The sequence below is a fragment of the Rhizobacter sp. Root1221 genome (assembly GCF_001425785.1).
GTDB lineage: Bacteria > Pseudomonadota > Gammaproteobacteria > Burkholderiales > Burkholderiaceae_C > Rhizobacter.
In genome coordinates, this window is record NZ_LMDI01000010.1 from 1 (window position 1) to 56,758 (window position 56,758).

Below are 56,758 nucleotides of genomic sequence, written 5' to 3' on the forward strand. Positions count from 1 at the left end.
CAGTTGTATCGACGACGAAGGCAAGCCGCGCAAGCCTTCGCCGCCGCCCAACCGCCCCTGTTCAACTGAGGGGGAAATTATTCCGGACAGTAGTGGGCCTTCGCCGGGACGACAGGGTTGTGTAGAGAAACGCATTGGCGTTTGCGCAGAGTGGGTCTCTCAGGATCAGGCCCTCTGCCTGATTTGAGCGCCCGACCGCAGCGACCCAGCGATGCCCCAAGCCAGACAACCACCACCGAGCGGATGCTTGGCCCCGGTGGAGACCCCGGCCTGCACCGGGGCGACAGCCTGTTTTTAGCAGTGGGCCTTCGACGGGATGACGGCGTGGCGCCATATCCGCTCACCGCATGTCGTCGTGCCGGAAAGTCAGTTGGCCCCGGCGGCTTGCCGTCGTACCGTCACGCCACTCACAGCCTCGGGCCCTTTTCATGCGCAAACTGATTCCCACCCTCACCGTGTTCGCCGCCCTCGTGGCATCCTCCGTGGTGCACGCGCAGGAAACCCTGCGCGTTGCCGCGTCGCCGGTGCCCCATGCCGAGATCCTCGAGTTCATCAAACCGAAGCTCAAGGCCCAGGGCATCGACCTCGAGGTCAAGGTGTTCAGCGACTACGTTCAACCCAACCTCGCGGTGGCCGACAAGGTGGTGGACGCGAACTTCTTCCAGCACCAGCCCTACCTGGATGCGTTCAACCGCGACCGCAAGACCTCGATCGTCGCAGTGCCCAATGGCCTCGTGCACGTGGAGCCGTTCGGCGCCTACTCGCTGAAGATCAAGCGTGTCGCCGACCTCCCGGACGGCGCCACCATCGCCATTCCGACCGACCCGTCCAACACGGGCCGGGCGCTCGTGCTGCTGCAGAAGCAGGGGCTGATCAAGCTGAAGGACCCGACGCAGATTCTCGCCACCACGCGCGACATCGCCGAGAACCCGAAGCGCCTCGTGATCCGTGCGGTGGACCCGGCCTTGTTGCCGCGCGCGTTGCAAGACGTGGACCTCGCACTCATCAACACCAACTACGCCCTCGAGGCCAAGCTGGTGCCCACGCGCGATGCGCTGTTCATCGAGGGGGCCGATTCGCCGTACGCCAACCTCCTGGCCGCCCGCACCGACAACGCCGGCAGCGCCGCGCTGAAAAAGCTCACCGCTGCGCTTCACACGCCGGAGGTGAAGAAGTTCATCGAGGAGAAGTACAAGGGCGCCGTGGTGCCGGCGTTCTGAACTTGCGGGTGGCGGCGCCCACAGCCGCCAGGCCCGCGATCATCAACAGCGCCGTGCCGGGCTCGGGCACCGGTGCTGCCGCCACGGTGTTCCGCAGCCCCGACACCGTGTCGACGATGAACGAGGCCGTCCAGAACGGCTCGGTGGCGTTGATCACCCCGGTCAACACACCGCGGCGCTCGCGGCGGCCGTCGATGGCGGAGTCGAGCGTGACGCGCGGGTTGATGCCGCCGGTCCACAGGCCCACCTCAGCGAAGCTGCTGCCGCCGCCCCAATCGTCGACGTAGAGCGTGTAGGGCAGGCGGAACGTCAGCACTGCGGGGCCGGCCACGAAAAACGAGAACTCGAAGGTGGTCTGCACCGAGAGCGACCCGGTGTCGGGCAGCGTACCGGTCAACGCGGTATCGAGCCGGTCGTCGTCCGTGAACCGCGCGAACCCGTCGTGGCCATCGCCGGTTACGGCAGCGACCGGCGCAGGGTCCCCGTACGACGTGGGCAATTCGGCCGGCGGAGGGCACGACGACACGCCCTCCTGCGTGCAATGGGTCCACGACCGCAGCGGGATCGTGACCGACGACACGTCGGGGTAGTTGTCGTAGTCGGTGCCCACCAGGTCGATGGTCATGGCGCCCCAGTCAACGGTGGCCGTGGCCCCCGCGGCGTGGGCCGCTGACGGACTGAACATCACCACCGCACCCGACACCAGCGGTGCGGCGAGCGACAGGACGACACGATGGGCCAGAGATGACACGGACATGGTCGGCTCCCGGAGCGCTCGCCAAGGAGGCGGGCGGTCTGCGAGTCTGATCCGAATCCAGCGCGCGTCCAGTTCAAAACTAGGGGGTGCGCCACGGCGAGGCCGAAACCCGCCGCCTCCATCGAACAGTGGTTGACCGAACGCGCTGTGCTCTCCACAGTCGCGCCCAACCCCATGCGAAAGGCCTCGTCATGTCCCACCACTTCTGGCGCCTGGTGCTGTCCGTGTGCGTGTCGTTGTGCCTGGCGTTGCCGGCCGCCGCGCGCGACCAGCCGAACCGCCATCTGTATGCCGTGGGCGGGGGCTACGAAAAGGCCCTGGAAGGGTTTGCGGCCGAGGTGATCCGCCACGCCCGTGGCCCGAAGGTGCGGATGGTGATGGTGCCTGCCGCGTTTGCGGACGACCCGGTGCTGCCCGAGGACCCCATCATCCTGGCGGAAGACGTCAAGGCGCTGCAGCTGGCATGTGACGCCGTGTTGAACCGCATCACCTTTCCGGGCGGCTGCGACGTGGGCTCCGTCCCGCTGTATGTCGCCGCGGACGCCTACCAGCCGGCCATCCTGACGCGCCTGTCCGACCCCACCGTCGACGGCATCTTCTTCACCGGCGGCGACCAGGGTTACGCGATGCGCATCCTCGCCGGCACCCCGAGCGAAGCGGCGATGGACGTGGCGGCCGAGCGGGGCGTGGTGTTCGGCGGCACGAGTGCCGGCGCGGCGATCCAGTCGCTGGTCATGAACGCGGGCTACACCGATGCCGGTGACTCCACGAACGCGTTGCAGAAGGCCTCCATCGACCTGTGGCTCGGCCGCCCGTCTGATCATCGCGGCCTGCGCTTCGGATCGCGGCAGTCGGTCATCGACGAACACGTGCATTCGCGCGGCCGGCTCGGCCGCATGATCAACGCGTCCGCGCAGACCGCCGATGCCTTGGGCCAGGGCGGCCTGCTCGGGTTGGGGTTCGACTACGACACCGGTGCAGCCATCACGAACGACCGGTGGCTGACCGCCGTGTCCGGAGTGTCGTCCGCCATCGTCGTGGACTTCCGCAGCGCGCGGGCGCGGCACCGCTGGGTGGGGCCCAACGCAGCGCTGAGCGCGCGCCGCGTGCTGACTCACGTCCTGTCGCCGAACCGCCGCGTGGCCCTCGACCTGGCCACGCGCGAGCCGCACGTGGCCGGGCGGCCGCTGCCGTTCGACGACCGGGGCCGCGACGAACCCCGGTTGCGCACCGGTCCCGGCGCCGCGGTGATGCTGGGGGGTGATGTTTCCGAGGACCTGGGCGGCCCGGTCATCCGCGAGTTCGTGCGGCAGGCGTCCCGTCGCGACCGGCTGGGCAAGATGGTGGTGATCGCGGCGGGGTACCCGTCCGTGGCGGATGCCCAGGCCGCGGCCGACCTGTACGCCCAGGCGCTGGTCAAGGCGGGGTGGCGGGGGTCGACACGCATCCATCTGCAAGGCCAGGCCCGCCTCGATGTCGCGCGTGCGCGCGATGCGGACGGCGTGCTGCTGGTCGGGGGGGACCAGTCGCTGCTGGCGGGGGTGCTGGCCGACCGCGAGTTCGTCGACTGGGTGGCCACCGCGGCCCGGCACGCCGACGTGGTGATGCTGGAACGTGCGATGGCCGCGGCCGCCGGAGAGCACTTCGACGCCATTGCCGAAGGCGACACCGCGGATGACGCCATCAACGCGTTCCGCACCGACAACGCCGTGATCCGCCCCGGGCTCGGCCTCGTGGCCGGGGCGGCGTTCGAGCCGCGCCTGCAGATCGACAAGCGCTGGGGGCGGCTCTACGGCATCGGCAGGCAGCGCCGGCACCTGCCCGTCTATGGCATCAGCGAATCGTCGGCCATCGTCATCGACGGGCGGTGGGCCGGTGTCATCGGCCTGAACCCCGTGGTGGGTCTGGACCCGCGGGGGGCAACGTTCTACGACGGTGACAACGGCGCGTTCGGCGCCCTGAACGTGCTGCTTGACGTCTACCAGCCGGGCGAGGTTCTGCGGGACCGGTGACGCGCCGGCCGTCAGTCGTCCGGGTGGCCGAAGGCCTTCAGGAAATCGGCGGCGAACCGCGGTGACGCCGACAACGTGAGCGTGACGGTGTGCCAGTCGCCGGCTTCCACGGTGACCTGCAGGTCATGGTCCCAGTCCATGCCGTCGTCGATGGGGCCGTGGCCGTGCGGGAACCGGCGCCGGGCCCAGTCGAGCACCTGCTGCACCTCGGCCAGGACGGCCGGGTGCTGTGCGGCGGGCGTGGACGCCATCGCGTCGAGCGTGGTGACCCCTTCGGTGTTGTCGCTGACGTCGAACGTGAGGTACTGCATCGGGCAGGAGATGGGAGCTGTCGGGATGTGCCATTGTGCGATGCGAAGGTCACCGAGGTGACCCGCACCGGGTGCGGGCTCGCATACGATGGTTGCTCTGCCCCGCCCGACCCGGAGTATCCCCATGAGCGCCTTCGACGACGCCATTGCCCTCGAACCCCAGCCCGATGGCACGTGGCTCGGCCACACGAGCCCTGCCTACGGCAACATGGTGGGCCCGTTCGGTGGCATCACCGCGGCGCAGGCGCTCAACGCGGTGCTGCAGCACCCGCAGCGCCTGGGCGAGCCCATCTCGCTGACCATCAACTTCTGCAGCGCGCTGGCCGATGGCCCGTTCACGGTGGTCACGCGTGCCGTGCGCACCAACCGGTCCACGCAACACTGGTTCGTGGAACTGCAGCAGCAGGGTGAAACGAACACCACGGCCACCGTGGTGACGGCCCTGCGCCGTGACGTGTGGGCGAACGACGAACACGCGATGCCCGGCGTGCCCGCGCCGGACACCATCGAGCCGCTGGGCCCGCAGGGCCGCGTGGCCTGGCTCGACCGCTACGAGATGCGCGTCATCGACGGCCACCTGCCGCAACCGTGGGATGGCCGCGAGCACCCTGACAGCGTCACGCGCCTGTGGGTGCGCGATACCCCGCCGCGCCCGCTCGACCATGCGTCCCTCACTGCGCTGTCCGACGTGTTTTTCCCGCGCCGCTGGCGCCGGCACGCCACGCCCACGCCCGCGGGAACGGTGTCGATGACCGTGTACTACCACGCCGACAGCGTGCGGCTCGCCGCCACGGCGGACGGCCTGCTGCTGGGCCAGGCCCAGGCGCAGGCGTTTCGCGGCGGCTTCTTCGACCAGACGGCGCAGCTGTGGAACCGGCACGGGGACCTGCTGGCCACCACCCACCAGGTGGTGTACTACAAGGCGTGACGCCGACCGCCAGGGGCGCCGCCACGGTCTCGCGGAATTGCCCCGCGCTTATTCCAGCGGCACCGCCTCGAATGCCTCACTCGCATCGGCGCGCTCGAAGGCCGAGCCGGCCGGGTGGTCCAGCAGGGGCACCACGTCGGGATGCTCGAGTGCGAAGTCCGCCAACACGCAGGTGATGTAGTGCGTGGGCTGGTTCATGTACTTCTCGCTTTCGCTGCCGCTGAGGAAACGCCAGCCGCTGTCGGTGGGCGTGGCCGGGGCGGTGCGGTAGGCATAGCCGACAGGCTTCTGGCGGGTGGTGATCACCTCGGTGGCCACGCAGGTGAGAGAGGTCATGGCAGAAGGCGTTGGAAAGGGCGGGTGAGCCCGGAAGGGGAGAGCGTACCCGAGCGCCGCGCACGCGGGCACGCCCTGGCCGTCACACCTGGTGCGGCGCGACGATGCGCCGCTCGCCGATCAGGAAGGCGTCGGCCACCAGTTGGAACGGGCGCCAATCCACCTCGGAGCGTTTCGCAACGCACAGCGACGCAAAGCGGGAATACAAGCGCGGATACTCGCCGGCCAGGCCTTGGTCGGCCGCCACCACCTGGCCATCGACCGTGAGCGTGGCGCCTCCTTGCGAGAGTTTCAGGCTGCCGGTGGTGCTGTGCAATTCGATGTCCCAACTCTGGTCGCCCTTTTGCCGGAAGTCGAACTCGGCGTCCACGGCGACGCCCGCTTCGGTGCGCAGGCGCAACTCGGCGGCGATCGGGGCCTGCTGGTTTTCGGGGAACGACAGCGTGGCGGTCTCGACGCACACCTCATGCGCAAGCACCTCGGTCAGGATCGACAGCGCATTGATGCCCGGGTCGAAAACGCCAAAGCCACCCGGCTCCCAGATCCACTGCTGCCCGGGGTGCCAGTGGTGCACGTCTTCCTTCCACACGATGCGCGCGCCGGTGAGCGTGCGCGTGCGGGCCCATTCGCGTGCCGCATCCACGCTGGCGGCAAAGCGGGAGTGCCACGACTGGAACAGCGTGCACCCCCGTTGCGCGGCCTGGTCGGCGAGCAGGGCGATCTGTCGCGTCGTTGCCGCGGGGGGCTTTTCGAGCATCACGTGCTTGCCCGCACGCAGCGCCACCAGCGCGGCCGCGAAGTGCGTTTGCGGTGGTGTGCAGATCGACACGCAATCGAGCTGCGGCACCTGGGCCAGCATGCTCTCGAGGTCGGTGAAGTTCGCCACGCCGTCGACGCGCGCGTTGCGGCTCGCGCAGGCCACGAGTTCGAAATCGGGGCTCTTCTCGAGCGCCGGAATGTGTTGATCGCGGGCAATCTTGCCGATGCCCACCAGGCCCAGTTTCAGTTTCATGGATGTGGCTCAAGTGAAGCGGCGATGTTACCGAACACCCTTGCCTTGCGGGTAGGTGGTCTTCCCGTGCTTGTGCATGGCGGCGAAGGTCGTGATCTTTCTCTTCCGATCGGTATGGGGTCTTGTCGGTTGCCTCTTGCGATGGACGGCGGAAGGACCGCCAACGGAAGCGGGCTTTTAGGTAGGTTAGGCTCCCACCAGTTCACCTCTGCGAAGCCTCAGCGATGTCCACAGCCCGCGAACCTTGCATCAAGTGCGGCACATCCATTCTTGTAGACCACGGCGTATCGCTCAGGACGGTCGCGAAGCTATCTAAGCTGCCTCCGGCGAGTCTCGTCGAAGAGATCTCAAGGTTGGAGGGCGTTCCGTTGAACGTCGCACAAGAGTTCGTCGATCACAGAATGGGGCAGCACTGCGATCGCACCGAGCCTCCATGTCCTGTTTGCTCGTCACCACTCAAGACATGGCACGCCACCGGGTGCTGGCGCTGTGGTTGGCGGACAAACCCAGGTCGCGAAGGACCACTTCCGGCCTGAAGCTGTCGGGCGCCTCGCAGCGCCGGCCGACGGGCGTCTGAGCCGCCATGGGATCGGCGAGCGCTTTCTCCGTCGCCCGCAGTGAATCGCCAGCCGGCGCGCTTGACGTACTTGGCGGTGATGTCGTGTGGGTCGCGGTGCTCGGTGCAGATGACGTTGTCGAAGGCGCGGAGCTATGGCGATTCGACGGGGCGGCCTTGCTGGTGCTGCGCGTTTGCCCGCCTGCCGACAAGCTCGAATGGGAAGAGTTGGATGTCCTCTCGCTCACCGGCGCAAGGCTCTTGGCAACACCGCATGAAACCCAGTGCCTGGTCCTGGCTTCAAAGTTTCTGGATGGATTGAGTTGATGCTCCAGCAGCCCGCGATCGCCATCGTGTTGGTTTCGCGGAGCAATGCACCGCTGGTGCAGTGCACGTGAAGTTACAAGCCTGACGCGGCAAGCTCCAACGCCCAGGAGGCTGGAGCGATACAGGTTGCAACAACGATTGAGCTGGACGAGCACACCGAGCGGAAGCTTCGTGTGCTGGCCAAGCGCAGGCGAGTAGAGGTTCGGCTTCAGCAGTGGGCGCCGGTGGTCTTGCTGGGTTGCCCAGGGCCCGGAATGTCGCCCCCCTTGAAACGGCCCGGAAACGGCCGGTTGGCAAAGTGTCTGCGTGTCCAACTGTCCGCGCCAACCGTCATGACCTCCAGCACACGCGCGGCGTCGGCGATTCCTTTCCTGGTCGCGAGCCCTTCATCGCGTTGACATGGCGCCACGCCAGATGCCAATGACCATCATGAACAAGTGCAGTCAACGATTCATCGTCCTTTCCATCGTCGCCGCGAGCCTCGTGATGGGTTGCGGCGGAGGAGGGGAGGGCGGTAGCGCAGGCGGCGACACGACCATCGTCTACCACGGCAACCGATACCATGTCTTCCCTGTTCATGCTCGGCCAGTCCCCCATTGGGCCGGGTTACCGCGCAGCGCCGCAGGTTTACTATTTCGCGCCGCAAAAACTCTGGTAGTTGATCTACCAAGGCGGTGACCCGTGTATTCCACGACCAAGAACCTGGCCGATCCCCGGTCATGGACGCCGCAGCAGCCCTTCTACCCGACCATCCCGGCAAGCGTCAAAGACACCAAGGGCAATGCGGCCTGGCTGGACTTCTGGAATATCTGCGACGACAAGAAGTGCCATCTTGCGGTAGCCGTGCGCGTCTCGCCGGTGCAGCCCCTGGAGACATCGCAACGCAAGGTGACCCGCAAGGACGCGCCGAGCCTGCCGCTGGCCGCGGCTGGCGGCGCCGCCGTGGTGCTGGCGCCATTGCCTGCCCCGTGATCAGCGCCACCGCGCCATGCCATCAACAAACCAGACCCGGGTTTCCCTCATGAACAAGTGCAGTAGACAACTCATCCTCCTTTCGATCTTCTCCGCGAGCCTCGTGGCAGGTTGCGGCGGTGGAGGAGGTGGCAGCAGCGCAGGCGGTGGCACGACGCCCCCTCCCGCCGGAGGCAGTTCCGCCCCGGGGGGCGGTCCCGTGGACGGGGGAAATCCCGGCGGCGGCGGGACACCGGCCCAGGCCACCACCTGGAAGAGCGTGAAGTTCGGCGGTGGCGGCTACGTCAGCGGCCTCATCTTCCATCCGACGTCCGCGAACCTGCTGTACGCGCGCACCGACATCGGTGGCGCCTACCGCTGGAACCAGGCCACGATGTCCTGGGTGCCCATCACCGATGGCCTGGGCTTCGGTGGAAGCGAGAGCCGCTACCACGGCATCGAAAGCATCGCCGTGGATTCGAACAACGACCAGCTCGTCTACATGGCCGCCGGCATGTACACGTCCGAGGGCAACGGCCGCCTGTACATCTCCAGCAACCGCGGTGACCAGTGGACCTACGTCGCCCTGCCCTTCCCCCTGGGCGGCAACAACCCCGGCCGGGCCATCGGCGAACGCCTGATGGTCGACCCCAACAAGCCTTCGACGCTGTTCTACGCCACGCGCACGGCCGGCCTGTGGAAGAGCACCGACTCGGGCCTCACCTGGGCGCAGGTCACGTCGCTGTCGAGCGCGAAGTTGACCCAGGACCAGGTCAATGCCTTGGGCATGAACAGCGCGATGGGCGTCGAGACGGTCGTCTACGACACCGGCACCAAGGGCAGCGGGTCAGCCACGCAGACGATCTACGCGCCCATCGCCCCGGACTACGTCCAGACAGCAGGCCTGGCCTCGAACCTGTACAAGTCCAGCAACGGCGGGGCCTCATGGACCCCGGTCTCGGTCCCGATCTCCGGCTATCACATCCCGCACATGGTGCGCGCCGCAGACGGCATGTTCTACGTGGCCTTCACCAAGGAGACCGGCCCGGGCGCCGGTGGTCCCGCCCGTCTCTACAAGTTCGACGGCAGCAACTGGACCTTGCTCGACAGCAACGACTCCGCCGGCTACGGCGGCGTGTCCGTCTCCGGCACCGGCTCGACCACGCGCATTGCGCTGGGTGTGACCAACACCTGGGGCAGCTTCAGCGGCCAGCAAATCATCCGGCTGTCCGACGATGCCGGCCGCAACTGGCGCGAGATCGCGGCCACCATGCCGCATACGCCGGCCGACGCGGCCTTCTGGGGCTGGCCCGACGACGTCGAGATCGATCCTGCCAACCGGGATCACATCCTGTACGGCCATGGCGGCGGCGTCTGGGAAACCCGCAACGCGTCCTCGGCCACGCCGAGCTGGAACGAGCTGAACGACGGCATCGAGGAGACTGCCGTCCTGGGCCTGGCCACGCCGCCGGCCGGCGCCACGTACACCGTGATCAACAGTAAGGGCGACGTTGGCACCTGGTTGCACACCAACCTCGCCACCAAGCCGACGCTGACGCCGGCCACCAGCTGGAGCAACGGCTTCGCCGCCGACATGGCGTGGTCAGATCCGCAGTACATGGCCACGATCGGCGTCGTCCTGGGCAACAGCACCGGCTACGGCGTGTGGTCCGGCGACGGCGGCAAGACCTGGGCGAAGTTCGCCACCTACCCGCCGGGCGTCGCGGACAACAAGGGTGGGGAAGCGAGCATCGCGGTCACGGCGCGCAACAGGGCGGTCTGGGCGCCCGGCTACTCGGTGCCGTCCTACACCACGGACAACGGCGCCACCTGGGTGTCGACCAATCTGCCGGCGATCAACAGCATCTTCCCCCGCGCCTACCACCTGGTCGCAGATCGCAAGAACCCGAACAAGGTCTATGCCTACGATTCCGGTGGCCAGTGGTGGGGCACGCCGGGCAAGGTCTACGTCTCGACGGATGGCGGCCACACGTTCACGCTGAGCCAGGGTTCGGTGACCGCGGGGCTGGCCCCCCACTACTTCTCGAACACCTCGCTGGCGGTCAACCCCAATGCCGAAGGCGACCTCTGGCTGGCCGACGGCAACGCCGTGTACCGCTCGGTGGATTCAGGAGCGACCTGGACGAAGCTGAGCCAGTTTGCCTCGATCACGGGCAGCAACCCGTGGCCCGACGTGCAGGGCGCCACGGCGGTGGCGCTGGGCAAGGCCAAGCCCGGCGCCGCGTACTCGGCTGCGGTCTATGTGGTGGGCGTGGTGAACGGCGTGTGGGGCGTCTACCGCTCCGACGACGCCGGCGCCACCTGGACTCGCTTCAACGACGACGCGCACCAGTTCGGCGGCATCGGCGTCATGGCGGCCGACCAGAACGTCTATGGCCGGATTTACGTCAGCGGCACCGGTCGGGGCCTGCTGTACAGCAACTGAATCCCGTCCACTTCATCCCTGCATCGCTCATGAACAAGACAACCGTGTTGGGCACCTTGCCCGATGAGCCGGCACGCGGCTTGGTGTGCACCGTGGCAGGTGCCGGACTGGCTGCCGTAGCCGGCGGTTCGGCGGCCGCTGCCGCCGAACCCTCCGCCAAGGTCTCCGCTGCCGAGTGGGCGCCGGGACCGGCCGGGCAGCGCTACGGGGCGCTGAGTTCGGTAACGATGTGTCGAAAGGCGGCATTCCGTCACGTCACGAATCCGCAGTCATGTCTTCATCATGATTACGCAGGGTCGCCCACCTTCGATGTCGCCGAAGCGGTGGATCGATACGATCCGCCACCGTTGGTAACGAAATCAAAGGGACCCGATTGCGGAAGGCCGCAATCCCGTCGCCATGATGTCGGAGCGAGGAAACGTCCTGCGTCAAGCTGAGCTGGCCGCCGCAACTGATCTGCCCTTACGAAAGACCACTCACGTGTTCAACACCACCAACTTCACCCGCGCGTTGCTCCTGTTGACCTCCGCCGTACTCATCGCTTGCAATAACGAGGAGGTCGGAAACGAAGGGTCGGCGTCAAGCGAAGGGGCGGCGAGAAGCGGCGACTCACCGCAGGTCCGCGTTATCAAACATCCAGGCGCGGGACTCACCCTCTCGGATCTCCAGACGCTCAAGGCGAACGTCGATCAGGGCAAGGAGCCGTGGAAGTCCGCCTTCAATCAACTGGCGAACAGTCCCACGTCCAGGCTCAGCTACGCAGGGCGTGGTGGCCCGTTCGCGAAAGTGAGCCGCGCCCCCGACGAGAATCTCAATGCTTGGCGCAGCGACATGGTCGCGATCTCGGACCTCTCGCGGATGTGGTATTTCACCCAGAACGAGCAATACGCGGTGAATGCGCGCAAGTTGCTGCTTGGGTGGGCCACCACCCACGTTGAGTTCTCAGGTCGCGAGTCCATGCTTGATCTGGGCGACTACGCTTTCGCGTTCGTGGGCGGTGCGGAAATCCTGCGCAGCACCTACCCGGGCTGGACGGAGGCCGACACGGCGACGGTCAAGAAGTACTTCAAGAACGTCCTGATGCCGGCAGCGAATCCCTATGGCGAAAGCTCGTTCGGCGCCGCCAACAAGGGCGCACTGTCCCTCCTCGCTCTTGGACTGATGGCGATCTACAACGACGACATCGAGACATTGGACAAGGTCGTCTACCAGACCCGCACGCTGGCTCATATCGGGTTGCGAAATTCCAATGACATCGGCATGCTCGGCGACTACCTCCGCGACCAGGGGCACGCCTATGGGCAGCTCGCGTCACTGACCATGCTGGCAGAGGCGCTCTGGACCCAAGGCATCGATATCTATTCCGACTTTGACAACCGCCTGCTGGCGGCGGGTGAGTATTTCGCGCGGGTGAACGAGCTCGTTCCCACGACAGCCCTTCCTTTCGGCACCACCGATCGCTATTACACCTCCGACGTCACCAATCGCGGCTGGGACGGCGCCAATGGCGGGAGCGGGGCGCTCACTCAGCTTTATAACGCCTACGTCCTGCGCAAGGGTCTCCAGGCGCCCTTCATCGCTCAAAGACGCCTCTGGACGCCCGTGGGCGGCTCCAGCTTCATGTTCCTCAAGGAGTCCGACACCTCGAAGGCGACGCCGCCGCCGCCGCTGCCCATTCCTTCGGCCACCTCGATCACCTCGGGGTTCAGCGGTGCTGACATCGGGGGTGCCAGCCCAGCCGGCGCGGCCACATACGCCAACGGCATATGGAACGTGGCTGGGGCAGGCTACGATATCTGGGGCGAACGCGACAGTTGCCACTTCGCCTACAAGGCCATCACCGGCAACAGCGCCATCATCGCGAAAGTCGAGTCGCTCCAGAACACCCACCCGTCCGCAGTGGCGGGCGTGATGATGCGCACAAGCCTGGATCAAGGCGCTCCGCGCGCCTGGATGGCGATAAACAACAAAGGTGAAGCCTTACAGAACATGACGAAACTGGCGGTGTATGGCGGCTCGAACTACGCGAACAAGGTTGCGAGCTCCGGGCCCACTTACTGGGTGAAGCTCGAGCGCATCGGGAACATCATCACCGGCTACGTTTCTCCCGATGGCACCAATTGGGCTGCCACCAATGTCGGCCGCATCGACGCGCCCGTTCCCGACACGATCTATGTCGGATTGGTGGTCTCGTCGGTCACAAGCAAGCTCAACAACAGCGTCTTCAGCAATGTCCAGATCACCGGCGGCGGCGGTGGTGCGCCGAGCGTCATCCCTGCGGCGCCCGCCATGCTGCTGGCCTCGCCGGGCGATGGCGCCGTGCCGCTGCGCTGGCAGGCGTCCTTCGGAGCCGCCAGCTACACGGTCAATCGCTCCACCTCCAGCGACGGCAGATACTCAACCATCGCGTCGGGCGTCACAGGCAGCAGCTACACGGACAAGTCGGTGACCAATGGCACCACCTACTACTACACCGTCACGGCGACCAACTCCGCTGGAACGAGCGGTAGTTCTCCGGCGGACAGCGCCACACCGTTTCATCCGATGGTGAACGTCGCCACCAGTGGCGAAGCAACCGACAGCGGGAGCACGAGCGGCGCCATGAGGGCCTTCGACCAGAACACGGGGTCGGGATGGTTCTATAGGGGCACGACCGGCTGGCTGCGGTATGACCTCGGCTACACGGAGCGCCTCCAGCGCTATGCCATCCGCAGCGCCAACGGCCTGGTCCCCCGCGATCCGAAGGACTGGCAATTCCAGGGCTCCAACGACGGCGCCACCTGGACCACGCTCGACACGCAAAGCAACCAGGCCTTTGCCCAACGCTTCGAGCTGAAGACTTACGCGATCGCGAATCCCAGCTTCTATCGTTACTACCGACTCAACGTCACGGCCAACAACGGCGACGTCGTCTTCACGGATCTTGGCGAATTCGAGCTGCTCGTTTCCAAGCCGCAGTGAACTGCTTGGCATGGCCGATGGCTGCCTGAACGTTGGCGGCGATCGATCTGATCAGCCCGTTTCGGCGTGCATCGGCGTGAGGTACCGCATCGCCTGTCCGCCGTGGTTGACCGCCCGGCCGACAGCCGCCGGCAGCAGCGGCACGCTTGCCAACATGCCAGTGCGGAGGGCCAGAGCCTAGAACCGGGCCAACCCGGCACGATTCCACATCCCACCCGGCAGATGGGCCCGCCGACCGCGAAAAACTTGAGAAACTCCCGCCCGAGGCGCGATGCTGCACCGCACGCGAAGAAGAGCAAGAGCGGACCACGATCCGCATGCCGCGCCACCGTTCAACGAGGGAGCAATTCACCATGGCATCCACGCCTGTCGCGCCGCCGAGCGCACTTGTGGCCAAGCTGGCCAAACCCACGTCCGCCTACAAACGCCGCGCCTGGCTTGCGATGGCCGGGCTCGTCACCTTCGTGCTGCTGTACTTCGCCCTCGCAGGCTGGTTCGGCTTCACGGCGTGGCGCATGACACTGGGGGCCGATCCCGGTGCGAAGCATGCCGTCTGGGGCTGGGCCATCGGCGCGTGCGCGGCGTTCCTGGCGGTCTTCATGGTCAAGGCCGTGTTTTTCGTGAAGCACGGCGGCACCGATGACAGCATCGAGATCACCTCCGGCCAGCAACCTGAACTGTTCCGCTTCCTGCATTCGCTGGCCGACAAGGCCGGCGCACCCCGTCCGCACAAGGTGTTCATTTCGGCACGGGTGAATGCCGCGGTGTTCTACGACCTGTCGGTGCTGAACCTGTTCTTTCCGTCGAAGAAGAACCTCGAGATCGGCCTCGGCCTGGTCAATGCGTTGACGCTGGGTGAGTTCCGCGCCGTGCTGGCCCACGAGTTCGGGCACTTCGCACAACGGGCCATGGCGGTGGGACGTTGGGTGTACGTGGCGCAGCAGATCGCCGCCCAACTGGTGGCTCGGCGTGACAAGCTGGACGACTTCCTGCGTGCCCTGTCACGCTTCGACGTGCGCGTGGCCTGGGTGGGCTGGCTGCTGAGCCTGGTGGTGTGGTCCATCCGGTCGCTCGTGGAATCGGCGTTCCAGGTGGTGGTGCTGATGCAACGCGCGCTGTCGCGCGAGATGGAGATGAACGCCGACCTCGTTGCCGTGTCGCTCACCGGCAGCGATGCGCTCATCCATGCCCTGCACCGCCTGCAGGCGGCAGACGATGCGTGGGGACGGGCGATGCATTTCGTGATGTCCGAGAAAGCCAATGGCCGGACCCCACGCGACCTGTTCGAGATCCAGACCCGGGTGGTGGGACACATGGGCCAACTGCTCAACGACCGGCACTATGGCCGGGTGCCCGCCGCCACGGGATCGACGCCGCAGGCGCACCGGGTGTTCAAGGCGGAACTGGCACAGCCACCCCAGATGTGGCTCACCCACCCGTTGAACCACGAGCGGGAGGCGAATGCGAAGCGCCATTTCGTGCACGCGCCGGTCGACGCGAGGGACGCCTGGGTGCTATTCGCCGATGTGAAGGCGCTGCGCGAGCAGGTCACCGCGAAGCTGCTCGGCCCGGACGAAGCGGCGGCCCCCGGGGTGGCGGTGGAGGCCACCACCGACGGTTCGGTGCAGACGCTGAACAAACAATTCGAACGCGAGTACTTCGGCAGCCGCTACCGGGGCATCTACTTCGGCCGCCCCCTGGCTGCGCATTCGGCCAACCCGCAGGCGCTGACCGAGGCCGTGTCGACGCCCATGCTGGCCGACCTCGACCGGCTGTACCCGCAGGGCCTCGTGTCCGACATGGAGCGGTTGCGAACCCTCGAGAAGGAAGTGGCCCAGCTGCGTGCCTTGCACAGCGGCGCGCTGCGGCCCTCGGGCAATGTCATCCGCCATCGCGGGGCCACCGTGAAACGATCGCAGCTGGGCAAGGTGCTCTCCGCCGCGGAGGCTGACCTGGCCGCCCTCGAAGCGAGCCTGCAGGCTCACGACCGCCGCTGCCGGGGCGTGCATCGCGCCGTGGCACACCAACTGGGCCAGGGCTGGCCGGCCTACCTCGATGGCCTGGTGGCCGCGCTGCACTACGCCGAGCACACCGAACGCAACCTGCGGGATCTGCAAGGTGTGCTCGGCAATACCGTAGCGGTGGTCACCGCGACGCGCCGCGTCAGCACGGCGGGCCGCACCCGCCTGGTGAATGATGCGAATGCGCTGCAAGAGGCCCTCCAGCGCGCTTTCGTGCACGCCGGCAAGGTCACGCTGGACGAACCTCTGCTCGCACGTCTCGGCGTGCCCAGCTGGGCTGGTGCCATCGGCGAACTGGGCCTGTCGGGGGCCACCAAGGAGAACATTGGCGAGTGGTTGAAGGCTGTCGACAGCTGGGTGGACCACGTGGCGCACCTGGCCTCGGCGCTTCGCAACCATGCACTGGAGCAGCTGCTGCTGACCGAAAGCGCGCTGGCCGGACACCTGCGGCAAGGCTCGTCTGTGGAAGCCGCGCCTGCTGAGTCACGCGTGCCCACGGGATACGACATGCTGGTGGCTGGCAACGAGCGCAAGCGGCAGACCCGCCTGGACTGGTGGGGCCGCTTCCAGACCGCCGACGGGCTGGTGCCCGCAGGTGCACGGCTGATCGTGGCGGGCGGCATCGTGGCCGGTGTGCTGGGTTTCGGCGCGATGGTCGGGCACGCCTCGGTGACCATCTACAACGGGCTGTCCCGGCCGGTGATGGTCACGATGGGTGACGCACCGGCCGTGCGCGTGGAGGCCCATGGCACGCGGGAGCAGGCGCTTGCCGGAAACGATGCGGTGAAGATCGTGACGCGCACGCTCACGGGCCAGCTGATCGAGCAGTTCGACAGCGAAGCGCACGGCAGCTTCGGCGAGTTCGTCTACAACGTGGCCGGCGCCTCGCCCATGGTGGAGTGGACAGCCACCTATGGCAACGGTGCACAGCGCCCGGAACGCCTGCTGGGCACGGCCCGCTTCTTCGCCAACGCCGCCGACGTGCGCTTCGAGCAGCCCCCGAAGAGCGTCAGCACCAAGGGGGGTGGCGCCACGCGCGACGTGTTGTCCGGGATGGGCAACGAAGGGCCACTGCAGCAACTCGGTGCGCTGAACACGGATGCCGAACGCACCCGGCTGATCGCCACCCACGCCCGTTGGGACGACTTGGACACCCCCTACACCGGCCAATGGCTGATGATGGCGCAGACCGGGCCGGACGCGAAAACCGTGCTCTCCCAGCGGTTGGTGGACTCACCCGACCACGTGCTGCTGCTGCGCCTGGAGCAGGACGCCGCCGACGAGGCGGGCCGTGCCGCCGTGTGCGAGCGCCATCGCCAGCGGGCAGCGGCCGCTCCTGCCAACGAAGGCCTGGCCTACGTGGCCACCCGATGCCTGCCCGACGGCGCGGCGAAGGACGAAGCATTCCTCGCCGGCCACGCCAGCCGCCCCCAGCACGGCTGGTTCGCCTACGCCGCCGGCTATGTGGAAGCCGAGCGCTCGCACTGGCCACAGGCGCTGGCGGCCTTCGACATCGCCCGCCGCAGGGTGCCGGCCCTGGCCGACACCACCGCCATCGACAGCGCGCGCATCCGCCGCCTGATAGGCGAGGCCGATGGGCCCGCGATGGCTGAACTGAGCCAGCGCTCCGAAGGCTTGCGCCAGCTCATCGCGCTCGAAACCGGCAACGGCGTGGAGGCTCCCGGCTACAAGGCCTACGCCGAACTGGCGCGAGGCAGGCTCGAACAGGCGCTGTCCCTGGCCAGCACCGCACCTCCCGCCCAGCGCGACCGGCTGATACGGCTGGCCGCCGCATCCGACGGCGCCACGCCCGAGCTGGTCGCCAAAGCGCTGGCCCTCCCCGCGGACAGCGGGCTCGACATGGGCACCGTCTGGACCAGCATCGCCCTCGCGGCCCGCGCCGGACAGGACACCCGCCCAGCCGAATCGACGGCCCATCGTGCGGCCCCGCAGCACGCTGCCGTGGTGCTCGCCTTCGTCGAAGAACTGCGGCGCGGTCGCGCGCCGCTCGAGGCGGCGGCCGCCGTGGATCGCCTTCCACCCGAGCTGCGCGCCCAGGCCTACGGCGCAGGCATCGTGATGCTGGGGGCCAAGGCACCTGCAGCGTGGCGGCACGCGGCGAAGCGGGTGCTGTTTGCGTCGGAGAGGCCCTATTTCAGTTGAGGGGAGGCCTGACGGGACCTCGCCAGCGAACCGAGCGGACCACCGTTCGCGGGAGAGCACGCAATGGCCTTGCCGAGGCGCAGACCCCTTCTTGAGCACGCGAAGCGCTGGATCGAAGCCTCCTGGAGAGAGGTCGGCTCGGGACTTCGTTGGCGAGCGACAGCGCAGAGGTGCGGCGCTGGAGTCTCGCGACCCTGCGACGCAGCTGGAAGGTCGGCTTGACCGGGCTATCGCACGGTTAAATAATTTCAGCCCCCTTGGAGCGATCTGAGCGGTCAGCGAGGTGTAATGCGAACTCAAAATCGGCTGGGAGGCCAACATGACAATTTCCAAGGTGCTGCGTGGCGTGTTTTCCGCAACGATTGTTGCGTCGGTTGCCATAAGCACGGCCGCTCTCGCAGTGACAAGCTTTACCTTGACAAGTTCGCCGACTAGTTACGCCGGCGCAGGTCAACAATTTTCGTTCGTCGAATCCGCAAGCAACGCCTTCTACGTGCGCAACTTTGGTGTCGCGGACTATGTGAATGCCGATCTCTGGCTTGGCGGCGGGCACAACGTCTGGGGTATGAACTTCGCACCGGCCCTTGGGCAGCCTCTGGCGCTCGGCCGGTATGAAGGCGCAAGTTGGTCGCGGACTGAAACTTCGCCTTACCTCACGTTCGGCGGACAAGGCCGCGCCACGTCAGGCGACGGATGGTTTGAGGTCGTCGACCTTGGCTTCAACCCCGATGGCAGCATCTTGCGCTTTGGAGTGAATTTCGAGACCCACGATAACTTTGCGGCCGACAGCTGGAACTACGGTCAGTTGCGATTCAACTCTGACGTTCCGCTGTCGGATCGTCCCGTTCCGCCGGTCCCCGAACCTGCCACCTACGCGCTCATGGCTATCGGTCTCGTTTTCGTAGCAGTCTCGATGCGCCGCAAGCAGCGGCACGAACTCGACCGCCATGCTGCTGAAATGTCCTGAGCTCTAAGCAGCAGCTGTTCAGCGGCAATAGAGTCTGCGACAGCGCAATGAAGTGTGCGACTGAGGAATGAAGTCTGCGACAGCACGCATGGGCCGGAACTGGCGGTGCGATCCGTGGGCGGGCCGGGAAGGCTCCTCTGCGACGTCTGCCATGCACAGCGGAAGCGGACCCTGCAAGAGGGCAAAATCGAGATCATCTCATCGGGCCGATTGCGCATCGAAGCCGTTGCTGCTGAATGTGATCAAGAGCAATCGCGCGAAGGCCCTCTATGAACGCCTCGGGTTGTTGGTCGACGGCGAGGATCCACGGACCTTCAGCATGAGCACCCAACGCCCGCTTTCAGCCTGAGGACAAACCTAAACTGAAGCGGCCGCCCGCTATGCAAACAAGGCACTCTATGGTCGGGCGTCGCGAACCGTCAGTCTGGTTTCGTCGCGGCGGTAAGCTGCTGACACATCAGGAGATTCCGTGATCAATTTCGATTCTGTCGCCCGCGCCTCCGACGACTTCTGGTACGACCATGAATTCGAGGTGATCCAGGCTCAGGTGGAGCGCCTGTCCCCGAGTGACTGGGACGAGTTCGAACGTCGGTGCCTGCTGCTTCCATGCCAATCGCAGGAACGCGTGGCGTATGTCCTAGGCGGTATAGACACGGTTGCGAGTGCTCGACTGCTGCTTCAGCTTTGCAAACGCTCGGAGCGCGACACTGTGTTGACAGCACGCGAAGCCGTGCGGTCCATGACGCTCGAGTCGGTCACGCGGGCGGCCTCCGACCTGTGGCCCTCCGCCGGTGGCCGCACCATCAATGAAGTCCTGGACTGGGTCGAGGGGGCGGCGAGCGTGCCACGCGACCGCTGATTCTTGGGAACGAAGACCGCTTCCAGCCTTGAATCCACCGTCCGGCCCGCTCACGCACTGTCCCAGCGCACCACCAGTTGCGCCCGGTGCCGGGTGGCCGCGATCCGCTGCGCGTTCGGCTCGTCGGTGTTCGCCACCCAGTCGATGGCCTCCTGCCGGCTGCGGCCGAACTGCTCGTGCCGGCGGGTCAACCGTTCCTGGCGCAGCGCATCGTCCACGTCGACGTACCAGACCTCGTCCAGCAGCGGGGCCACGGCGGGCCAGTGGCCGTGGTCCAGCAGCAGGTAGTTGCCTTCGGTGATCACGAGCTGCGTCCGCGGAAAGACCGGGATGGCCCCCGCGATGGGCTCCTCGATCTCGCGCCGGAACTCGGGGGCGTAGACGATCTCGTCCGGACGCTGCGAGCGCAGCCGCTGCAGCAAGGCCGCATAGCCCGCGCTGTCGAACGTGTCCGGCGCCCCCTTGCGGTGGGACCGGCCGAGGCGCTGCAGCTCGACGTTGGCCAGGTGGAAGCCGTCCATCGGCACCACCTGCGCCACGCCATCGAACGCGGCGCGGAGGGCCTCCGCGAAGGTGGACTTGCCCGCACCCGGCGGCCCCACGAGGCCGAGCAGCTTGCGTTGGCCGTCGTGGAGCAGGGCGCGCACACGCGCGAGGCAGGCATCGGGAACGTTGGGTGTCGAAACGGGTGGCATGCGCCGATCGTAAGCGCTGGCGCCTCAGTGGCCGCCCGGCACGGGCTCGAAGTCCCGCGACGCCACCCCGCGCGGCAGGCGGGGCCGCTCCCGGTGCAGCGTGCTCTTGCCGAAGAGGGACTGCACCAGGTCCACGGCCACCACGGCGGTGCCGTTGCGCACGTCGAGGGCCGGGTTGAGTTCCACGATGTCGAGCGATGCGAGCAGGCCGGTGTCGGCGATCATCTCCATGCACAACTGCGCCTCGCGGAACGTGGGCCCGCCGAGGATCGTGGTGGCCACGCCGGGCGCGATGGACGGGTCGAGGAAGTCGACGTCGAAGCTGACGTGCAGGTGGGTGTCCGCGTCCATCTTCGACAGGGCCAGGGCCATCGTGTTGCGCATGCCCACCTCGTCGATGAACCGCATGTCGTAGACCTCGAGCCCGACGTCGTGCACCAGGCGCTTTTCGCCGTCGTCCACGCTGCGGATGCCGATCTGCCGGATGTCCCGCACGTCCACCGCGGGCACCACCCCGCCGATGGCCGTCAGCTCGGCCGGGCCGTAGCCGCACAGGCACGCGACGGGCATGCCGTGGACGTTGCCGCTCGGCGAGAGGTCGTGGGTGTTGAAGTCGGCGTGGGCGTCCAGCCACAGCACCCGCAGCTTCTTGCCACGTTCGCGGCAGTGGCGCGCCACCGCGCTCACCGAGCCGATGCCGAGGCAATGGTCGCCCCCGAGCACCACGGGCACACGCCCGCCCTGCAGCTCGGCGTAGACGGCGTCGTGGAGCCGCTGGTTCCAGGCCACGGCCTGCGGAAGGTGGCGGTACCCGTCGCGCGGGGCATCGCACGGGTTGGGCGGCCCCTGCACGTCGCCGCGGTCGGCCACGTCCAGGCCCAGGTGGGCCAGGGCGCCTTGCAGACCGGCCACGCGCAGGGCCTCCGGCCCCATGCTCGCGCCGCGCACGCTGGCGCCGATGTCGGTGGGCACCCCGATCAGGCTCAGGCGTGCGGTCATTGAACGGCACCGCCCGCAGTGCGTGCCACCGCGAACGGGGTGTCATGGCGGATCGACAGGCCCGGGACGTCGACGGCCGCGCCGTACAGGTCCTTCGGGTCGTCCAGGTCGGGGACGAGGTCGATCTGGCGCGCGCGGCGGGGGTCTTCCTGCACCAGTTGGTGCAGCACCCGCAGCGCCGAATAGTCCTCCAGCGCGAACCCCACCGAATCGAAGATGCTCACCTCGCCGGCATGGTGGCGGCCGGGCGCCGCGCCACGGACGATCTGCTCGAACTCCGTGACCGGGAAGTCGGGCGCCATCTGCTGCACCTCGCCTTCGACGCGCGACTGCGCCTCCAACTCCACCACCACGCGGGCATCGGGGCGCAGCAGGATGTCCGCATGCAACTCGGTCTTGCCGGGGCAGTCGCCACCGACGGCGTTGAGGTGCATGCCGGGCTCGATCATCTCCGGCGACAGGATCACGGCGTTGCGCTTGTCGGCGGTGATGGTGGTGACGATGTCGGCGCCGCGCACCGCATCAGCCACGCTGGTGGCACGCACGATCTTCAGGTGCTGCGTGGCCCGGCTGCGCAGCAGGTTGCGCTCGAGCTTGTGGGATGCGGCCGGGTCCACGTCGTAGAGCCGTACTTCGCGAAGCCCCAATTGATGGGCGAAGGCGATGGCCTGGAACTCGCTCTGTGCGCCGTTGCCGATGAGGGCGAGCACACGGGCATCGGGCCGCGCCATCCAGCGTGCGGCCAGCACCGACATCGCCGCCGTGCGCAGGGCCGTGACGATGGTGAGCTCGGACAGCAGCAGCGGGTAGCCTGTTTCAACGTCGGCGAGCACACCGAACGCGGTGACGGTGAGCAGGCCCGCGGCGGTGTTGCCGGGGTGGCCGTTGACGTACTTGAACGTGTAGTGCCGGCCGTCCGAGATGGGCATCAGTTCGATCACGCCCACGGGCGAGTGGCTCGCGATGCGGGCGTCCTTCTCGAAGGCGCCCCAGCGCCGGTAGTCCGCCTCGATCTGCGTGGCGATCTGCGCGATCAGGGATTCGATCCCTTGTTCCCGGACGATGCGCCGGATGTCGGAAATGCCGATGTAGTCGACCACGTGGACCTCGCTGTGTGGGTTTGCCGTGGCAGCGGGTCCCGCAGGGCCGCTGCCGATGCATCGATTTTCTGCGGGGCGGCAGTCAGTTTCCAGCAGGCAAGCTGCACACATTGCTAGACTTGCTGAGCAAAAGCGCAAGAGGTCTTGGGCAATTTGCTCGATGGAGGCTCCCGCATGGACGACACCGACCGCGAACTCATCGCCCTGCTGCGGGCCAACGCCCGCATGTCGCTGGTGGAGATCGCCCGGCAGCTGAAGGTGGCGCGGGGCACGGCGCAGAACCGCATCACGAAGCTCGAACAGAACGGCACCATCGTGGGCTACACCGTGCGATTGAAACCGCAGTCCGAGGCCCACCGCATCCGCGCCCTCACCACCATCGCGGTGGAAGGCAATGCCGCCGACGACGTCATCCGCACGTTGCGGGGCGACCCTGCGGTCCAGACCCTGCATACCACCAACGGGCGCTGGGACATCATCGCGGAGCTGCGCGCCGACTCGCTGGAGGAGTTCGACCGCATCCTCAGCCGGCTGCGGCATGTGGAGGGCATCTCCAGCACGGAGACGAGCCTGCTGTTGTCGACCCACAAGCTGTGAGGCGTCAGGAACGGATGTTGCGGAGATGGGGTAGAGCTGCCCCGGGGCCCACGAACCCGGCGGCGATGTGCCCATTTTTCGAACCTCTCAACGGATCCCGCCCGAAATGACTTCTCCCGACCGACACAACGCGCGCAGCGTTTCAAAAGCGTTTCACTGCGTTGCCCCCATCCTTCTCGCCACGCTCGTGGGGTGTGGAGGGGACGGTGACACGGCCACCACCACGTCGGACGGCGGAAACACCGCGGCTGCGCCAGCACCGGCACCGGCACCGGCACCGGCACCGGCACCGGCACCGGCACCGGCACCGGCACCGGCCCCAGCCCCTGCACCTGCACCTGCACCTGCACCTGCACCTGCACCTGCACCTGCACCTGCTCCTGCTCCTGCTCCCGCTCCCGCTCCCGCTCCCGCTCCCGCTCCTGCTCCCGCTCCCGCTCCCGCTCCGGGCGCCGTGTCGGACGGGGAGTCCGGTGGTTATGCCGGCAAGGTGACCGGCGGCGGCAGTGTCACGGCCGTGACGGCCGCCACCGCGGCGCAGATGCAAGCCGCGATCGATGCCTACACCGGCACGGGCGGCCTCGTGGTCCGCTACACGGGCAAGTTCGACTACAGCACCATCACCGACACGTGCGCGCAGTGGCAGAAGGACGCGGGCGACATCGTCGAGATCAAGAACAAGGGCAACGTCACCATCGAAGGCGCCGCCGGCTCGGCCGCGAACTTCGGGCTGGCGATCAAGGGTGCCGCCACGAACGTCATCATCCGCAACATGACGATCGGCCTGCTGCCCGGTTCCATCGATGCCATCGGCATCGAAGGGCAGGGCGGGCAGTTCCCCGGCTACATCTGGGTGGACCACAACACGCTGTTCAGCAGCACCAAGGACTGCGCCGGCGCGGGTGACCTGGAGTTCGACGGCCTGATCGACAGCAAGGCCGGCGCGCACCACATCACCTACTCGTACAACCACATCCACGACCACCAGAAGGTGGGCCTGATCGGTTCGAGCGACAGCGATTCCAGCGACCGCTTCATCACGTTCCACCACAACGTGTACCAGAACGTGAAGGCGCGCCTGCCGCTGCAACGCGGCGGCTACACCCACCTGTACAACAACCTGTACACCGGCGTGCTGACGTCGGGCATCAACGTGCGCATGGGCGGCTACTCGCTGATCGAAGGCAACTACTTCGAGAACGCGCAGAACCCCATCACCTCGCGGGACAGCACCGCGATCGGCTTCTGGCAACTGCGCAACAACAACGTGAAGTCGCCGGCCGACTTCGCCCAGTACGGCATCACCTGGGTGGCGAGCGAGTCGTCGCCCACGCGTGACGCGAACGACTGGGTCAGCACCGCCACGTTCCCGGTGAGCATCACCTACACCCACACGGTGCAGGATGCCGCGTGCGTGAAGCAGAAGCTGGCCGCCGTGGCGGGCGCCGGCAAGGCCCTGGCCACGATGAGCTGCAGCTGACGGCTGGCGTCTTGCCGCCCGGGGCTCAGGTGGGGGCCGTCCCGGGCGGCGGGTTGACCACGAGGTGCGCGCGCACCTCGCGGATGCGCTCGTCCGTGTAGTAGCCGCCGTACTCGGTGTAGCGCAGGAACGGCCGGGCGCAGCCTTCACATTGCCACACGTCGCAACGGTTGTACGGGAACCAGCCCGGCGCGATGGGGGCGCTGTCGGACCAGCCGTGGGTGCCGGCCGGGTGGAACTCCGCCAGCGTGGGGTCGTCATCGCCGGGGGCACGCAAGGTGCCCACGCACCGCAGGTTCGACCGGTCGAACCCGCCTGGCATCGACTCCCAGCCGCGGCACACCAGCGCCGAACACCGGGGGCATCCGGCGCCCGCGCCGGATGCGTTTGCCAGCGCAATGAGTTCGCCGGCCGTCATGGCGGCGGCCTGCGTCACGTGAGGTGGGTCTTGAAGAACGCGATGGTGCGCGTCCATGCCAGTTTCGCCGCGTCGGCGTCGTAGCGCGGCGTGGTGTCGTTGTTGAACCCGTGTTGTGTGCCCGGGTACTGATGGACCTCGTACCGCACGCTCGCCGCCTTCAGTGCGGCCTCGTACGCGGGCCATGCGGTGTTGATGCGCTCGTCCACCGCGGCCAGCTGCACCAGCAGCGGCGCCTTCACGCGCGAGGCGTGGTCTGGCGCCGGGCTGTTGCCGTAGAAGGGCACGGCGGCATTCAGGTCAGGCCGCTGCGTGGCGAGCCAGTGCACGATGCCGCCGCCATAACAGAAGCCCACCGCACCGAGCCGGCCGTTGCCGTCGGGCCGGCCGCGCAACCAGTCGGCGGCCGCCACGAAGTCCTCGCGCGTCTTCTCCTGGTCCAGCGTGGCGAATGCGGCGCGGGCCTTGTCTTCGTCGCCCGGGTAGCCGCCCAGCGGGGTCAGCGCATCCGGTGCAAATGCCATGAACCCGTCGAGAGCCAACCGGCGGGCGATGTCTTCGATGTGGGGATTGAGCCCACGGTTCTCGTGGATCACGAGCACCATCGGCAGGCGTTTCGTGCCCGCCGACGCGGGCCGCACCAGGTAGCCGCGGATGCCTCCGGCGCCCGAGCCCGTCGGCACGGTGACCCATTCCGCCTTCACGCGGGTGTCGTCGGGGCGGATCTGTTGGCCGACGGCAAAGTCGGGGCTCAGCGCTGCCAGCAACCCGGCAGCTGTCACGCCCGCCTTGGCGAACCGCCGCGCCTTTTCCAGGAAACCGCGCCGGTCCAGGTCGCCGTGCACGTAGGCGTCGAACAGGATGAGCAGTTCCTGGTCGAAATCTTGAGAGGTCAGGCGTGAAGACATGGGCGCTCCCGTGGATGAAAGGCGCCCAGATTACTCCACCCGGAGGCGTCAGCGCACGGCGGCTGCGTCACGGAACCGGGCGATGCGCTCCTCGTCCGGCGGGTGGCTGCCGAGCGCGATGGGCAGGTCGGGCATGCCCTCCTTGCGCTGGTGGGCTCGCAGGCGCTCGAACATCGTCGCCATCACCGCGGGCGGGATGCCGTTGGCCTGCAGCAGCGCGATGGCGTCACCGTCGGCCTCGCGTTCGAAGTCGCGGGAATAGGCGAGGTGCCCCAGCAGGGCGGGCGCTGCCGCCAGCAAGCCACTGAAGTCGCCGAACGCGATGCTGGTGATGCCACCCAGCAAGGTGGTCTGGGCGAGCATGCGCATGCCGTGGCGGTGCCGCACGTGCCCCGCCTCGTGGGCCAGCACCCCGATGAGCACGTCCTCGCGGCCTTCGACCAGTGCCACCATCTCGTCGGTCAGCACCACGTGCCCGCCCGGCAGCGCGAACGCGTTGGGGCCGAGCTTGCTCTTGTGGAAGTGGAGGTCGATGGTGACACCGGCGGGGCCCGCGTTGGCGACCGCCCGCGACCAGGCGGCACGGAGGCGTTGCTGCTGCCCGGGCGGCAGCGCGGTGGGCGACACCAGGCCTTCGTCCCGGATCGACCGCATCGCGATGTCACCGAGTTCGCGGTCGACCCGCGCAGGCACGAATGCCAGCGCGGCGCGGGCGCCCCACGGCAGCCCCCATTGGTACAGCACGCCACACAGCACGAGCAGCATCGCCACACCCGCGGCGGTCCAGCGCCAGCTTTGCTGCGCCTTCACCACCCACGATTCACCCAGGCCGGCGTGCCGTGCCCAGGTGTCGAAGGCCATGGCGTCAGCACAGTGCAACGAGGTGCCGTCCGGGAGGTGCGCCACACGTGCGCCATGCCGCTGCCGTTCCGGCCACCGCACCCGCCGCAGCGGCACCCGCTTCGGGTCACCCTCGGGCGGCTGGATGCACAGCGTGTCGCCGTCGATCCGGGCCTCGACGTGCAACGGGCGCGCCGACACACCGTCGAAGTACTCGGCTGCCAGCCGTTCGGGTTGGGTCATGGGCGGCGCCCTCTCAGAGGCCGAAATCCAGCCCGAACAGGTCGCCGGCGGCATCCCCGGTGGCATCGTTGTCCCCGGCCAACCCGGCTTGTGCCGCGAGGTCGTCCACGGGGCGGCGGGTGTGGACGGTGACGGCCTGCAACCGCAGCCGTGCCGAGGCCACTGCCGCGAACGGCCAGTACAGGCCCAGCGTGAGCAGCACCAGCAGGCCGTTCTGGAGCGCCAGCCTCACCAGCGGCCCGAGCAGCAGGCGGCTTTCGAAACGGACCTCGGTGCTCGTGGTGCGGTTCCACACCAGGTTCTGGAGGCGGGACGTGAGGAAGGTGTTGTTCACGATGAGCAGCACGACGTAGGCGAGGGCGAAGACCCCCATCCCGATCACCATGGCGGCGTGCATTCCCGGGTTCTTCCCGCCCTCGCCCGAAAAGTAGCCCCCGAGCCCCAGAAGCATCGCCGCGACGAACCCCGCGGCGCAGAAGCCGAGGACGGACAGGAGCGACACCCCCGCCGCCTTGGCGAACACGACGTAGAACGGGCCGGGTCCGGCGGCCAGGCGGGTCTGGACCTGCCCGAGTGCACAGTGGCCGTGCTGGTAGCGCTTGACACCCCAGACCAGCAGCGGCACCAGCGCCAAGGTGGCGAGCATCGCCACGCCCAACAGCGCCTCCAGCCACGAGGCGGGTGAAGCCGCCGGCGCGGCGTCTTCTGCGGGTGCGCCGGGCATGAACAGCGTGAGCCCGATGAAGAGCGCTGCCGGCACCATGGTGGGCAGCAAGGCCTTGTAGGCGCCGGCCATGTCGCCGTTGAAATGGAACCGCATCCCCCGCCAACTGGTGTTGGCCAGCCGGAACCGCATCGACGCGCGGAACAGTGCGGGCCACACCCCGGCAATGATCAGGATGGCGACCAGGCCAGCCGTGGGTGAGAACTGGCCGGCGGCCGAGTACGCGATGAACAGCACGCCCACCAGCAGCGTGCCGCGCAACATGCGGCGCGGGTTGCCATGGAAGTCGAACGCATGGTGGCCGACCCAGGTGTTCCCGTAGAAGTAGCGCAGCTTGCGCACCTTCGCCCACGGGTAGTAGAGGCCCACCGTCACCAGTGTCAGCAGCAGGTTGACGATCCAGATGCGGAAGTACTCGCTGCCGGACGCGGTGAATCGGATGGGCAGGGTGCTGCCCGATGGTGCCGCATCGTCGGGGCGGGCGTTGCTGCCGATGGTGTTGTTCATGGTTCTCTCCCTCGAATCCCGGGGCAATTTATCACCGAGCCCCGAGACACCCGCCGGAGGGCCAGAATGGCGCCTTCATCCGCAACGCATTCCGCCATGACACTGAAGATCGTCGTCTACTCGAAATCAGCCTGCCCCCAGTGCGACCAGGCCAAGATGCTGCTCAAGTCGCGCGCGCTCGACTTCGAGGAGATCCGCATCGACGACGAGGCCGCGCGGCTCGCGTTCTACGAGAAGTGCGGCCCGTCCGTTCGCCAGATGCCGCAGGTCTTCATCAACGAGCAGCGTGTGGGCGGTGTCTCGGGCCTGCAGGCGGCACTGGTGCAGCTGGGGCGGTAGGGCCGCGCCTGGCCGATCGACCAGCGGGTCCCGGCCGCGCCGGCGCTCGTGGGACCGGATGATGTCCGGCCCCACGAGGTTTCCGCGGCAAGCCTCAGGCGAGGTCGAATCGGTCCAGGTTCATCACCTTGACCCACGCCGCCACGAAGTCGTCGGCGAACTTCTGCTTCGCATCGGCGCTGCCGTACACCTCGGCGATGGCACGGAGTTGCGCGTTGGAACCGAACACCAGGTCCACGCGCGTGGCCGTCCACTTCGATTGCCCCGTCTTGCGGTCGCGCCCTTCGTACACGCCGTCGGCACCCGGTGTCCACACCGTGCCCATGTCGAGCAGCGCGACGAAGTAGTCGTTGCTCAAGGTGCCCGGCTTGCGCGTGAACACCCCGTGCGGGGTCTGCCCGGCGTTGGCACCCAGCACCCGCAGGCCACCGACCAGCACGGTCATCTCCGGCGCCGTCAGCGTCAGCAGCTGTGCCTTGTCGATCAGCAGCGCCTCGGCCGGCACGGCGTAGCGCGCCTTCTGGAAGTTGCGGAAGCCGTCGGCGACGGGTTCGAGGGGCGTGAACGACGGCACGTCGGTCTGGGCCTGCGAGGCGTCCATGCGCCCCGGCGAGAACGGCACCGTGACGGCGAGGCCGACTTCGCGGGCCGCCTGCTCCACGGCGGCGCCCCCTGCCAGCACGATCAGGTCGGCGAGCGAGATCTTCTTGCCGGCGGAGGCCGCGGCGTTGAAGTCGCCGCGGATGCCTTCCAGCACCTGGAGCACCGCCGCCAGTTGGGCCGGTTCGTTGGCGGCCCAGTCCTTCTGCGGCGCGAGGCGGATGCGCGCACCGTTGGCGCCACCACGCTTGTCCGAGCCCCGGAACGTGGATGCCGACGCCCAGGCGGTCGACACCAGCTGCGGCACGGTCAGGCCCGACGCGAGCACCTTTTTCTGGAGGGCCGCAACGTCCTTCGCGTCGACCAGCTTGTGGTCCACCGCGGGAATGGGGTCCTGCCAGATGAGTTCTTCCTTCGGCACCTCCGGCCCCAGGTAGCGGGCACGCGGACCCATGTCACGGTGGGTCAGCTTGAACCAGGCCCGTGCGAACGCGTCGGCGAACTGGTCGGGGTTCTGCAGGAAGCGGCGGGAGATCTTCTCGTAGGCGGGGTCGATCCGCAGCGAGAGGTCGGTGGTCAGCATCGTGGGCGCATGGCGCTTCGCCGGGTCATGTGCGTCCGGGATGGTGCCGGCGCCGCTGCCGTTCTTTGCCACCCACTGGTGCGCGCCAGCCGGGCTCTTGGTCAGTTCCCATTCGAAGCCGAACAGGTTCTCGAAGAAGTTGTTGCTCCACCGCGTGGGCGTGGTGGTCCACGTGACTTCCAGGCCGCTGGTGATGGTGTCGCCGCCCTTGCCGGTGCCGAAGCTGTTCTTCCAGCCGAAGCCCTGGTGTTCGATGCCGGACCCCTCGGGCTCCTCGGCCACGTGCGATGCCGGCCCTGCGCCGTGGGTCTTGCCGAAGCTGTGGCCCCCGGCGATCAGTGCGACGGTCTCTTCGTCGTCCATGGCCATGCGGCCGAAGGTGTCGCGGATGTCTCGTGCCGCGGCGAGCGGGTCGGGGTTGCCGTCCGGGCCTTCGGGGTTCACGTAGATCAGGCCCATCTGCACGGCCGCGAGCGGGTTCTCGAGGTTGCGCGAGTGCTGGTCGCCGTCCGGGTTGTCCTCGGACACCAGCACGCCGCCATCCTTGGCCACCCCTTCGGAGCCATGGGCGTAACGCAGGTCACCGCCCAGCCATTTCGTCTCGCGGCCCCAGTACACGTCCTGGTCGGGTTCCCACACGTCTGGGCGACCACCGGCGAAGCCGAAGGTCTTGAAGCCCATGGTCTCGAGGGCGACGTTGCCGGTGAGGATCATCAGGTCGGCCCAGGAGATGCTGCGGCCGTACTTCTGCTTGATGGGCCACAGCAGGCGGCGGGCCTTGTCGAGGCTCACGTTGTCGGGCCAGCTGTTCAGCGGCGCGAAGCGCTGCTGCCCGCGGCCCGCACCCCCGCGGCCGTCGCCGATGCGGTAGGTGCCGGCGCTGTGCCAGGCCATGCGGATGAACAGCGGGCCGTAGTGCCCGAAGTCGGCCGGCCACCAGTCCTGGGAGTCGGTCATCAGGGCGGCGAGGTCCTTCTTGACGGACGCCAGGTCGAGGCGCTTGAACGCCTCGGCGTAGTCGAAGTCCGGGTCCATGGGGTCCGACTTCGCGGAGTGCTGATGCAGCAGGTCGACGCGCAGTTGCTGGGGCCACCAGGCCTGGTTGGTCGTGCCGGCGCTGGTGGACTGACTGAAGGGACACTTGCCCTCTGGCTTGTTGCTGCTCATGTGACGACTCCTGAATCTGGAAGAGAGAAGGGGTACACGGATTCTCTGGCGAAATCAGCGCCAGCGTGACCGGAAACGCTGATCTCCGCGATAGCCTGCGCCGCTTGACGCACGCGCAGACGCGTCACCCCGACCCGGTCCGCGTCCCCGCCAGGTGCCGGTAGACGGTGCTCCGGTGCACCCCCAGCCGCCGCGCGGTCTCGGCGACGCGTCCGCCGCAGGCGGCCAACGTGCGGGCGATGGCCTGTTCCATCAGGTCGCCGAGGGGCACGGGCATCACGTCGGCCACGGACGGCGCCACGCGGTCCCGGTGCGCCAGTGGCACGTGGTTGATGCACTCGCCATCGGTGGCCAGTGCCACCACGGTCTTCAACACGTTCAGCAGCTCCCTCACGTTCCCCGGCCACGGGTGCCGATCGAGCGCGTCGAGCGCATGGCAGGACAAGCGCAACCGCCGCGCCTGCGCCAGCCCGTCGAACAGCTGCTGGATCAGTGCACGCCGGTCGGGCCGTTCGCGCAGCGGCGGCAATGCCACGCCGTACCCGGCGATGCGGTACAGCAGGTCGCTGCGAAAGCCTCCCTCGGCGGCGAGGCGCGGCAGGTCGCAGTGGCTGGCACACACCAGGTCGAAGTCGACGGCCACCGGCTTGCCGCCGCCGAGCGGCAGCACCTCGCGGGTCTCGAGCACACGCAACAAGCGGGTCTGCATGGCGAGAGGCATGTCGCCGATCTCGTCGAGGAACAGCACACCGCCATGGGCCTCGCGCAGGCGGCCCGGGGCACCGCGCCGGCGGGCGCCGGTGAACGCGCCATCGTCGTAGCCGAAGAGTTCGGACTCGATCAGCGTCTCGGGCAACGCCGCGCAGTTGACGGCCACGAAGGGGCCTGCCTGGCGCCGGCCTTCCCGCTGCAGCCGCTGCGCGAACACCTCCTTGCCCACACCGGTCTCGCCGCTGATGAGCACCGGCACACCGGCGTCGAGCACGCGGATGGCCTGGGCCAGCAGCGCATCGAACGGGTCGGCCGCGATGGCACGCGGGGCCAGGTGCGCCAGTTCGCCCACGGGCACGCTGACACGGGTGGACGCGGGGATGATGGTGGCCACCAGCGACGTGCCCCCCGGCAACGTGATGAGCGCGCCATGCGGGTCCACGCGCGACCACGGCCGCCCGATCAGGCGCTCCACGGGCTGCCCCAGCAGCGTCTCCCACGTTTCGCCGAGCAGTGCGAGGCCGATGCCGTTGGCGGCGATGACCTGGCCGTCCTCGACGGCGATCAGGCCCTCGCGCGGTGTGCCCAGCATCGTGGGCTTGATGTGGAAACGCAGCAACTGGCCGCGGGCGGTGGCCAGCAGCAGGCGGTGTTCGATCTGCCGGGCGGCCAACCGCACGATGCCGAGGGCGTGGTTGTCGAGCCGGGCGGGTTCGCCCGACATGTCCAGCACCCCGGCGATGGCCCCCTGGCCGTCGAAGATGGGCGCGGCGGCGCAGGCGAGGATGGCGTTGTCGTTCAGGAAGTGTTCACCCCCCAGCACCGCCAGCGGCTCGCGCTCGATGAGCACGGTGCCGATGGCATTGGTGCCGCGGGCGGATTCAGACCAGTCGGCGCCGAGGCGCAGCGCCACGCGGTCGGCCTTGGGCACGAAGTCAGGGCAGCCCACTTCGTCGAGGATCATGCCGTCGGCGTCGCAGATGACCGCGATGCAGCCGGTGCCGGCCACGTGGTCGGCCAGGCCGTCCAGTTCGGGCTGGGCGCACGCCAGCAGGCCGCGGGTGTCGTGCCGGCGGGCCTGCACGAGCGCGGTGGCCATGGGTGCCCACAGGTCGGGGCGGTGGCCGTTCGAGCGGCAGCGCATCCACGAGCGCGTGATGTGCGGCGGCACCCAGCCGTCGGGTGAGCGGCCTTCCGCAAAAAACAGCTCGCGGGCCTGCTGGACCCGCGACACCATCACCGGCATGTCGGACATGGCACCTCCTGTTGTCGCACGGCATTCGCACGCAGCGACGTGTCGCGCCGGCGGATGTCGCAAGTTGCGACAGCACCGGCGCGCCGTAAACGCATCCGCGAGTGTGCGCCGGGGCAGGCGCGGCGGCACCGCACCTGGGGAAACTCCCAAGGCCTCCGGGTACGGGCCTTGCGCCTAGGGGCCTGCGCGGCAGAGGGCGCGGGCCCTTCCCTCTGCCGCGCAGGCCCCTAGGAGGGCCGCGTGTGCGGCCTTCTCACGCAAACCCTGGAGAGACACATGGACATGTTGGAACCCGGAAAGTTCGGCCTCGCCGTGCCCTTCAAGAAGCGTTACGCCAACTACATCGGCGGGCAGTGGGTGGCCCCGTCGGGCGGACAGTACTTCGAGAACGTCACGCCCATCACCGGCAAGGTGTTCTGCGAGATCCCGCGGTCCACCGCGGAAGACATCGAACGCGCGCTCGATGCGGCGCACGCCGCGAAGGTGGCCTGGGGCAAGACCTCGCCGGCCGAGCGCGCCCAGGTGCTGATGCGCATCGCCGACCGCATGGAACAGAACCTCGCGATGCTGGCCACCGCCGAGACGTGGGACAACGGCAAACCCATCCGCGAGACGATGGCCGCCGACCTCCCGCTGGCCATCGACCACTTCCGCTACTTCGCGTCGTGCGTGCGGTCGCAGGAAGGGGGCATCAGCGAGATCGACAGCACCACGTTCGCGTACCACTTCCACGAACCGCTCGGGGTGGTGGGGCAGATCATCCCGTGGAACTTCCCGATCCTGATGGCGGTGTGGAAACTCGCGCCCGCGCTGGCCGCGGGCAACTGCGTGGTGCTCAAGCCGGCGGAGCAGACACCGGCCTCGATCCTCGTGCTGCTGGAACTGGTGGGTGACCTGTTGCCACCCGGCGTGCTGAACGTGGTGAACGGGTTCGGCGTGGAAGCGGGCAAGCCGCTGGCGTCGAGCAACCGCATCGCGAAGATCGCGTTCACCGGCGAGACCACCACCGGCCGGCTGATCATGCAGTACGCGAGCCAGAACATCATCCCCGTGACGCTGGAACTTGGCGGCAAGTCGCCGAACGTGTTCTTCGAGGACGTGATGGCGAAGGACGACGCGTTCCTCGACAAGGCGCTCGAGGGGTTCACGATGTTCGCGCTGAACCAGGGCGAGGTGTGCACGTGCCCGTCGCGCGCGCTGGTGCAGGAGTCGATCTACGAGCGGTTCATGGAAAAGGCGCTCAAGCGCGTGGCCGCGGTGAAGCAGGGCAACCCGCTGGAGTCCGACACGATGATCGGCGCGCAGGCGTCCACCGAACAGCTCGAGAAGATCCTGTCGTACCTGGACATCGGCAGGCAAGAAGGTGCGAAGTGCCTCATCGGCGGCGCACAGCAGCGGCACCCGGGGGAACTGGAAGGCGGCTACTACGTGCAGCCCACGGTGTTCGAGGGCCACAACAAGATGCGCATCTTCCAGGAAGAGATCTTCGGTCCGGTGCTGTCGGTGACCACGTTCAAGAACGAGGAGGAAGCCCTCGCGATCGCCAACGACACGCTGTACGGCCTGGGCGCCGGGGTGTGGAGCCGCGACATGAACACCGCGTTCCGCATGGGCCGCAACATCCAGGCGGGGCGGGTGTGGACCAACTGCTACCACCTGTACCCGGCCCACGCGGCGTTCGGCGGGTACAAGAACTCGGGCATCGGGCGTGAGAACCACAAGATGATGCTCGACCACTACCAGCAGACGAAAAACCTGCTCGTGAGCTACAGCGACAGCCCGCTCGGGTTCTTCTGAGCATGGCCGCCGGCACCGTCGACGACAACACCGTGCTGCAGGTCACGGCCACGCCCGCGGCGCTGGCCCTGATCGAACGCATGGCCGTCAAGCACGGGCCGGTCATGTTCCACCAGTCCGGGGGCTGCTGCGATGGCAGCGCGCCCATGTGCTACCCCGCGGGCGACTTCATCGTGGGCGACCGCGATCGCCTGCTGGGGCACATCGGCGGGGCGCCGTTCTACATCAGCGGCCCGCAGTTCGAGTACTGGCAGCACACGCAGCTGATCATCGACGTGGTGCCTGGCCGGGGGGGCATGTTCTCGCTGGAAGGCCCGGAAGGCCTGCGGTTCCTGACACGGTCGCGCCTGTTCACCGACACCGAGTGGGCGTGGCTGGAACAGGCCGGGCGGGTGGCGCCGGGCAACTCGGCCCGCGGCAGTTCCTAGGGCGCCTGCTGATCGATCACGTCGCACTCCGGCATGGCCGGGGTGCGGCGTGATTCGCATTGCATCAGCGCACGAACGACGGCCTGCTCCATCGACGGGGCGCCGTAGGCCCATCCCCAGGCGCCGGTGGACACCGCGAAGGCCTTGAATCCGGGCTGGCTGGCGTAGGCCCCATGGAGGTCGGCCTGGGCGCCGGCGGGGAGGGTGCGCACGACGGCGGTGACCTGCCCGCCGCCACCCGCCTCGACCTGCCCGGACGTGTTGCCCCGGGCCTGCGCCAGGTCGGTCATCATGCCGGGAAGGGTGTGGTACATCGCCAGGGCCAGCGCACCGATGGCGCCGAGCAGCAGGTACCAGTCGCCCTCGCGGGGACGTTCACCGTGGTGGTTGTCGCCGTTGGTGCCGGGCATCAGCAGCAGCACGAGGCCCGCGACCGCGTTGAGCACCGGCACGACGAGCACCACGGTGGCCCAGCCGGTGATGTTCAGGTCGTGGAAACGCAGCACGCTGTGGCGGATGGACAGCACCATCAGCACGAGCATGCCCACGGCGCCGGCGATCCAGCGGCTGTCCGGCCGGTGGGCCACGTAGACGGCCAGCAGGTACATCGCCAGCAGGATCAACACGCCGGCGGACGCGCCCACCAGGCGGCCCATACGGCCCGAGAAACCGAAGCCCCACATGGGCGGTGCATCGGCCATCGCGCCTTGCGACCGGCCATCGGGCGCGAGGCCGCGGGCCGCACGGCTGGCCGCGAGCCGCGCTGCGCGGGCTTGCGCCTCGGCTTCGAGCTTCGCGGCGATGCCCATCGGCATGTCGGTGCTGCAGCTGCGGCACAGGATGCGTTTCGACTGGCGCTCGCCGCAGTTGGGGCAGACGATTTCCTCCGCTGGCGGCACGAGGGGCGCTGCGATGGGTGCGGACACGGGTGCGGGCGCGAGGGCCTCGACGTGCAGGCGGGCCCCGAGCGAGGCGAACGTGGCCACGTAGCGCTGGGCCTCCGCGCTGTCGATGCCCCGCTTGATCACGGTGCGGGCGGCAGCGAACAGCCGCGCCACCGCCGCGTCATCGAGCTTGAGCGGCGGGCCCAGGGCGCGCTTCACGTCGTCCACGCGGAACCCGTCGAGCACCTCGCCGCGAAACACGAGCTGCACCTGCCCCGCTTTCTCCATCACCTGCTTCCTTCCCGTCCGTTGTGCGCCGTTGCGCGCCTGCCGGGCGGAATGTTAGCGCGGCCGTTGATAATGCCCCGATGACTTGGGGCGTCTTGTGCGGCGTGCTGGCCGGTGCATTCTGGGGAACGGTGTTCATCGCACCGAAATACCTGTCGGCGTTTTCGCCGTGGGAACTCACGTTCGGGCGCTACCTCGCGTACGCCCTGGTGGCGTTCGTGGCGCTGGTGCCCACGTTGCGCAGCACCTGGCGCAAGGTCGACCGCGCCGACCTCGCCGCGATGTTCCGCCACGGCGTGGCCGGCAACGCGCTGTACTACGTGATGCTGGGATACGGCGTGCAATTGGCGGGGGTCACGCTCACGTCCCTCATCATCGGTGTGCTGCCGCTCAGCGTGACACTGGCGGGCCGGCGTGACCAGGGGGCCGTGCCGCTGCGTGTCCTCGTGTGGCCGCTGCTCGTGGTGGCTGCCGGCATCGCCTGCATCAACGCCGACCTCTTCCTGCACGCGGCCGAGGCCACCGGCTCGGTCCTGGACAAGGCCATCGGCCTGGCCTGTGCGGTGGGCGGCCTCGTCTGCTGGACCTGGTACGCGCTCGACAACACGCGTTACCTGAAGCGGGTGCACAAGTTCTCGAGCCGCGAGTGGTCGGGCCTCTACGGCCTTGCCAGCGGCGTGATCGTGTCGGTGTGTGCCGCCGTGTGGTGGGCCTTCGGCGGCAGCCTGCCGGCCGCCTCGCCCGACCGCGACTGGGGTATGTTCTGGGCGGTGTGCCTGTTCCTCGCGGTGGGGGCGTCACTCGTGGGCAACCACCTGTGGAACATCGCGTGCCGGCTCGTGCCGGTCACCTTGTCGGGTCAGCTGATCGTGTTCGAGACGCTGTTTGCGCTCGGGTACGGGTTCGTCCAGGCGAAGGCCGCGCCGCGGCCGCTCGAATGGGCGGCCATGGTGCTGCTGTCGGTGGGGGTGGCGTGGACGGTGCGGCTGCATGCCGTGGACGAGCCCGCACACTGACCGTCAGGCTTCTGCGGCGCGTTCCCGCAACACCTGGTACAGCAGGATGGCGCCAAACGTGGCGGTGCCGATGCCCCCGAGCGTGAAGCTGCCCAGGCGCAGGGTCAGGTCGCCGGCCCCGGCAGTGAGGGCCACGCCGGCCACGATCAGGTTGCGCGGGCGCGAGAAGTCCACGCGGTTGAGCACCCAGATGCGCCCGCCGGTGGCCGCGATGAGTCCGAACACCACGAGCGCGAGGCCGCCGATCACCGGCACCGGCAGCGTGAGGATCAACGCGCCGAACTTGGGCGAGAAGCCGAGCAGCAAGGCCACGCCCGCGGCCACCACGAACACCAGCGTCGAGTAGATGCGCGTCACGGCCATCACGCCCATGTTCTCGGCATACGTGGTGACCCCCGTGCCACCGCCCAGGCCCGACACGATGGTGGCCACCCCGTCGGCCATGAACGCGCGGCCCATCAACGGGTCGAAATCCCGGCCGGTCATCGCGGCGAGGGCCTTCACGTGGCCCAGGTTCTCGGCCACGAGGATCACCGCGATGGGCGCGATCAGCGCCATCGCGGACGCCGAGAACACCGGCGCCGTGAAGTGCGGCCAGCCGAACCACGCGGCCTGGCCGATGCCGGTGAAGTCGATGGGTTTGCCCCAGCCGAACACGTTGGCACCGAGGAAGTACACGACGTAGCCGGTGAGTGCGCCGATCAGGATGGGCAGGCGCCCGATCGCGCCGCGCCCGTTGACGGCCACGAGGCCCACGGCCAGCGCGGTGGCGAGGCCGGTGACGGCGTCGAACGACGACGCCGACAGGTTCTTCACGGCCACGGGCGCGAGGTTGAGGCCGATGGCCGCGACGATCGCGCCGGTCACCACCGGCGGCATCAGGCGTTCGATCCACGCGGTGCCGAACCCCTGCACCAACGCACCGATGAGCACGTAGGCCACGCCCGCCGCGATGATGCCGCCGAGCGCGATGCCGATGTTCGGGTTGGGCCCGCTGCCGGCATAGCCGGTGGCCGCGATCACCACCGCGATGAACGCGAAGCTCGACCCGAGGTAGCTGGGCAGGCGCCCCGCGGTGAGCACGAAAAAGATCAGCGTGCCGATGCCCGAGAAGAACACCGACGTGTTCGGGTCGAAGCCCATCAGGATGGGCGCGAGCGCCGTGGAGCCGAACATGGCCACCACGTGCTGGATGCCCATCACGGTGGTCTGGGGCCAGGGCAGGCGTTCGTCGGGGGCGACGTCGCCCGTGGTCTTCAACGTCCAGCGGGGAAAGAAGTTGCGCATGGCAAAGGGGCTCATGTGGCGGGCGGTGCCGGATTGTGCGATGACTCGGGCTTCGGGAAAACCCACATGTGGACACCGTCCAAATCCTCTGCTATGGTTTGTGGACGTTGTACACAATTCCTTCCTCAACCCTCAGGAGCTCACATGGCCACCAAGCTGTTCGTCAACCTGCCCGTCAAGGACTTGAAGCGTTCGGTCGCGTTTTTCACCCGGCTCGGCTACACCTTCAACCCCCAGTTCACCGACGAAAACGCCACCTGCATGGTGCTGGGCGAAGACAACTTCGTGATGCTGCTCGTGGAGAAGTTCTTCCAGACCTTCACCCCGAAGGCCATTGCCGATGCCACGAAGACCACCGAGGTGCTGATCTGCGTGTCGGCTGAAAGCCGCGAGAAGGTGGACGAGATGATCGCCAACGCCGTGGCGGGCGGCGCCACGTTGCCCAACCCGGCGAAGGACCACGGGTTCATGTACCAGCATGGGTACCAGGACCTCGATGGCCACCTCTGGGAAGTCATGTGGATGGACCCCAAGGCGATCGCGCCGCAGGCTTGAGTTCTTCATCCAGGCGAGAGGGGCGAGCAACAGGAGAGCCCGCTTCGCTCGCTCGCCTGTTGACCCGGGTGATGTCAGGCCAGCAGGCGCAACTGCCCGTCGACGGGAATCTTCTGGTGAGCGACGTTGCAGACGATGCGCAAGTCGTACCGATTCCGCTTGCCTTTGACCCATTGACCCAGCACCAGCGGCGTGCGGCTGATGTTGCGCGAACGTCCCGTGCCGTTCCACTGCACCGGCCCCACGATGCTGTCCATCCGCGTGGCGGCCACCGCGTCCCGCACATGGGCGGGCGCCGTGCTGCGCGTGCGTTTGAGCGCATCCACGGCGACCTCGAACAGGGCATGGGCGAAGCCGATCGGCTGCGTCCATTGGCGTTGCGTGTCGGCTTCGTAGGCACTCGTCAAGTCGCGTGCAGTCTGGCCTGTCAAACTGGACGCGAAGGGATGCGATGGGCTCCACCACACCTCGGTGCTCAGGCCGTCTCCCAGGTCACCCAGCTCTTCGAGCGTGGCCGGGAGCAGCAGGGCTTTGCCCAGCGAGACGATCTTGGGCTTGAAACGCTGTTGGCGTGCCTGCGTCAGGAACGTGTGCGCGTCGGATGGGAGCATCACGCCGGTGACGATGTCGCACGCATCGCGCTTCATGGCGGCAATCTGTGCGTTGAACTCCAGGGTGCCGTTGGCATAGGGGCCGGGGTTGGTGAGCGTGAACCCGACACCGGCCAGGGGCTGGGGAAAGCCGTTCCGCTTGTCACTCCAGGCGCGGCCGACACCGTCATCCGGGAACAGTCCGCCGACGCGTCGGTTGGTGGGGGCGTTGAGCCAGCCAAAGATGAAACTGGCAAACAGGTCTTCCATGCCCCAGAACATGTGATAGGTCCAGTCGAAGCCCTTTGCAGGGTCGCCCTTGCGGCTGGACAACAGGGCCTGCCATGGCGCGATGCTCGATATGCACGGTACGCCTGCGGCCTCGCAAGCCTGGCTCACCGGGCCTGCGGTCTCCGTGGTACCGGCCGTCAACACCAGGGTGACGCGATCGCGGGCGATCAACTCAAGTGCCACTTCGCTGGCGCGCGCGGGCTTGGACTCGCTGTCCTTCAGCACGATCTCGACGGCGTGGCGCTGGCCGCCGACCATCAGGCCGCCGGCCAGCGCCTTGCGCATCTGCACGATCACCCACTTGTCGGCCTCGCCGAAGGACGCGAGTGGGCCGCTCTGCGGCGACACGTACCCGATCTTCAGCGGGTTCGCCGCCCACAACAGCGGCGTGGCGGCGCCAGCAACGAACGCAGCCGCTCCCTGGAGCAGTTGACGCCGAGGCACACCGGTGTGCGTCTTGACGTGGGTGGACGGTTCATCGATCAGGGTGCTTTGGCACCGAAGGGGAGTGTTCACGCGCATGGCCAGGTGGGGTCTCGTCAATCGACACAAGTGGCGTCGGCCCGATGCGCCGAGAGCGCGACGCGCACTGCTTGTGGATGAGCAGAATGCTGCTCGCCGCGAATTCTGCGAGGAATGACCCGACGCCGCGTTGCGATGTCTCTATGGGCGTGTTTGTGAATCTTGATCGCCATCCGGCAGATCGGTGTGATTCAGTTCCTGCGCACCGGCGAGCGCGGGCCGACCGCCGTTGTCTGCGGTCTGGCGTGTGGCCTCGCGTGTGGCTGGACCTGCGGGCGGCTCAGTGCGGAAACGCCAGCCGCTTCTCCATCCACCGCTGTACTTGCTCGAACGACAGGCTGAGCACCCAGTAGATGCCGGCGGCCGCGAGGTACAGCGGGAACGGCTGGAAGGTGGTGGAGATCAGTTCCTTCGTCGCGAGCATCAGCTCCGTCACGGCGATCACGGAGATCAGCGACGTGTCCTTGATGAGGCCGATCAGGCTGTTGGACAGGCTGGGCACGGCCATGCGCAGGGCCTGCGGCGCCACCACGTGCCTCAGTGTCTGCACGCGGGTGAGGCCCAGGCTCGCGCCGGCCATCCACTGGCCCTGCCCGATGCCCACCATCGCCCCGCGCAGGCTCTCGGACAGGTACGCACCCACGTTGAGCGTGAGCGCGAGCACGCCCGCCACGAGGGGCGAGAACTCGATGCCCACGCTCGGCAGCCCGTAGTAGATGACAAACACCTGCACGAGCAGCGGCGTGCCGCGGAAGAGGCTCACGTAACCTCGCATGAGCCACTGCAGCCCGGGCACCTCGAGCACGCGCACCAGGGCGATCAGCGCGCCAAGCGCGAGGCCCAGCACCATGGCCGCCACCGCAAAGCCGAGGGTCAGCAGCGTGGCACGCAGCAGCACCGGCGCTGCGAGCTGCAGGAGCGCGGCGAGGTCCATCAGGGGGCAACCGGCGGCTTGCTCACGTCACGGCCGAACCACTTGGTGGAAATCTTCTGGAAGCTGCCGTCGGCCTTCAGGTCGGCCAGCGCCTTGTCGATCGCGGCCTTGAACTTCGGGTTGCCCTTGCGGAACGGGATGGCGTTGCTTTCGGTGGGACCGATGGGCGCGCCAGCCTTCACGGGCAGCTTCGTCTTCTGCGCGAGGTACGGGATCAGCAGGCTGTCGTTGAGGGCCACGTCGAGGCGGCCGGAGGCCAGGTCCTGCAGGTACTCGGGGGCACCCGGATACACCTTGACCTCGGCACCGGCGATGCCCTTGGCAAGTTCCGCATAGTTGCTGCCCTGGCCCACGCCGATCTTCTTGCCCTTCAGGTCGGCCGGTGTGGCCAGCGGGCGGGTCTCGTTCGCCCGCACGATCAGCTGGGCGCTCGACACCACGTACGGGTCGCTGAAGTCGAAGGCCTCGCGGCGCTTGTCGGTGGCGGCCACCTGGTTGACGATCACGTCGTACTTGCCCGCCTGCAGTCCGGCCAGGATGGCGCTCCACTCGGTCGTGGAAAACGTGGCCTTCACGCCCAGCTTGCCGGCCAGCGCCTCGGCGATCTCCACGTCGAAGCCGGTGAGTTTGCCGGCGTCGTCCTTGTAGTTGAAGGGGGGGTAGGTCCCTTCGACCGCGACGCGCAGCGTGCCGCGCTGGCGCACCTCGTCGAGCAGGTCGGCCGCGTGGACGGCGCCGGCCGCCAGCGCGAGGGTCAGGGTGGCGGACACCCGCCGGGCCATCGAAACGCATGAGCGCATTGCATCTCCTCCAGATGTCGTCAAACGGGAATGGTGCCACTGTCCGCCACCCGTGCGGGCGAGGATGGTTATGCGGTGGGCGAGGATCGCGTGGTGATCAATCTTCCGAGCGCGCCTCCGCCGTGGCCGGCTCCAGGTCCGGGCGTGGTGCGGGCGCCTGGGGCAGTTCCGCGCGCAGCACCGTGCCGCGGCCCGGCGCCGTGTCCACCGTCACGCGCCCGCCGAGCGACTCGGCGCGAAAGCGCATGCCCGCCAGGCCGTGGTGGCCCGGCCGCGCCACGGCGGCGTCGAACCCCTTGCCGTCGTCGCGCACCTCGACGATGGCGCGCTCACCCGAGGGTTGCAGCGTCACCGTCACGCGGCTGGCGCCCGCGTACTTGCCGATGTTGGTCAACGCCTCCTGCACGAACCGGTACACGGCGAGGTCAGCCTTCGGGCTCAGCCGCACCTCGGCCAGCCGCGCCTCCACCGGCACCTCGAGCCGCACGCTCATGTCGTTGCACAGCGCCTGCAGCGACACGGTCAGCCCGAGGTTGGCCAGCGCGGACGGACGCAGGTCCTCGATGATCCGCCGCTTGAACGCGATGCCTTCGTTCAGGTTGCGGTTCAGGTGCTCCAGGCGGGCGATCAGGTCGGGCTGGTCGGCGAGCTTGTTGCGCATGCGCGCCACGTCGAGCTTGATCGCGGTGAGCAGGCCGCCCAGTTCATCGTGCAGTTCGCGGGCGAGGTGGGCGCGTTCGTCCTCGCGGGCCGTCTGCAGGTGGGTGGCGAGCTCGCGCAAGTCAGCGGTTCGGTGGCGCACCTCGTCCTCGAGCCGCACCCGCTCACGGGCCAGGTCGGCCTGCTGCTGGTTGCGTTCCCGGTCCTGCTGGAACAGCTGGCGCATGAACACGAACAGGCCGAGCACGCTCAGCACCGCCAGGGCCCCCACGCCCAGCCGGTTGACCAGCAGCGCGTCGAACAGGGTCACGCGGGACGTGGCCTGCGAACGCGCCGTGCGCTGCAGTTCCTGGTTCAGCTCGTTGCGCAACGCGGCCATCTTCCGGCGGGTGTCGCCAGTGCGCATCAGCGCCACGGCCGCCTCGTGCTGGCCGGCCTGGGCCAGCGCCAACGCCTGCTCGGTCTCGGCCAGGGCCTCTGCGGTCGCGGCGGCCAGCCGGCGGGCGGTGTCGCGGCCTTCTGCGCCCGCCTGTTCGAGCACCTCGTCGACGGCGTGGCGCGCGCCGGGCAGTTCGGCGAGGGCCGTGTCGTACGGCGCGAGGTCGTCGGGGTTGCCGGTGAGCAGGTAGCCGCGCGACGCGGACTCGACGTCGGTCATCAGCTGCATCAGGCGCGCGGTGGCCATGCGGGCCTCCGTCCACGCAATGCCACCGCGCAACGTGGCGCTGGTCTGCACGTACGTGAGTTCACTCAGCACGAGCAGGCCGGCGGCCGCCAGCACAAGCGCCGGGAACGTGAACCGCTTTCGCAACCACCGCTCTGCGGTTGTCCTGAACATCGTTTTCCCCCCTGTGATGCCATCGAGTCTATTCGCGTCAGTGCGCGTCGCACCGAGCGGGCGCGATGCGGGGCATCCATCACACTTGCCGCGGTCCTGCCATCTTCACCCGGCCCGCGCTGCCCGACAATGGGGACGGGAGCCGGGCGGCCGGCGCAATGCAACGGGCGTGCCCGGAAAGTGTAGATGGAAGCGGTTTCACCGGGATTCAGCATCCTTGTCGCCGACGACAGCGAAGACGCGGCCGAGAGCCTGGCCATGCTGCTCGAATTCGAGGGGCACCAGGTCGTGATCGCGCTCGACGGCGACGCTGCGCTGGCGTCGGCCGAACGGGTGCGCCCGCAGATCGCCATCCTCGACATCGGCATGCCCGGCGCCACCGGGTACGAGGTGGCGCGCCGCATCCGCGAAGCCCCGTGGGGCCGAGGCATGCTGCTGATCGCCGCCACCGGCTGGGGCCAGGACGAAGACCGCCGGCGCGCGCTTGCGGCCGGCTTCGACCGCCACCTGACCAAACCGATGGACGCCACCGCGCTGGCGGCGTCGCTCGGCACCTGGCTCGCCGAGGCCCGGGCCCGGGGCGCCAGCTGAGCGGCACGCTGTCACCGGCGTGGGGGCGGACTCGGTTACCCTCACGCCCGTTCCCTGTTGACGAGGATTTTCCATGGACGTTGGCGCGCCGGCCTACGGGGCCGATGACACCGGCCTGATCTGCGGCTACCTGTTCCGCGAGGGTGAAGCCGCGTCACCCATCGATGCCGAACGTGGGGCCGGGTGGGCCCGGGCCGGTGCCGACGGCCCGGACGGCGCCGCCTTCGTGTGGCTGCATTTCAACCTGTCCCACAACGCGGCGGAGCGGTGGCTGGTCGAACGCGGTGGCCTGCCCGACGCGTTTTTCGAGACGCTGAAGGACGACACCCGGTCCACCCGCATCGAACGGGCCGACGATGCGCTGATCGCCGTCATCAACGACGTGCACTTCGACTTCTCGTTCGAGCCGTCCGACCTGTCCACGCTGTGGGTCAGCGTGGACCACCGCCTGATGGTGACCGCCCGCCGCCAGCCGCTGCGGTCGGTGGACAAGCTGCGGGAGGCCGTGCGCGGCGGGGCGGCCTTCCGGTCCACCGTCGAACTGCTCGAACACCTGATGCGCGACCAGGCGGACGTGCTCGTCGAGATCGTGCGCAACGTCACCGCCCGCATCGACCGCATCGAGGACCAACTGCTCGCCGGCACGCTCGACACCAAGCGTGCCAAGCTCGGTGCGTTGCGCCGGCTGCTCGTGCGCTTGCAGCGGCTGCTGGCGCCCGAACCCGCATCGCTGTTCCGCCTGTTGCAGCACCCGCCGGCGTGGATGGCCGAGCGCGATGCCCAGGAACTGCGCCAGGCCACCGAGGAGTTTTCGGTGGTGCTGCGCGACATGTCGGCGCTGCAGGAGCGCATCAAGCTGCTCCAGGAAGAGGTGGCGGGGCAGGTCAACGAGCAGAACAACCGCAGCCTCTTCGTGCTGACGATCGTGACCGTGCTGGCGCTGCCCATCAACATGGTGGCGGGCCTGTTGGGCATGAACGTGGGCGGCATCCCGCTGGCCGACCACGCCCACGGGTTCTGGGTCATCGTGGGGCTGGTGGCCGCGCTGACCGGCGTGTTGGGGTGGTTTGCCTTCCGGAAGAGCCGGGACGACTGAAGGGCTGAGCCGCGTTTCATCACGCTGACACACCTTGCTTCCACCATCGCCGCACGCTCGTTTCCAGGAGAGTGCGATGCACCCCGTTTCCCTCACGCTGACCACCCCGGCCCGGCGCCCGCTGCGCAGCGCCACGTACCACCGCCTCGCCGCGGCCTCGAAGCAGATGGGGCGTTTCGGCGCCGGCCAGCCCACCGTGCTGCCCACCCGCTCGTCGCTGCTGCGCCGTGCGTTGCGTTCGGTGGGTTGCGCGATCTGAACGACATTCACAGCCGCGTCACGCGGCGTGACGAGAGTCACGGGATTGTTCCTCCTGGGAGATCACCGTGAAAAGAAGTGCCTGGATCCTGTGGGCCGTGCTGGCCGCCACCGTGGCCCCCGCGGGGGCCACCACCGTTTCGCTCGCCGCCGATGGGCAGTGGGTGGGTTTCAATGTCAACGACCTCGATGCGGTGTCGCAGGGGGTCGAGTGGGTCGACAACGCGAATTCGCTTTCGCCCGGCTTCGGATCCCCGCTGTCGTTCGCGTTCACCGTGGCCGCCGGTTTCACGGGGTACCTGAGCGTGGTCGACGCCGGCTTCTCGGGCGACACGTTTTCCATCCGCAACCAGGGCTCGCTGCTGGGCCTCACGTCCACCGTGCCGGTCACCCGCTTCGACACCGCGGTGGACCGCGGCCTCGACTACGCCGCCGCGTTCGCCGACCGCGCGAACTTCAGCAGCAGCACGTTCGCGCTCGGTGCCGGTTCCTACCTGATCACCGGGTCGCTGGCGCAATCGCTGCTGTTCGACGGCCTGCCGCTGAACGCCACGGCCGGTGCGCTGAACCTGACCATGGCCCCGGTGCCGGAGCCGGCCACGCTGGCGGCGATGCTGCTGGGTCTCGGACTCGTGGCCGGCGCCGTGCGCCGCCGCGGTTGAGGAGCGCCCCATGAAACGACTCGTCCTTGCATCCGCCCTGGCCACCGCGCTGGCGTCGGCCGCCGCCGCCCCGTTCACCGTCAAGGTGATCGGTTTCAACGACTTCCACGGCAACCTGCAATCCCCGGGCACCTTCGGCATCAACACGACGATCCCCGCCGCACAGCGCCCGGCGGTGGGCGGTGCCGAGTTCATCGCGGCCGCCGTGGCCCGCCTGAAGGCGCAGAACCCGAACCACGCCGTGGTGGGGGCCGGTGACTTCATCGGTGCGTCGCCGCTGGTGTCGGCGCTGTTCTTCGACGAACCGGCCATCGAGGCCATGAACCACATCGGCCTCGAGTTCAACGCCGTGGGCAACCACGAGTTCGACAAGGGGTCCGGCGAACTTCGCCGCCTGCAGAACGGCGGCTGCAAGCTCACGAACGGCTTGCCCGATCCGAACAGCTGCAAGGGCCTCGGCTCGGGCGCACCGGGCACGTTCGACGGCGCACGGTTCAAGTGGCTGGCGGCGAACGTGGTGGAGACGGCCACCGGCCGAACGCTGCTGCCGCCGTACGGCATCAAGACGTTCAACGGCGTGAAGGTGGCGTTCATCGGCATGACGCTGAAGGGCACCCCGTCGATCGTCACGCCCACCGGCGTGGCCGGGCTGGTGTTCGACGACGAAGCGGCCACGGTCAACGCGCTGGTGCCGAAGCTGCGGGCGCAGGGCATCGAGTCGATCGTGGTGCTGGTGCACCAGGGGGGCTTCCAGACGAGCCCGAACGTCGGCGACATCAACGGCTGCGACGGCAACCTCGCCACCGCCAACGGCCCGTCCGACATCGCGAACATCGTGTCGCGCCTCGACAACGCGGTGGACCTGGTCATCAGCGGCCACACCCACGCGGCCTACAACTGCTCGGCCGGCACGGTGGACGTGCGCAGCGCCGCAGGCGTGGTCACGCGCACGCCGCGCCCCACGGGCCTGCCCAACAAGGCGGGCCGCCTGGTGCCCGTCACGAGCGCCAGCGCGTTCGGCCGTGTGCTGACCGACATCGACCTGACCATCGATCCCGCCACCCGCAACGTGGTGGCCGTGGCCGCGACGAACCGGCTGGTGGACCGCACCGACCCGGTCCTCGTGCAGGCGGTCGAGACCGACCCCACGGTCAAGCGCCTGGTCGATGGGTACGCGGCCCTCGCGTCGCCGCTGGCGGGCCAGGTGATCGGCACCATCGCGGCCCCGCTGCCCAACACCGCCAACGCTGCCGGCGAGATGCCCGCCGGCAGCCTGATCGCCGACGCGCAGTTGCAGGCCACGCAGCCGGCCTCGCTCGGTGGTGCGGTGGCGGCGTTCATGAACCCGGGCGGTGTGCGCAGCCCGGGGTTCACCGGCGCGGCCTACCCGTACGCGCTGACGTACGGTGACGCGTTCACCACGCAGCCGTTCGGCAACAGCCTCGTGACGATGACGCTGACCGCGCAGCAGCTCAAGGACCTGCTCGAGCAGCAGTTCGCCGGGTGCCTCGGGCAGGTCGGCCAGCGCATCCTGCAGGTGTCGAACGGGGTGAAGTACACGTGGCGTGCGTCCGCCGCGCCGTGCGCCAAGGTGATCGACCTGACACTGACCCCCACCGACGTGACCGTCTATCCGCCGGTCAGCACCGGCGTCGCGGAAGAGGTGGTGCGTGCCGGCGTGGTGCTGAACCCGGCGAAGACGTACCGGGTCACGGTGAACAACTTCATGGCCACGGGTGGCGACGGCTTCACGGTGCTGCTTGGCGGCACCGGGGTGCTCGGGGGCGCGCAGGACATCGACGCGCTGATCGCGTACCTGAGCGGCGGCTACAAGGCGCCGAATGTGCCGTACGACCCGGCACACGCGTCGCTGAAGCGCCCGCGCATCGTGCAGGTGCCGTGAGCGGCATGAATCGCCGCGCGGCGCTGGCGATCCTCCTGGCGCCTGCGTTGGCGGGTGCCCATGGCGCTCGGGAGGTCGGCGCTGCAGTGGCTGCCGCGCTCGCTGTTGGAGAGGCGGCGCTGGCGCGGGGCGACACCGCGGCGGCCCTGCAGGCCTTCGAGCAGGCGGCCGCGCTGCACCATGCGGCCAACATCGAGATGGGGCTCGTGCGCGCGTGGATGCAGGGGGGCGAGTACCGCCGGGCACTGGCGTTCTGCGCCCACACGGCCGGTGGCCACCGCGACGACGCGGCACCTGGTGCGCTGTATGCGTGGCTGTTGCGGTTGGGCGGGCAGGGCGCCGCCGCGCAGCGGGTGATGGATGACACCCGCACCCGTTGGCCGGCCGACCCCGTCGTGTCGGCGGCGGTGCGCCAGTTCGCCACGGCGTGGCCAGTGGCCGGCGGGGTGCTGGCCGAGGCCCCGCACCGGCTGGCCCCGTACACCGAGGCGTCGCCGGACGGCCGGATCCTGGGCACCGGCGTGCGGGTCGGCCTGGACCAGGCCCTGGTGCCGCTCGAGGCGGGTTCGCCACGTGTTGGCGTGCGCGACGGCCTGGGGCGGTTCGCCGAAGCGGTGGTGGTGCAGGACAGCCGCATCCCCGCGGGCCTCGCGTGCCTGCGGTTCACCTCTCCCCTCGGGCCGGTGGCGCCGCTGCCGGTCGCGGCACGTGACCCGTTCGCCGGTAGCGCCGGCTACACGGTGACCTACAGCAATGGGGCCGATGGCGCGCCCGCGTGGCCCTGGCTCCATGCTGGGTTCGTGGGCGGGTTCGACGGCGGGCTTGATGGCACGCGGCCCCGGCGGCGCCTGGGCATCGACGTGCCCGCGGGCGCCCGCGGGGGCGTGCTGTTCGACACCTCCGGGCACCTGGCCGGGCTGGTGGACGGGGCGGGGTGGTGGCCCGTGTCCCTGCTGCGGCCCTGGTTGGACTCGCCGTCACCCGCCGCACCACGGGCCGCGTCCGACGAGGTCTACGAGCGGGCGATGTCGTCCACGTTGCAGGTCATGTCGATCGCCTGACCGTCGGGCAGCACCACGAGCGCCTGCAGCGCGAGCAGCGCCTGGGTGAAGGCCGGGGCCCGCACCGCGGCTGCCGCCTGGGTGGTGTCGCGTGTGGCCCGGTAGGTGGTGGAGAGCGCCGCAACCCACGCCGGGTCGGCGTCCGCCGTGCGCAACGCGGCGGCCAGCCGCCGCAGTGCCAGGCGCAGCTGGTGCAGGTGGCCGGCGGCGAACTCGCCGGAAGCCACCTCGCTCGCGTTCGGCAGCAGGTGCGCCAGGCCGGTGGCGGCCACCTCCTTCGCCGAGGCGCCGACCGGGAACATCCGGCCGGGTACCGGTTCGCCCAGCGTCACCCGGCGTGCAAGCCGGTCCCCGCGTTCGGCCTTCGAGCGCACGTCCAGCCACAGCCCGTGGCGGCGCACCCAGCAGGCCGCGGCGTCCAGCACGGCCACGACCTCGCCATCCACCAGCTCGATCTCCAGTTCGTGCACTGGCCAGCGGAGATCGCCGGCGGCGATCTCGCCCACGTCCAGTGCCAGTTCGATGGTGCCCCGTCCGGCGTGCACGATGCGGTGGGTGCGCAGGATGTCCGTGCGGTACAGCGGCACGAGCGTGGCCCCACCGAGCGCGCGGGCGATCAGCGTGCCAGCAGGCGTGTGGTCGTGGCGGGTGAGGTCGAGGGCGGGCGGCGGGCCGTCCGGCGCCCCCTCCACGGGCACGTTGTGTTCGTGGCGCTGCATCGCATGCGGGTCGCCGGCCTTGGCCGTCTGCACCCACTGCGTGCCCTCCAGCCGCAGGCGCACGGCGATGCCGGCAGTCGCCAGGCGGCGGTCGGGGGTGTCGAAGTACACCGCCTGCAGCCGGGTCTGCCCGGCCCGTCCGGATGCGGCGGCCCGCGACACGGCCGTCCGCGCCTCGGGTGGCACCTGGAATTTCAGTTCGATCTCGGTCATCGGGGCATGGTCACTGCACTCGGGCCCCGACTGTACCTACGTGACCAGTTCGTAGTGGTGGACGATCGAGAAACCGTCCCGTTCCTGCAGGTAGAGCCGCACGCGCTGGCCTTCGGCCAGTTCGCCGATGTCCGGCCCCCGCGTGCTGCGCGTGGCGCCCCAGGTGCGCGTCTTGCCGTCGCTGAAAAACGCGAGGCCGAACTTCGGCAACACCTCGCTGACTTCCGCCTCCATCAACAGGAGCAGGGTCTCCGGCGTGTCGGATTGGTGCATGGGGGCTCCTCCATGGCGCGGGTGGGGTGGGGCCCGCGGGCAGGAAGCGAGTTCCGTGCCGCGATGGCGGTGCACGCCGGCATTGCCCCTCTTGCGGGGGATGACAAGTTGTACTGTGCATCTATTGATGTACAGTAGGCGCATCCACCCAGGAGGCCCCATGAGATCGCAGACCCAGTTGCTCATCATCGACCCGCAGAACGACTTCTGCGACCTGCCCGTCGGCTGGTGCCCGGCCGATCCGCTCACCGGCGAGCCCATCGCCCCCGCGCTGCCCGTGGCGGGTGCCCACGCCGACATGGGCCGGCTGGCGGCCTTCATCCGCGGCGCGGCCGGTGCACTCGACGACATCACCGTCACGCTCGACAGCCACAACCGCCTGCACATCGCCCACCCCACGTTCTGGCAGACGGGGGAGGGTGGCCCCGTGGCCCCGTTCACGCAGATCACCGCCCGTCAGGTGCGCGCTGGCGCCTTCCGCCCGCGCGACCCGGCGGCCGAGGAGCGGGCGCTGGCGTACCTCGAGGCGCTCGAGGCCCGCGGCCGCTACACGCTGATGGTGTGGCCGGTGCACTGCGAGATCGGCACCTGGGGCCACGGCGTGCACGCCGACGTGCGCGCCGCGTACAACACCTGGGAGGTGGACCGCCTGAAGGTCGTGCGCAAGGTGGCCAAGGGCTCGAACCTGTGGACCGAACACTACAGCGCCTTGCAGGCCGAGGTGCCCGACCGCACCGACCCGCACACGCAACTCAACCAGGCGCTGCTCGCCGCGCTCGACACGGCCGACGTGCTGGTGGTGGCCGGCGAAGCCGGCAGCCACTGCGTCAAGGCCACGGTCGAGGACCTGGCCGACAACCTGCCCGGCGGCCGCCCCGAACGCCTGGTATTGCTCACCGACTGCATGAGCGCGGTGACCGGTTTTGCGGCGCAGCAGGACACCTTCCTGCGCGGCATGGCCGAACGGGGCGCCCGGCTCACCACGTCCACCGACCTGCTGCGCGAACTCAACCGCTGAACGGACCCCTTCATGACCCCCGTGATCCAGAGCCTGCTCGACACCGACCTCTACAAGTTCTCGATGTGGCAGACGATGCTGCACCGCCACCCGCAGGCCCAGGCGGAATACCGCTTCGTGTGCCGCAACACGCCAGCCTTCCCGCTGTCGGAACTGCTGCCGGAAGTGAACGAGCAGCTCGATCACCTGTGTTCGCTGTCGTTCTCGGAAGATGAACTCGCGTACCTCGGCGCGCTGCGCTACATCAAGCCCGACTTCGTCGACTTCCTGCGCATCTTCCGCTTCCAGCGGCGTTTCGTGTCGGCCACGGCCGACGGCGCCACGCTGCGCATCGTGGCCGAGGGCCCGCAGGTGCACGTGATGGCGTTCGAGATCTACGTGCTGGCGCTCGTCAACGAGCTGTACTTCCGCCGCGTGGAAGCCGCACCGTCGCTGGCCGAGGGCCGCCGCCGGCTCGAGGCGAAGGTGGCGCTGCTGGAGGCTTTCGGCGACGAGCCCGCCCGCCGCCACCCGTTCGAGTTCTTCGACTTCGGCGTGCGCCGGCGCTTCTCCCGCGCGTGGCACGCCGAGGTGGTGGAAACGTTCAAGCGCCGCGTGCCGCAGTACTTCAAGGGCACGTCCGACGTGCGGCTCGCGCAGCAACTCGACCTGGTGCCTATCGGCACCATGGCCCACGAGTACCTGCAGTCGTACCAGGCGTTCGACGTGCGCCTGCGCGACTTCCAGCGTTTCGCGCTCGAGAACTGGGTGCAGGAGTACCGCGGCGACCTGGGGGTGGCCCTGACCGACGTGGTGGGCATGGACGCGTTCCTGGCCGACTTCGACCTGTACTTCGCGAAACTGTTCGACGGCCTGCGCCACGACTCGGGTGACCCGGTGGTGTGGGGCGAAAAAGCGCTCGCGCACTACATGAAGCTGCGCATCGACGCGAACACCAAGCGCCTCGTGTTCTCCGACGGGCTCGACCTGCCCGAGGCCTTCCGGCTGCACCGCCACTTCGCCGACCGCGTGCAGCTTGGGTTCGGCATCGGCACCAACCTCAGCAACGACGTGGGCCACACACCACTCAACATCGTGATGAAACTCACCCGTTGCAACGGCCAGCCGGTGGCCAAGCTGTCCGACAGCCCCGGCAAGACGCTGTGCGAGGACGAAACCTTCCTCGCCTACCTGCGCCAGGTTTTCGGCATCACCGCATGACAACAGGAGACGGCATGCTGCACATCACGGTCGCCCAGCTCAACTACTTCGTCGGGGACATCGAAGGCAACACGCGCAAGATGATCGAGGCGGCCCGCCGCGCCGCGGTCGACGGCGCCGACCTCGTCGTGTTCTCGGAGTTGTCCCTCACCGGCTACTACCCCGGCGACCTGCTCGAGGAGCCGGGTTTCCTGCGCCGCGTGGACGCGGGCCTGCAGGCACTGAAGGACGCGTCGCGCCAGCTGCCTGGCCTGCACTGGGTGGTGGGGGCGCCGGTGCGCCGCGACGGCCCCGGCAAGAAGTTGCACAACGCGCTGCTGGTGGTGGCCGGCGGCGAATTGGTCACGCAGTACGCGAAACAGCTGCTGCCCACGTACGACGTGTTCGACGAACAGCGCCACTTCGCGGCGGGCCCCGACGTGGCCCGCGTGCTGCGCATCGGCACCACCCAGGTGGGCCTGATGATCTGCGAGGACGGTTGGAACGACAGCGGCGAGGACTACCTCGTGAACCCGTTCACCCGTCTCGGCGACGCGGCGCCCGACCTCGTCGTGTCCATCAACGCGAGCCCGTCCAACGTGGGCAAGCGCGAACAGCGCCACCAGGTGTTCGGCCAGGCGAGCACGCGGCACCGCCTGCCGCTCCTGTACGTGAACCAGGTGGGCGGGCAAGACCAGATCGTGTTCGACGGGGCCTCGTTCGCGGTCGAGCCCGATCGCGGCGTGACGTTCGAGGCGCAGCGGTTCGTCGAGGACACCGTGACGCTGCGGTTCGACAACGGCCGCTTCCTCGCGCTCGGCGGCGAGGCGCTGCCGCCCGTCGCGGCGCAGGGCCTCTCCACGATGGCGTTCTACCGCGCACAAACGGTGCTGGGCCTGCGCGACTACACGCGCCGCTGCGGTTTCAAGCAGGTGGTGGTGGGGTCGTCGGGTGGCATCGACAGCGCGCTCACCCTGGCGCTCGCGGTGGATGCGCTGGGGGCCGGGAACGTCGAGGCCATCACGATGCCGTCGTCGTTTTCGTCGAGCGGTTCGGTGGACGACTCGGTGACGCTGTGCAACAACCTCGGCGTGCGGCTGCACCGGCACCCCATCGCCGAGCTGGTGACCGCCTACGCGCGCCAGTTCGAGGCCACGTTCGGCACGCCGCTGGCGGGGCTGCCGCTCGAGAACCTGCAGGCCCGCATCCGCGGCACCATCCTGATGGAACACTCCAACCGCTTCGGCCACATGCTGCTCACCACGGGCAACAAGTCGGAACTGTCGGTGGGCTATTGCACGCTGTACGGCGACACGAACGGCGGCCTCGGCCTGCTCGGCGACCTGTTCAAGACCGAGGTGTTCGCGCTGTGCCGCCACCTCAACGAGGCGGCCGGCCGCGAACTCATTCCGGTGGCCATCATCGACAAGCCGCCGTCGGCCGAACTGGCCCCCGACCAGAAGGACACCGACAGCCTGCCGCCGTACCCGCTGCTCGACGAGATCCTGAAGGTCGAGATCGAAGGCGGGCGGCTGGCCACGTGGGAACGCGCGCAGGCCGAGGCGGTGGTGCAGCAGCTGCTGGCCACGCCCGAGGGCCCTGCGCTGGTGGCACGCATCCGCGGCATGGTGGCCCGCAGCGAGTACAAGCGCCGGCAATCGCCGCCCATCATCCGCGTGCGGTCGCGCGCTTTTGGCAGCGGCCGGCAGATGCCCATCGCGGCCTTTCACGCGTGAGGTCCGAGATGGCAGATTCCAGTGTCGACGTGGCCGTGTACGTGGGCCGTTTCCAGCCGTTCCACCTGGGGCACCTGGCGCTGCTGAAACACGCGCTGTCCGTGGCGCCACGTGTGGTGCTCGTGATCGGGTCGGCCCACCAGGCCCGGTCGCCCAAGAATCCGTTCACGTGGCGCGAGCGGGCCGAGATGGTGCGGCTCGCGCTGGACGAGGGCGACCGCGCCCGGGTCGATTTCCTGCCGGTGCGCGACTACTACGACGAGGCACGTTGGGTGGCGGCGGTGCAGGCCGGCGTGAAGGCGCTCGCGGGGCCGCCGGTGTCGGTGGCACTCGTGGGGCACTTCAAGGATGCCACCAGCGACTACCTGAAGGCGTTCGCCGGCTGGTCGGTGGTGCCGGTGGCGCGGGTCACCGCGGCCGACGGCACGGCGCTGCGCGACGCGCTGTTCGGCGCCCCGGCGCGCTCGATCGACGCCACGCTCGCCGCGCTGGTCGAACACGCCCCGGCCACCACGCTCGACTTCCTGCGCGCGTGGGTGGCGCTGCCGCACTTCGCCGAGCTCGCCGACGAGTGGCGCATGTTGCAGCAGTACAAGACCGCGTGGGCGGCGGCCCCGTACCCGCCGGTGTTCGTGACGGTCGACGCCGTGGTGCGCTGCGCCGGCCGGGTGCTGCTGGTGCGGCGCGGACAGGCGCCCGGCAAGGGGCTGTACGCGGTGCCGGGCGGCTTCATCGAGGCGCGCGAGACGGTGTACCAGTCGGCCGTGCGTGAGTTGAAGGAGGAGACGGGCCTCGGCCTGCTGGACGCCACCATGCGCCGCGCGCTGACGGCGGTGGCCGTGTTCGATCACCCCGACCGCAGCCAGCGCGGACGCACCATCACGCATGCCCACTGCTTCGACCTCGGTGACCGGGAGCTGCCCGAGGTGGCCGGTGCCGACGACGCGCTGTCGGCCGACTGGGTGCCCGTCGCCGACCTGGCCGCACTCGAGGACCGCTTCCACGACGACCACTTCCACATGCTCGACCATTTCCTGGGCCTCACGGCCCGCTGAACCGATGGCCGCCGACTTCCCGAAACCGTTCACCACCGTCGACCTGGCCATCTTCGCGGTGCACGACGGCGTGCTGAACGTGCTGCTGGTGCAGCGGCCCGACGCCCCCGGCGAACCGTTCGCCGGCCTGTGGGCGTTGCCGGGGGGTTATGTGGACGTCGTGCGGGACACCGACCTGGAAGCCTGCGCGCGCCGCAAGCTGCGCGAGAAGACCGGCGTGCAGAGCCCGTACCTGGAACAGCTGGGCAGCTGGGGCAGTGCCACGCGCGATCCCCGCGGCTGGTCGGCCACCCACGTGCACTTCGCGTTGATCGACGGGGGCGGCGTGGCGCTGTCGAAAGGGGCCAACGCCGCCGATGTGGGCTGGTTCGCGGTGAACACCGTGCTCCGCCGCCCCCGCCTGGCGTTCGACCACGCGGAGATCCTGCGCGCGGCGGTCGAGCGCCTGCGCGGCAAGGCGGAGTACACGTCGCTGCCTGCGTTCCTGCTGCCCGAACCGTTCACGTTGCCGGAGTTGCAACAGGCGTACGAAGTGGTGCTGGGGCGGCCGGTGGACAAGAGCGGCTTTCGCACCCGCATGCTCGCGGCCGACTTCCTCGTGGAGACGGGCCAGATCGACCGCGGCACCAAGCGCCCGCCCATGGGCTACCGGTTGAAACGCCGCACCGGGCCGGTGGTGTTTCCGCGCACGTTCAGCCCGCGCAACGGCGCCTGAACGCCGCGTTGCACATCAGGGTGTCTCCGGAGGGCAGGGGACGCCGGGGTCTGGCATCCTCGAATTGATCAACACTCGTTCACTGCCTGGGCTCGCACGGCCCGAACGGACGGGGCCGTTCCGTGCAACGGAAGTGCCGCCATGCCCAAGATCCCCGCAGATGCGACGTTCGTGCCCGGTGACGGTGTTGCCGCGGTCGACCGGGCTCTCGCCATCGCGTCGGCGCTGGCCCAGTCCAGCACCACGCTGACGCTGGCCGACCTGGCCCGGCTCACGGGCATGTACAAGAGCACGCTGCTGCGCCTGCTCGCGTCGCTGCAGCGCAGCGGGTTGGTCGTGCACCGCAGCGACCGGCGCTACGCCCTCGGTCCGCTCGCGTTCTTGTTCGGCCGTGCA

The 56,758-nt window shown here is 68.6% G+C and carries 51 protein-coding genes (1 of these 51 cut by a window edge); 30 read left to right on the forward strand and 21 right to left on the reverse strand.

Annotated features, from left to right (window positions below; all coding sequences use genetic code 11):
* Nucleotides 1-187: hypothetical protein (locus tag ASC87_RS33140; protein WP_235582111.1), on the forward strand; the 187-nt coding region annotated here is incomplete at its 5' end.
* A gap of 241 nt (nt 188-428) precedes the next feature.
* Entirely contained in the window at nt 429-1,220 is a 792-nt protein-coding gene (locus tag ASC87_RS08495; RefSeq protein ID WP_082568495.1) for a MetQ/NlpA family ABC transporter substrate-binding protein, read from the forward strand.
* Here ASC87_RS08495 and ASC87_RS08500 read toward each other — a convergent pair.
* On the reverse strand, nt 1,177-1,977 hold the full coding sequence (locus ASC87_RS08500; protein ID WP_056659574.1) for a PEP-CTERM sorting domain-containing protein: 801 nt from the start codon (nt 1,975-1,977) through the stop codon (nt 1,177-1,179). The two genes, ASC87_RS08495 and ASC87_RS08500, sit on opposite strands and share 44 nt — an antisense overlap.
* Before the next feature lie 191 nt (nt 1,978-2,168).
* On the opposite strand from ASC87_RS08500, the gene ASC87_RS08505 reads away from it, so the two are divergent.
* Nucleotides 2,169-3,989, forward strand: a complete 1,821-nt coding sequence (locus ASC87_RS08505; protein ID WP_056659576.1) for a hypothetical protein — start codon at nt 2,169-2,171, stop codon at nt 3,987-3,989.
* An 11-nt stretch (nt 3,990-4,000) separates the two neighbouring features.
* On the opposite strand, the gene ASC87_RS08510 is transcribed toward ASC87_RS08505, so the two are convergent.
* Complete coding sequence (locus tag ASC87_RS08510) at nt 4,001-4,300, reverse strand: hypothetical protein (protein WP_056659578.1); 300 nt, start codon at nt 4,298-4,300, stop codon at nt 4,001-4,003.
* 124 nt (nt 4,301-4,424) lie between these two features.
* On the opposite strand from ASC87_RS08510, the gene ASC87_RS08515 reads away from it, so the two are divergent.
* Nucleotides 4,425-5,228 carry an acyl-CoA thioesterase II gene (locus tag ASC87_RS08515; RefSeq protein WP_056659580.1) on the forward strand — a complete coding sequence of 268 codons (804 nt, stop codon included), beginning with the start codon at nt 4,425-4,427 and terminating at the stop codon, nt 5,226-5,228.
* Nucleotides 5,229-5,276: 48 nt separating this feature from the next.
* On the opposite strand, the gene ASC87_RS08520 is transcribed toward ASC87_RS08515, so the two are convergent.
* Nucleotides 5,277-5,564, reverse strand: coding sequence for a DUF2185 domain-containing protein (locus tag ASC87_RS08520; protein ID WP_082568497.1), 288 nt, complete (start codon nt 5,562-5,564; stop codon nt 5,277-5,279).
* Nucleotides 5,565-5,646: 82 nt separating this feature from the next.
* Nucleotides 5,647-6,576, reverse strand: coding sequence for a Gfo/Idh/MocA family protein (locus ASC87_RS08525; protein ID WP_056659584.1), 930 nt, complete (start codon nt 6,574-6,576; stop codon nt 5,647-5,649).
* Nucleotides 6,577-7,159: 583 nt separating this feature from the next.
* On the opposite strand from ASC87_RS08525, the gene ASC87_RS08530 reads away from it, so the two are divergent.
* From ASC87_RS08530 to ASC87_RS08560, 7 genes are all read left to right on the forward strand, one after another.
* The gene (locus ASC87_RS08530; protein WP_157603919.1) at nt 7,160-7,459 is read left to right on the forward strand and encodes a hypothetical protein; all 300 of its coding nucleotides are present in this window, start codon (nt 7,160-7,162) and stop codon (nt 7,457-7,459) included.
* A gap of 681 nt (nt 7,460-8,140) precedes the next feature.
* Nucleotides 8,141-8,431, forward strand: a complete 291-nt coding sequence (locus ASC87_RS08535; protein WP_056659587.1) for a hypothetical protein — start codon at nt 8,141-8,143, stop codon at nt 8,429-8,431.
* A 199-nt stretch (nt 8,432-8,630) separates the two neighbouring features.
* Entirely contained in the window at nt 8,631-10,856 is a 2,226-nt protein-coding gene (locus ASC87_RS08540) for a dockerin (protein ID WP_235582112.1), read from the forward strand.
* Nucleotides 10,857-11,336: 480 nt separating this feature from the next.
* The gene (locus ASC87_RS08545) at nt 11,337-13,817 is read left to right on the forward strand and encodes an alginate lyase family protein (protein WP_056659591.1); all 2,481 of its coding nucleotides are present in this window, start codon (nt 11,337-11,339) and stop codon (nt 13,815-13,817) included.
* A gap of 353 nt (nt 13,818-14,170) precedes the next feature.
* On the forward strand, nt 14,171-18,001 hold the full coding sequence (locus ASC87_RS32700; protein ID WP_200954332.1) for a M48 family metalloprotease: 3,831 nt from the start codon (nt 14,171-14,173) through the stop codon (nt 17,999-18,001).
* Nucleotides 18,002-18,320: 319 nt separating this feature from the next.
* Nucleotides 18,321-18,968: a PEP-CTERM sorting domain-containing protein gene (locus tag ASC87_RS08555; protein ID WP_082568499.1), complete on the forward strand. Its 648-nt coding sequence runs from the start codon at nt 18,321-18,323 to the stop codon at nt 18,966-18,968.
* Nucleotides 18,969-19,437: 469 nt separating this feature from the next.
* Complete coding sequence (locus tag ASC87_RS08560; RefSeq protein ID WP_056659595.1) at nt 19,438-19,827, forward strand: hypothetical protein; 390 nt, start codon at nt 19,438-19,440, stop codon at nt 19,825-19,827.
* Between the two features lie 50 nt (nt 19,828-19,877).
* Here ASC87_RS08560 and ASC87_RS08565 read toward each other — a convergent pair whose 3' ends face one another.
* From ASC87_RS08565 to ASC87_RS08575, 3 genes are read right to left on the reverse strand one after another with little or no spacing between them, the layout of a single operon-like run.
* Entirely contained in the window at nt 19,878-20,522 is a 645-nt protein-coding gene (locus ASC87_RS08565; protein WP_056659597.1) for a nucleoside/nucleotide kinase family protein, read from the reverse strand.
* Nucleotides 20,523-20,546: 24 nt separating this feature from the next.
* Nucleotides 20,547-21,521 (reverse strand): arginase, encoded by a 975-nt coding sequence (rocF, locus tag ASC87_RS08570; protein ID WP_056659599.1) that lies wholly within the window; start codon nt 21,519-21,521, stop codon nt 20,547-20,549.
* Nucleotides 21,518-22,621 (reverse strand): ornithine cyclodeaminase, encoded by a 1,104-nt coding sequence (locus ASC87_RS08575; RefSeq protein ID WP_056659602.1) that lies wholly within the window; start codon nt 22,619-22,621, stop codon nt 21,518-21,520. The genes rocF and ASC87_RS08575 overlap by 4 nt, the downstream gene beginning before the upstream one ends.
* Before the next feature lie 174 nt (nt 22,622-22,795).
* Between ASC87_RS08575 and ASC87_RS08580 the strand changes: the two genes are divergently transcribed.
* Nucleotides 22,796-23,218, forward strand: coding sequence for an Lrp/AsnC family transcriptional regulator (locus ASC87_RS08580; RefSeq protein ID WP_056659604.1), 423 nt, complete (start codon nt 22,796-22,798; stop codon nt 23,216-23,218).
* Between the two features lie 106 nt (nt 23,219-23,324).
* The gene (locus ASC87_RS08585) at nt 23,325-24,698 is read left to right on the forward strand and encodes a polysaccharide lyase family 1 protein (RefSeq protein WP_082568501.1); all 1,374 of its coding nucleotides are present in this window, start codon (nt 23,325-23,327) and stop codon (nt 24,696-24,698) included.
* Nucleotides 24,699-24,723: 25 nt separating this feature from the next.
* Here the strand turns inward: ASC87_RS08585 and ASC87_RS08590 are convergent, their stop codons facing one another.
* Genes ASC87_RS08590 through ASC87_RS08605 form a run of 4 tightly spaced genes read right to left on the reverse strand, consistent with a single transcriptional unit; the run spans nt 24,724 to nt 28,338 of the window.
* Complete coding sequence (locus ASC87_RS08590) at nt 24,724-25,134, reverse strand: hypothetical protein (protein ID WP_056659608.1); 411 nt, start codon at nt 25,132-25,134, stop codon at nt 24,724-24,726.
* Nucleotides 25,131-26,024, reverse strand: coding sequence for a dienelactone hydrolase family protein (locus ASC87_RS08595; protein WP_056659610.1), 894 nt, complete (start codon nt 26,022-26,024; stop codon nt 25,131-25,133). The genes ASC87_RS08590 and ASC87_RS08595 overlap by 4 nt, the downstream gene beginning before the upstream one ends.
* Nucleotides 26,025-26,072: 48 nt before the next feature.
* Nucleotides 26,073-27,107, reverse strand: coding sequence for a M48 family metallopeptidase (locus ASC87_RS08600; RefSeq protein WP_056659612.1), 1,035 nt, complete (start codon nt 27,105-27,107; stop codon nt 26,073-26,075).
* Between the two features lie 13 nt (nt 27,108-27,120).
* On the reverse strand, nt 27,121-28,338 hold the full coding sequence (locus ASC87_RS08605) for a YjgN family protein (RefSeq protein WP_056659614.1): 1,218 nt from the start codon (nt 28,336-28,338) through the stop codon (nt 27,121-27,123).
* A 96-nt stretch (nt 28,339-28,434) separates the two neighbouring features.
* On the opposite strand from ASC87_RS08605, the gene ASC87_RS08610 reads away from it, so the two are divergent.
* Nucleotides 28,435-28,677: a glutaredoxin domain-containing protein gene (locus ASC87_RS08610; RefSeq protein WP_056659616.1), complete on the forward strand. Its 243-nt coding sequence runs from the start codon at nt 28,435-28,437 to the stop codon at nt 28,675-28,677.
* A gap of 94 nt (nt 28,678-28,771) precedes the next feature.
* On the opposite strand, the gene katG is transcribed toward ASC87_RS08610, so the two are convergent.
* Nucleotides 28,772-31,027: a catalase/peroxidase HPI gene (katG, locus tag ASC87_RS08615; protein ID WP_056659618.1), complete on the reverse strand. Its 2,256-nt coding sequence runs from the start codon at nt 31,025-31,027 to the stop codon at nt 28,772-28,774.
* A gap of 124 nt (nt 31,028-31,151) precedes the next feature.
* A complete protein-coding gene (locus ASC87_RS08620) occupies nt 31,152-32,993 on the reverse strand; it encodes a sigma-54-dependent Fis family transcriptional regulator (RefSeq protein ID WP_056659620.1) in 1,842 nt (613 codons plus the stop codon).
* 276 nt (nt 32,994-33,269) lie between these two features.
* Here ASC87_RS08620 and adh point away from each other — a divergent pair, with 276 nt between their 5' ends.
* Nucleotides 33,270-34,790: an aldehyde dehydrogenase gene (gene adh, locus ASC87_RS08625; protein ID WP_056659622.1), complete on the forward strand. Its 1,521-nt coding sequence runs from the start codon at nt 33,270-33,272 to the stop codon at nt 34,788-34,790.
* Nucleotides 34,791-34,792: 2 nt separating this feature from the next.
* Nucleotides 34,793-35,218: a DUF779 domain-containing protein gene (locus ASC87_RS08630; RefSeq protein ID WP_056659624.1), complete on the forward strand. Its 426-nt coding sequence runs from the start codon at nt 34,793-34,795 to the stop codon at nt 35,216-35,218.
* Here the strand turns inward: ASC87_RS08630 and ASC87_RS08635 are convergent.
* Entirely contained in the window at nt 35,215-36,390 is a 1,176-nt protein-coding gene (locus ASC87_RS08635) for a DUF805 domain-containing protein (protein ID WP_056659626.1), read from the reverse strand. The two genes, ASC87_RS08630 and ASC87_RS08635, sit on opposite strands and share 4 nt — an antisense overlap.
* 80 nt (nt 36,391-36,470) lie before the next feature.
* Here ASC87_RS08635 and ASC87_RS08640 point away from each other — a divergent pair, with 80 nt between their 5' ends.
* Nucleotides 36,471-37,406 carry a DMT family transporter gene (locus ASC87_RS08640; protein WP_056659628.1) on the forward strand — a complete coding sequence of 312 codons (936 nt, stop codon included), beginning with the start codon at nt 36,471-36,473 and terminating at the stop codon, nt 37,404-37,406.
* Between the two features lie 3 nt (nt 37,407-37,409).
* On the opposite strand, the gene ASC87_RS08645 is transcribed toward ASC87_RS08640, so the two are convergent.
* Nucleotides 37,410-38,708 (reverse strand): solute carrier family 23 protein, encoded by a 1,299-nt coding sequence (locus ASC87_RS08645; protein ID WP_056659841.1) that lies wholly within the window; start codon nt 38,706-38,708, stop codon nt 37,410-37,412.
* Nucleotides 38,709-38,837: 129 nt separating this feature from the next.
* On the opposite strand from ASC87_RS08645, the gene ASC87_RS08650 reads away from it, so the two are divergent.
* Entirely contained in the window at nt 38,838-39,248 is a 411-nt protein-coding gene (locus ASC87_RS08650; protein ID WP_056659630.1) for a VOC family protein, read from the forward strand.
* Between the two features lie 74 nt (nt 39,249-39,322).
* Here ASC87_RS08650 and ASC87_RS08655 read toward each other — a convergent pair whose 3' ends face one another.
* The 4 genes from ASC87_RS08655 to ASC87_RS08670 all read right to left on the reverse strand — a co-directional run bounded on the left by ASC87_RS08655 (nt 39,323) and on the right by ASC87_RS08670 (nt 43,883).
* Nucleotides 39,323-40,645: an ABC transporter substrate-binding protein gene (locus ASC87_RS08655; RefSeq protein ID WP_235582113.1), complete on the reverse strand. Its 1,323-nt coding sequence runs from the start codon at nt 40,643-40,645 to the stop codon at nt 39,323-39,325.
* A 286-nt stretch (nt 40,646-40,931) separates the two neighbouring features.
* Nucleotides 40,932-41,585 (reverse strand): amino acid ABC transporter permease, encoded by a 654-nt coding sequence (locus tag ASC87_RS08660; protein WP_056659633.1) that lies wholly within the window; start codon nt 41,583-41,585, stop codon nt 40,932-40,934.
* Nucleotides 41,585-42,367 (reverse strand): transporter substrate-binding domain-containing protein, encoded by a 783-nt coding sequence (locus ASC87_RS08665; RefSeq protein ID WP_235582115.1) that lies wholly within the window; start codon nt 42,365-42,367, stop codon nt 41,585-41,587. The genes ASC87_RS08660 and ASC87_RS08665 overlap by 1 nt, the downstream gene beginning before the upstream one ends.
* 115 nt (nt 42,368-42,482) lie before the next feature.
* Nucleotides 42,483-43,883 (reverse strand): CHASE3 domain-containing protein, encoded by a 1,401-nt coding sequence (locus tag ASC87_RS08670; protein ID WP_082568504.1) that lies wholly within the window; start codon nt 43,881-43,883, stop codon nt 42,483-42,485.
* A gap of 186 nt (nt 43,884-44,069) precedes the next feature.
* Between ASC87_RS08670 and ASC87_RS08675 the strand changes: the two genes are divergently transcribed.
* From ASC87_RS08675 to ASC87_RS08700, 6 genes are all read left to right on the forward strand, one after another.
* Complete coding sequence (locus tag ASC87_RS08675; protein WP_082568505.1) at nt 44,070-44,474, forward strand: response regulator; 405 nt, start codon at nt 44,070-44,072, stop codon at nt 44,472-44,474.
* 73 nt (nt 44,475-44,547) lie between these two features.
* On the forward strand, nt 44,548-45,570 hold the full coding sequence (locus ASC87_RS08680) for a transporter (protein WP_056659639.1): 1,023 nt from the start codon (nt 44,548-44,550) through the stop codon (nt 45,568-45,570).
* A 76-nt stretch (nt 45,571-45,646) separates the two neighbouring features.
* A complete protein-coding gene (locus tag ASC87_RS08685; RefSeq protein ID WP_056659641.1) occupies nt 45,647-45,829 on the forward strand; it encodes a hypothetical protein in 183 nt (60 codons plus the stop codon).
* Between the two features lie 67 nt (nt 45,830-45,896).
* Nucleotides 45,897-46,490, forward strand: coding sequence for a PEP-CTERM sorting domain-containing protein (locus ASC87_RS32705; protein WP_200954333.1), 594 nt, complete (start codon nt 45,897-45,899; stop codon nt 46,488-46,490).
* Nucleotides 46,491-46,500: 10 nt separating this feature from the next.
* Nucleotides 46,501-48,393, forward strand: a complete 1,893-nt coding sequence (locus ASC87_RS08695; protein ID WP_056659645.1) for a bifunctional UDP-sugar hydrolase/5'-nucleotidase — start codon at nt 46,501-46,503, stop codon at nt 48,391-48,393.
* A gap of 5 nt (nt 48,394-48,398) precedes the next feature.
* Entirely contained in the window at nt 48,399-49,454 is a 1,056-nt protein-coding gene (locus tag ASC87_RS08700; protein WP_056659647.1) for a trypsin-like peptidase domain-containing protein, read from the forward strand.
* Here the strand turns inward: ASC87_RS08700 and ASC87_RS08705 are convergent.
* Together ASC87_RS08705 and ASC87_RS08710 are read right to left on the reverse strand one after the other, a co-directional pair.
* Nucleotides 49,406-50,386 carry a CYTH domain-containing protein gene (locus tag ASC87_RS08705; protein ID WP_056659649.1) on the reverse strand — a complete coding sequence of 327 codons (981 nt, stop codon included), beginning with the start codon at nt 50,384-50,386 and terminating at the stop codon, nt 49,406-49,408. The genes ASC87_RS08700 and ASC87_RS08705 overlap by 49 nt on opposite strands.
* Nucleotides 50,387-50,422: 36 nt before the next feature.
* Complete coding sequence (locus ASC87_RS08710; protein WP_056659651.1) at nt 50,423-50,659, reverse strand: hypothetical protein; 237 nt, start codon at nt 50,657-50,659, stop codon at nt 50,423-50,425.
* 160 nt (nt 50,660-50,819) lie between these two features.
* Here ASC87_RS08710 and ASC87_RS08715 point away from each other — a divergent pair, with 160 nt between their 5' ends.
* From ASC87_RS08715 to ASC87_RS08740, 6 genes are all read left to right on the forward strand, one after another.
* Nucleotides 50,820-51,677: an isochorismatase family protein gene (locus ASC87_RS08715; protein WP_056659653.1), complete on the forward strand. Its 858-nt coding sequence runs from the start codon at nt 50,820-50,822 to the stop codon at nt 51,675-51,677.
* Nucleotides 51,678-51,689: 12 nt separating this feature from the next.
* Nucleotides 51,690-52,877: a nicotinate phosphoribosyltransferase gene (gene pncB, locus ASC87_RS08720; RefSeq protein WP_056659656.1), complete on the forward strand. Its 1,188-nt coding sequence runs from the start codon at nt 51,690-51,692 to the stop codon at nt 52,875-52,877.
* A gap of 14 nt (nt 52,878-52,891) precedes the next feature.
* Complete coding sequence (locus ASC87_RS08725; protein ID WP_056659658.1) at nt 52,892-54,592, forward strand: NAD+ synthase; 1,701 nt, start codon at nt 52,892-52,894, stop codon at nt 54,590-54,592.
* A gap of 8 nt (nt 54,593-54,600) precedes the next feature.
* Nucleotides 54,601-55,647 (forward strand): bifunctional nicotinamide-nucleotide adenylyltransferase/Nudix hydroxylase, encoded by a 1,047-nt coding sequence (locus ASC87_RS08730; protein ID WP_056659660.1) that lies wholly within the window; start codon nt 54,601-54,603, stop codon nt 55,645-55,647.
* A gap of 4 nt (nt 55,648-55,651) precedes the next feature.
* Entirely contained in the window at nt 55,652-56,362 is a 711-nt protein-coding gene (locus ASC87_RS08735) for an NUDIX domain-containing protein (RefSeq protein ID WP_157603920.1), read from the forward strand.
* Between the two features lie 141 nt (nt 56,363-56,503).
* Nucleotides 56,504-56,758, forward strand: partial view of an IclR family transcriptional regulator gene (locus ASC87_RS08740; RefSeq protein WP_056659662.1) — the beginning only. Its footprint extends 486 nt past the window's final position; the window shows 255 of its 741 coding nt (coding positions 1-255); its start codon is at nt 56,504-56,506; its stop codon lies off the right edge, out of view.

What these genes read in the sequence shown, in the direction of transcription:
- ASC87_RS08735 (WP_157603920.1), top strand. Translation starts at nt 55,652, where the DNA reads ATGGCCGCCGACTTCCCGAAACCGTTCACCACCGTCGACCTGGCCATC.
- ASC87_RS08705 (WP_056659649.1), bottom strand. Translation starts at nt 50,386, where the DNA reads ATGACCGAGATCGAACTGAAATTCCAGGTGCCACCCGAGGCGCGGACG.
- pncB (WP_056659656.1), top strand. Translation starts at nt 51,690, where the DNA reads ATGACCCCCGTGATCCAGAGCCTGCTCGACACCGACCTCTACAAGTTC.
- ASC87_RS08605 (WP_056659614.1), bottom strand. Translation starts at nt 28,338, where the DNA reads ATGAACAACACCATCGGCAGCAACGCCCGCCCCGACGATGCGGCACCA.
- katG (WP_056659618.1), bottom strand. Translation starts at nt 31,027, where the DNA reads ATGAGCAGCAACAAGCCAGAGGGCAAGTGTCCCTTCAGTCAGTCCACC.
- ASC87_RS08585 (WP_082568501.1), top strand. Translation starts at nt 23,325, where the DNA reads ATGACTTCTCCCGACCGACACAACGCGCGCAGCGTTTCAAAAGCGTTT.
- ASC87_RS08725 (WP_056659658.1), top strand. Translation starts at nt 52,892, where the DNA reads ATGCTGCACATCACGGTCGCCCAGCTCAACTACTTCGTCGGGGACATC.
- ASC87_RS08675 (WP_082568505.1), top strand. Translation starts at nt 44,070, where the DNA reads ATGGAAGCGGTTTCACCGGGATTCAGCATCCTTGTCGCCGACGACAGC.
- ASC87_RS08635 (WP_056659626.1), bottom strand. Translation starts at nt 36,390, where the DNA reads ATGGAGAAAGCGGGGCAGGTGCAGCTCGTGTTTCGCGGCGAGGTGCTC.
- ASC87_RS08715 (WP_056659653.1), top strand. Translation starts at nt 50,820, where the DNA reads ATGAGATCGCAGACCCAGTTGCTCATCATCGACCCGCAGAACGACTTC.
- ASC87_RS08595 (WP_056659610.1), bottom strand. Translation starts at nt 26,024, where the DNA reads ATGTCTTCACGCCTGACCTCTCAAGATTTCGACCAGGAACTGCTCATC.
- adh (WP_056659622.1), top strand. Translation starts at nt 33,270, where the DNA reads ATGGACATGTTGGAACCCGGAAAGTTCGGCCTCGCCGTGCCCTTCAAG.
- ASC87_RS08670 (WP_082568504.1), bottom strand. Translation starts at nt 43,883, where the DNA reads ATGTTCAGGACAACCGCAGAGCGGTGGTTGCGAAAGCGGTTCACGTTC.
- ASC87_RS08650 (WP_056659630.1), top strand. Translation starts at nt 38,838, where the DNA reads ATGGCCACCAAGCTGTTCGTCAACCTGCCCGTCAAGGACTTGAAGCGT.
- ASC87_RS32700 (WP_200954332.1), top strand. Translation starts at nt 14,171, where the DNA reads ATGGCATCCACGCCTGTCGCGCCGCCGAGCGCACTTGTGGCCAAGCTG.
- ASC87_RS08660 (WP_056659633.1), bottom strand. Translation starts at nt 41,585, where the DNA reads ATGGACCTCGCCGCGCTCCTGCAGCTCGCAGCGCCGGTGCTGCTGCGT.
- ASC87_RS08630 (WP_056659624.1), top strand. Translation starts at nt 34,793, where the DNA reads ATGGCCGCCGGCACCGTCGACGACAACACCGTGCTGCAGGTCACGGCC.
- ASC87_RS08600 (WP_056659612.1), bottom strand. Translation starts at nt 27,107, where the DNA reads ATGACCCAACCCGAACGGCTGGCAGCCGAGTACTTCGACGGTGTGTCG.
- ASC87_RS08505 (WP_056659576.1), top strand. Translation starts at nt 2,169, where the DNA reads ATGTCCCACCACTTCTGGCGCCTGGTGCTGTCCGTGTGCGTGTCGTTG.
- ASC87_RS08510 (WP_056659578.1), bottom strand. Translation starts at nt 4,300, where the DNA reads ATGCAGTACCTCACGTTCGACGTCAGCGACAACACCGAAGGGGTCACC.
- ASC87_RS08495 (WP_082568495.1), top strand. Translation starts at nt 429, where the DNA reads ATGCGCAAACTGATTCCCACCCTCACCGTGTTCGCCGCCCTCGTGGCA.
- ASC87_RS08520 (WP_082568497.1), bottom strand. Translation starts at nt 5,564, where the DNA reads ATGACCTCTCTCACCTGCGTGGCCACCGAGGTGATCACCACCCGCCAG.
- ASC87_RS08565 (WP_056659597.1), bottom strand. Translation starts at nt 20,522, where the DNA reads ATGCCACCCGTTTCGACACCCAACGTTCCCGATGCCTGCCTCGCGCGT.
- ASC87_RS08620 (WP_056659620.1), bottom strand. Translation starts at nt 32,993, where the DNA reads ATGTCCGACATGCCGGTGATGGTGTCGCGGGTCCAGCAGGCCCGCGAG.
- ASC87_RS08500 (WP_056659574.1), bottom strand. Translation starts at nt 1,977, where the DNA reads ATGTCCGTGTCATCTCTGGCCCATCGTGTCGTCCTGTCGCTCGCCGCA.
- ASC87_RS08685 (WP_056659641.1), top strand. Translation starts at nt 45,647, where the DNA reads ATGCACCCCGTTTCCCTCACGCTGACCACCCCGGCCCGGCGCCCGCTG.
- ASC87_RS08695 (WP_056659645.1), top strand. Translation starts at nt 46,501, where the DNA reads ATGAAACGACTCGTCCTTGCATCCGCCCTGGCCACCGCGCTGGCGTCG.
- ASC87_RS08610 (WP_056659616.1), top strand. Translation starts at nt 28,435, where the DNA reads ATGACACTGAAGATCGTCGTCTACTCGAAATCAGCCTGCCCCCAGTGC.
- ASC87_RS08665 (WP_235582115.1), bottom strand. Translation starts at nt 42,367, where the DNA reads ATGGCCCGGCGGGTGTCCGCCACCCTGACCCTCGCGCTGGCGGCCGGC.
- ASC87_RS08640 (WP_056659628.1), top strand. Translation starts at nt 36,471, where the DNA reads ATGACTTGGGGCGTCTTGTGCGGCGTGCTGGCCGGTGCATTCTGGGGA.
- rocF (WP_056659599.1), bottom strand. Translation starts at nt 21,521, where the DNA reads ATGACCGCACGCCTGAGCCTGATCGGGGTGCCCACCGACATCGGCGCC.
- ASC87_RS08525 (WP_056659584.1), bottom strand. Translation starts at nt 6,576, where the DNA reads ATGAAACTGAAACTGGGCCTGGTGGGCATCGGCAAGATTGCCCGCGAT.
- ASC87_RS08555 (WP_082568499.1), top strand. Translation starts at nt 18,321, where the DNA reads ATGACAATTTCCAAGGTGCTGCGTGGCGTGTTTTCCGCAACGATTGTT.
- ASC87_RS08515 (WP_056659580.1), top strand. Translation starts at nt 4,425, where the DNA reads ATGAGCGCCTTCGACGACGCCATTGCCCTCGAACCCCAGCCCGATGGC.
- ASC87_RS08680 (WP_056659639.1), top strand. Translation starts at nt 44,548, where the DNA reads ATGGACGTTGGCGCGCCGGCCTACGGGGCCGATGACACCGGCCTGATC.
- ASC87_RS08710 (WP_056659651.1), bottom strand. Translation starts at nt 50,659, where the DNA reads ATGCACCAATCCGACACGCCGGAGACCCTGCTCCTGTTGATGGAGGCG.
- ASC87_RS08530 (WP_157603919.1), top strand. Translation starts at nt 7,160, where the DNA reads ATGGGATCGGCGAGCGCTTTCTCCGTCGCCCGCAGTGAATCGCCAGCC.
- ASC87_RS08730 (WP_056659660.1), top strand. Translation starts at nt 54,601, where the DNA reads ATGGCAGATTCCAGTGTCGACGTGGCCGTGTACGTGGGCCGTTTCCAG.
- ASC87_RS08580 (WP_056659604.1), top strand. Translation starts at nt 22,796, where the DNA reads ATGGACGACACCGACCGCGAACTCATCGCCCTGCTGCGGGCCAACGCC.
- ASC87_RS08645 (WP_056659841.1), bottom strand. Translation starts at nt 38,708, where the DNA reads ATGAGCCCCTTTGCCATGCGCAACTTCTTTCCCCGCTGGACGTTGAAG.
- ASC87_RS08700 (WP_056659647.1), top strand. Translation starts at nt 48,399, where the DNA reads ATGAATCGCCGCGCGGCGCTGGCGATCCTCCTGGCGCCTGCGTTGGCG.